The sequence below is a fragment of the Cytobacillus sp. genome (assembly GCF_032154635.1).
GTDB lineage: Bacteria > Bacillota > Bacilli > Bacillales > Cytobacillaceae > Cytobacillus.
Genome location: NZ_JALDXW010000018.1, coordinates 1 through 57,671, shown reverse-complemented (window position 1 = coordinate 57,671; position 57,671 = coordinate 1). Strand labels below are relative to the sequence as shown.

The window sequence follows — 57,671 nt, the reverse complement described above, 5'->3', positions numbered from 1 at the left end:
ATTCTTTTGAAATTCCCTTTAGCCAATAGGATTCTTTACTAAGAAAATGATAGATCACTTCAATATCCAAATAGCCTTTATTTGTACTTATAAAAAAATCCCCGTTCCTTATTAATTCTGCTTGTTTATATGCCAACACTCTATTCCCCTTTTTTAAAAATTTATCTATCTATATTTATACAACTAACTTTTTAAATTTTCAAATATTTTTAAAAGAGGGGATTTAGATACTAATCAAACGTTTGATTAACAGGGAAAATTGAGATTCTGCCGTTAGGGATAAAAAATCCGCGCATGATCCATGCATTGGCTGCAGATGCGAAGAAGATTTATGGTTTATCAGATGGTAATTTCTTTTCATATGATCCACAAACAAAGAAAACAAAAACGGTTAATATTGTGAAAAATACGAGTGGTCGTTTCAATAATGGATCCCTTGTCATAGGGAATGATAGTTTGATTTATGGCACAGTCGAAGGAACGTTATTTAGCGTTCATCCGGAAACAATGAAAAAAGAAATCTTAAAAAATAATGGAGCAGAGAGGCTTACTAAAGGGGCTGACGGAATCATCTACTTCACAAACAAAGATGAGCTTTTTTCGTTAAACGTGCATCAAAAAGTTATGTGGGGAAAATAAACAATAGGGAATGTGCTGATATACATAGAAAAAGAATTAGCCTCCGGAAGATCCGATGACTAATTCAAAGTTAGGTAAGCACGCTGGAAGAGTAAACCCATTTGTTTACACATGCTAGCGTACAGTTACTATTGTATACTAGCAAATTGAATCTGGGAATGTGGAAATTATGGGAATAGCTTGGAATATTGACGAAAAGTAGAACTTTTCTATCAAAATTATAAAATCTTAATAGTAATAATGAACTGATTTTACAATCTATTAACATTCGGATAGTCGTTATAAGATATAATGGCATTGAATTTTCTAAAAATAGGAGGTAAGTCATGCAAAGGTTTAAAAAAGGTTTTGCTGTTATTGTTTCTTCTTTCGTCGTATGGTCTGGATTTGGCGGACAATTCACTGCCCATGCAGATAGTACTTCTGCTTCTGCAGCAACAAAGAAAATCACAATTTTGCATACAAATGATACCCATGGCCGCGTGGAAGAAGGCGATGGAATGGGCTTTGCAAAGATCTCAGCACTTGTGAAGCAATTTGAGAGCGAGAATCCGAACACATTGCTTCTTGATGCAGGGGATACTTTGCACGGAACGACATTTGCTACAGTGAGTAAAGGTGATAGCATTGCTGAAGTAATGAATACAGTTGGCTATGATGGAATGGCTGCTGGTAACCATGACTTTAACTATGGATATAAGAGATTACTAGAATTAGAAAAGAAAGTTAATTTTCCAGTATTAAGTGCAAACGTACGTCAGGAAGACGGTACTAATTTATTAAAACCATATGAAATTAAAGAAGTGGACGGCATTAAACTAGGCATCTTTGGCTTATCTACACCAGAAACCCATTACAAAACTCATCCGAAAAACGTGGAGGGATTAACGTTTACTGATCCTGTAAAAGAAGCACAGGCAACGGTAAAGGAATTAAAATCCCAAAATGTTGATATGATTATTGCTGTGACTCACTTAGGAATTGATGAGTCCAGTACAGAAACGTCCATTAAAGTGGCAAAAGGTGCTCCTGGCATCGATCTAATTGTTGATGGACATAGTCATTCTACTCTTGTCGAAGGGCTAAAGGGTGAGAATGATACATTAATTGTAAGTACAGGTGAATATACGAAAAATCTTGGTGTTGTTGAGTTAACTTTTGAAGATAAGAAATTAACAAATAAATCAGCACGTTTGATTTCAAAAGAAGAAGCAGCGAACGTGAAGCCTGACCCAGCTGTTGAAAAAGTTATTAAAGATATTCAAACCGCGCAAAAAGAAATTTTATCAGAAGTAATTGGTAAAACAGATGTACAGTTAGATGGAGAGCGTGAACAAGTCCGTGTAGGCGGAACGAATCTTGGAAATCTAATTACAGATGCAATGGTAGATATGACTGGTGCGGATATGGCTGTAACTAACGGCGGCGGAATCCGTGCATCGATCAAAAAGGGAGACATTACAAAAGAGGATGTCATCACTGTTCTGCCATTTGGCAACTATATCGTAACAAAGGAATTAACGGGTGCGCAGATCAAAGCTGGCATTGAAAATGGGGTAAATGCTTACCCAGAATCAAAAGGTGCATTCCCGCATGTTTCTGGTTTAACATTCGCAATTGATCCTGCTCAAGTAGCTGGTCAGCGCGTGCATTCAATGAAGATTAAAGGCCAGCCAGTTGATATGAATAAGAAGTACTTAGTCGCAACAAATGATTTTATGGCTGCTGGCGGAGATGAGTATACTTCATTCAAGGATAGCCCGATCGCAAACGAATTCCCTGCTTTAGATGAGGCGTTAATTGCTTATATTCAAAAATTAGGCTCTGTGAACGAAAAGTATGAAGCTCGTATTGTTGAGAAAGCCATTGAAAAAGAAGAAGTAAAACCAACACCGACACCAACACCAGTACCAACTAAGAACGTTTACTGGGATGGTCTATTAATGAAAAAGGGCCAAATCGGACGTGTCACAATCGAAAAGCCAATCAACCTTTGGAAGCGCGATGCCAACAACAAGCTTACTTTTGTACGTGTCTTAAAGCCTGGTGAGCAATACAGAGTGTATAACAAAGACAATCTACACTTTGGCCAATATGGTGTAGGCGATGGCCATTATATTACGAACATTAAGGGACTAGTAAAATACGAAACACCGTCTAAAAAGAAACTAGCTGAATTGAATAAGTAATTTTAATTAATAAAACAGGGAGATGATGTCATCTCTCTGTTTTATTATTCTAATATAGCAAAAACTCCTTTACTGCATTTTTATTTTATGGGGGAATAGGAATGATGAAATGGGCAATGAAATAGAAGAAAACCTAAATAATGGGAGATCGCCAAACAAGAGATTAAATCGTCATTCTAAAATGGACGCTCCTGTCGATAATGATTCAAATAAACGCTAACTTTGTTGTAGAATAGAAAATATCAATCTAGAAATCAATGTAAGGGAGAACGTAATGAAAAAAGTTTATTTATTGTTGTTTGTTTTATTAATGAGCCTCGTTCCAACTATTTCTGCAAAGGCAGCTAGTGAAAAGGTAGCCATTGAAGGGAATTCTATATTAACAGCAAAGCAAATGGGCGACTTTGTTTTATTGAAAAAGCCAGATCCTAAATTAACGACGGTCGACATTTATAGATTAGCAGATTTATATTTGTCCATTGGAAGGATGGAAGGAATTCGCGGAGATATTGCCTTTGCCCAAGCCATCCATGAAACGGGATATTTCCAATATGGCAATGATGTTTTACCGGAGCAAAACAATTACTCTGGCATTGGTGCTGTTGGCGGCGGAGCACAGGGGGCCTATTTCAATACACCAGAGGAAGGTGTGCGTGCACAAATCCAGCATTTGAAAGCCTATGCGAACAATAAACCGCTTGTAACAGAGAAAATAGACCCTCGATTTGATTATGTAAAGCGGGGAATTGCACCTTATTGGACGGATTTAAATAATCGTTGGGCCGTTCCTGGGGATGGATACGGTGAAAAGGTTTTAAGTATTTTTGAAGAAATGAAGCAAATTAACTTAACCATCCCTAATGTGAGCAGTGAGTGGACATCGAAGCTTCCAGCAGCATCCGTGTATTTAAAAGCAGATATGCCGCTTATTCGTCCAGATGGAAAAACAGAAAAGATCTTGAAAAAAGGTTATTCTTATAAAGTATTTGGTACTTTAGGCAACAATTATAATCTTGGCGGCAATTATGTTATCGCAGCTAATAGCAGCAAGATGAGCCTCTATATTGGCCGATTGCATATTAAGAGTAAAAATATTGATTTATATAAGCCGGACGGAAGGGTTCATCGCAAAATGATTCCGGGCGAAATCGTTAAAGTATTCAGCTATGATGATCATGCTTATTATGTAGGCGGCGGGTACTATATTAAGAGAGGTACAGATGTTTCCTTTTATAAGGGGACGATTCAAATAAATGCTGACAGTCCGCTTCAGGATAAATCTGGAAATGTAGCTAAAACGCTGAAAAAGGGCCAAGTATTTAGAGTATACGCCATTAATGGCAGCCAGCTAGACTTGGGCGGCGGCTACCACCTAACATACGATAAAACAAAACACGTCTACAACAACAACTAACCCGGTGCCAGGCACCGTTCGTGGACAAATTGGCTATGTTTGTCCTTGTAGGGTGGACAGTTTAGGAGAGGTGATTCAGATCTTTTACGAGATGCTTGAATCTCCTTTTTTGTTTAAAGAAAATACAATAGCCAACGTAGCACAGAACTAGCCTTTTGGCGTGCGGAATAATCAGCGCAGTGAAGTTCATCCGTCGACATTTACAAACATATTTACGAGCAGAAATGTGAACAATTTCCTAATTTCGTCAAAATTAGGGGTTAAAATGGGAATTGCTCCAATATGTGGGTTAGAATAGAAATAGAAATCGTTTGGAGGTACAGCTTATGGTCTATTACGTGCACCTTTTTAAAGGGATGCTCTATCCAAGTACCTTTTCCTACCAAATGGAAAAGGCGGAAGAAATAAGAGGGCTTTGGAAAAAGGTTGTATTCCTTATTTTAATTAGTATTTTTTTATCCGCGATCGCCAGCTATTACGGAGTAGGGATGGATTTTTTAGCAAAAGAAATCACAGGAATTTCGCAGCAGGAGCTTGAGGCAAAGAAATTAATGACAAGTATTGGAAAGGTCATTTGGGGTGCTGGCTATGCAGCATTTGTCCTTTTCGGCTGGTCAATTATTCTTTGGGCCTTAATGGACCTTCAATATAAGAAATTAGTCGTCATTCAATTAGTTGTTCTCGCTATTTTACTGCTAGAGAAGGCTATTTTGCTTCCTTTCCATATTTCACTTGGAATCAGTCCTGAATATTCTCCTTTTGCATTAGGTGTAATAGCTAGATATATAACATCGAATATGATTGTCGTATATATTTTATCCCATATCTCCATTTTTAAAATATGGGTAATTATTTTTCAATATACATGCATTAAGAGGATGAGCGAAAAGAGCCCTAAGGTTATCTTGATCCTTATTATTTGTGTGAATCTATTCTTTTGGCTAGTGTCTACGCTACTATCCTATCTAAAAATTGAAAGTCTACTATAAGGCAGGAGGTGACAGCCATGAGAAAACATATCAAAAAGCTGTTGATAGGGGCTGGCTGCCTATTCATTGCGGGAAATCTCTTCCTCATTATGAAAAGTCAGTCAAAGATAGAGCGATTTGCATTCATTAATCAATACGCTGCGGCCAAAAAGCAAGACATAAAAGAAACGCTTGATAAAGAGGGAGTTGTTTCCCCATCTGAACAATTCCATTACTACTATGATGATAAAATGGGCTCTTTTAAACAGTTTTTTGTGAAAAAGGGAGATGAGGTAACGATTGGAACGCCTTTATATGAATATATTTCTGCAGACATTGAAGCGGATCGGGCCCGTTTGGAAGCAGAAATGACAAAAATCGAAAACCAGGTGACTGCGTTAGAGGATCATATTTCGGAGCTGATTCGTTACAGGGATTCCTTAACCTTTGAGGAGGAAGAGAAGGTGGAGGGACGATCAATTATACATAGCGTTGAACAAGACATATATGATAAAGAATTACAGGCAGAAATGTTAATGAAAGTAGCTGAAAAGTATGAACAGGAATTGGAGATGATTCATACAAGTGAGGGGAAATTGACCGTTGTCAGCGAGTATGATGGAATCGTTAGCGATGTGAATGTCGGTTTGGGAAATCCGTTAATTACGATCAACTCGCACATTCCAACGATTCAAGGCAGCTTGAATGAAAAGGAACGGCTTCGAGCAGAGGCGGGAATGCAGGCGGTCATTACCTCTGATGTCATAAAAAAGAAATGGACAGGCACATTGGAGGCTGCTGATACCCTCCCAGCTGGCCCTGCTGGACAGAAGAAGGACAAGTATCCATATACGATTCAATTGGATGAAAACGCGCCTCAAGATCTATTGCAAGGGTCACATGTGAAAGTATCGCTCATCACAAAGGAGGTGAACGGAGCAGTAATGGTTCCAAAGGAGTCCATTGTAAGGAAAAAGAAAAAATCCTTTGTTTGGGTTATTACAGACGGGGGAAAGCTTGACCGGAGAGAGATTCAAGTTGGCATGCACGCCGGTAATCAAGTACAAATCAAAAAAGGAATAGAAACTGGCGAAATAATTGTCAGCCATTCAGATTCTGTCCAAAAAGGAGAAGGTCCATCCTTCATCACGCCGCTTCATCCTACCAAACTAGAACGCTCTTCAATCAAAGCGATAGGGAAAAAACAAACAGCTAAATACATAACAAAGGGAATCCTATCACGCTAATGGAACGGTGTCTTCGTGCGGTGCCTGGCACCGTTCGTGGACAAATCGGCCTTGTTTGTACACGTGGAGTGGACGGTAGTTCTTTAACATGTGTTCTATGCCATTCAGCTATGTCAGTCTGTCGAATTTGGTAAAAAGTTTGGTTAGGGTATTGCTTGCTATTATTTGGTAATTATTAGTAAGATAAAGCTAGTATAAAAAATAGGGGGATACTATGAAAAAATGGGTTCGCAATGCTTTATCAGTTACAGTAGGGCTTGGCTTAATTTCTAGTAATCTAGCAGCGGGGACTTCTGTCTTTGCAGAAAAAAAACCAGCGGATGTAGCTGCGATCAACGTAAGCAATCCGCAGCTTCAGAAAAAGCTGGACATAGCTAATGAAAAGGCTTTAAGTGATGATACGATTGTCATTAAATATTCGAAACCGCTCACTCAAGCAGAGCATCGCATAGCGGGTGGTACATTGCTTAAGAATTTCCCTAGTCTCAACTACGCCGTTGTTAAAGTTAACAACAAAAAGAATCTTCAAAAGGTCATGGGGAAATATAAAGGGTTTACTCATGTCAATTCTGTGAATCCAAGTGCATTGTATAAGCCTTTAAATATCAAAGACCCAAAAGTGTCTGAACAGTACTATATTGACATGCTAAATCTGAATAAAGCGCACCAGCTGGCAGGCAAGAATAAGGTGACAGTCGCTGTCATTGACCAAGGTGTGGATATGCAGCACCCAGAGCTAAAAGGGAAGCTTTTGCCTAGCTACAACGCAGTAAATCCGATGAATCAAGGAACGCCTGATTTCCACGGGACCCATGTGACGGGGATTATTGCAGGAAACAAAAATAATGGCATTGGCGGTTTTGGCGTAAATCCAAATGTAAGCATTCTTCCTATCGATGTCTTTGATCGCGGGTATGGGGCATATGACTATGCGATTGCTGATGGAATTTTACACGCTGTTGAAAAAGGTGCCAAAGTAATCAATATGAGTTTAGGCGGACCGATGAAATCGCCAGTGATCGAGGAAGCGATCAAAAAAGCATTGGAAAAAAATATTACGATCGTTGCAGCAGCAGGAAATGATGGAGCGGATATTGCAAGCTATCCGGCTGCATATGAGGGAGTTATTAGTGTCGGTTCTATTAATAGTGAAAAGAAACTATCAGACTTCTCATCCTATGGACCATCGGTTGATGTTGTAGCCCCAGGAGATGAAGTGTACAGCACGCTCTATGATTACGAAAAGAAATCAAGTTTTGTTAAAATGAGCGGTACTTCCATGGCCTCTCCAATGGTTGCAGGTGTTGCTTCCTTGCTGCTATCCAAGCATCCAAATCTTACACCTATGCAGGTGGAATATATTTTAGAACATACAACCGAGGATTTAGGGGATAAAGGGTTTGACGTTAAATACGGAAATGGACTCGTTAACCCGGTTGCCGCACTTAATTTTGATATAAAGAAACTACCAAACTTAACAAATTATAAAGAATTGACTGTTAAAGAAATTCTTGAAAAGGCTGAAGAAGTAGACTTGGCTAAAACCTCTACCATTAATGGTGCAATTACAAAGCCATTTGAAGAAAAATGGTACCAAACAGAGGTGAAGGCTGGAGAATACATTCAATTCTCTCTAGAGGGTGCAAAGCAATTTGATTACAAATTACTTATCAACTCACCTGACGGCAAAGAAAAAGTCGATGTCAATAAAGTGCTAAATGGGAAAACAGAAGGCAAGCTTTATAAGGTTCCATCCTCTGGAAAGCTAACCTTTGCTGTAAAAGATGTGAATGGAAGCTATGATGACTCGAAAAGTCAGCTATCCAAGTATAATCTTTCCGTGAAAAAATATACAGAGCTGCCAAAGGATGAATCCACACTTGAAGCACCGATTGATCTGAAGCTGCCATATAAATCCGGAAAGGAAAACTTTACTTTGATCGGTGAAGAAGGCGATGACGATTACTACCGTTTCTCTGTTGAAGAGGAGCAAGTAGTTCGCATTGATCTTTCAGGTATTCCGGGTGTAGATACAAGTATAAGTGTTTATGAGAAATGGCTTTCATCTGAAATGGCTGAGGGAGAAATGCAAGAGGCAGAGCTGCCTGAGGAGCTAGCTCAATTCCCTGAAGAACCATCGTACTATGCGAACAATAAAGGCAAGAGTGAAGGTGAAATACTAACCTTTACTGCCAATCCTGAGACTGAATTATTAATTAAAGTTTCGAATAAAAACAGCAACTATTTTGGGATATTTGATTTCTTCATGAATATGGGAATGATGGAGGAAGAGCAAAGCCCTGAATCTTCAGCGATCCCTTATCAGTTAAGTGTGGAAGGCAAGGTTCTGCCTCCAGATGAGGATTCATTGCCAGTATTTTTCTCTCCTGAAGAGGAAATGAGTATGCTAGAAAAACAATTAGGGCTTATTACAACCACTCCTCAAGAAGAGGAATTTGATTATGTGCAAACGATCAAAGACGGAGCACAGCCTTATAAAATTGGCGATTCTGGAACGGGATATCTCCAAACATTAGAGGATGAGGATTGGTTCAGCTTTACGCCGGAAGAGAATGGCATCTATGAGTTTCTATTATCTGATAAGGATGCTTCTATCCCAATGCTAGGAATCTATCAAGTCAGGGAAGAGAAGGATCGAAACGGAGAAGAATATTCTTATATGGAAATGATTGGTACAAATGAATATTCATTCTGGCAATTTGGGGAACTAAGTACTTCTGTATATACAGGGTTAAAGAAAAATGAAACGTATTTTGTAAAAATAAATACGAATTACTATAACGGCAGTATTTCATTTGATCCTTATCAGTTCACTTCAAAGCTTGTTGTAAAAAATCCTCAGGATAAATATGAGGACAATGATAAGCCAGAAAATGCGAAGAATCTTACTTCAAATGTGATTGAAGGAAACTTTGCTATGCCAAATGACCAGGATGTCTTCTATTTTGAAAGCAAACAAAATGATATTTTTGGAATTACACTCGAAAGAAAGAAAGTGAGTGAGAAATTTAAATCTCAGTATCCGAAGGAACTGATGAGTCCATTCTATGGCAATTTAGTGATTGTAGAGGATACAAATAAAAACCGTAAATTAGATGATGAGGAAATGACAAAATCTCAGTATATTAGCAAGGGTGCGGATCAAGGGAAAACGTATGGATCCTTTAAAGCAGAGAAAGGCAAGAACTATTTTATCACTGCCTCTGGCTATTTCGATGGTCTTAACTCTTTCTCATTAATGCCATATGTACTTACGCTTAACCCTGTTAATAAAAACGATGAGGATAAAGATTCCATCGTGAAAAATAACATCCCATCTAAACCGCTTAAATTAAAAGCGAAGTCTGCCAAGCATCTGCAAGCAACGGGACATTTAAATGCTGGTATTCCTTACGGGGATGAAGATTGGTACGAATTGAAACTCGACAAGAATACAAAAGGAACCATTGAACTAGCTACAGGCATGGAAGTTGATGGTGTGATCTCCCTCTATAAAAATGGCAAGCTAGTAACAACAGCCGATTACTATGCAAGCGGAGATACGGAGGTTCTAAACTTTAACCTCAGCAAAGGCACTTACCACATTAAGGTACGGGATTCGTTCGGCAATACAACCTTAAATCCTTACACATTAAATGTATATAAAAATTAAAATGTTGTGATGCCTGTGGGGTATTTTATCAGAATAGCAATCCTTTCGTTGGTTTGCGATCTGATCTCGTGCCCCACAGGTTTTTTCGATTGAATGTTGTGGATACCTTTGTGAAAGGTTGTCTGCACCAGCCCCAGCCCCAGCGCCTATCGCTTATCAAACTTCAGTCCGACTATGCATGGATTGCGTCAGCATCGGTTCGCTCTCATCGAAAGATCCGGTCCTTGTACGGCGATGACCAAGGCGCTTGCGCATGCATTCTTAGTATTTTTTGGCAGAAAAGTCTCTATCTTTTTCCTGGGAACCGACATACAATAAAGATAATTAGCTGGGGGGATATGATTTGAAAAAACTAGTTTTTATTTTTGCTGTATTCATCCTATTTTTATCGATACACCCCGATGATTCCAAAGCTGCTACCGTGTATTGGGATGGTGTTGAGCTGAAAAAAGGACAGATTGGCCGTGTAACAGTCATCAAACCTATAAATCTATGGAAAAGAACAGAAGACGGTCTTCAATTTGTAAGATTGCTTCAGCCCGGAGAAAAATACCGCGTATACAGAATGGACGAGCTTTACGGTGGCCAATATGGTGTCGGAGGAGATGCCTACATTACGAAAGTGACGGGGCATGTGATCTATGAAACACCTTCAGCCACTAAGCGCAAGCTATTAGATTGTGATCAGACCTGTCTAGTTGAAAGTATATTAACTCTCCCAAAGGAAGAATATGATACATCAGCTGTTAATCTGGTGAAAGAGCGGTTAGGGAATTTGCCAGAATCTATATTACTGCAGCTTATGGATCATCAAATACATATCATTCTAGTCAATGGCCCGATCACAGATACACCAGAATTCGCTCACTTAAAAGGCGCTGCGCCACGAGGCTGGGAGGATACAAATAAAACGTGGGATGATGTCCCAGGAGTCGGCGGTGGAAAGGCAGTCGTTGTTCGAATTGGCCATAGTGAAAAGGGGAGCGGCCATGGCTCCATCAATTTAGAACTGCATGAGCTGGCACATTCCATTGATAGCATTTTGAAGAAGCATGTATCCTCATCAGATGCTTTCACTGCCATTTGGAACATAGAAAAAGGAAGATTGTTCCCAAACGAGAAGTATTTCCTAAATTATCGCGAGGAATATTTTGCAGAAGCATTTGCGCTCTATTATCGGGATGATCATTCCAGAGCGAAATTGAAAAAACTTGCACCGCTAACCTATCAATTTATGGAAATTCTAAAATAAAAAAGCCTGTGGGTGAATTCCACAGGCTTTTTGCTGCTCAATTGGCAGGTGGCCTGTAAATGGTGGAAAGTGGCCGATAAAACGAAAAAGCGGCCAATAAAAGGAGAATTTAACCGGAAAAGCGGATATTCTGACCGGAATATAGCAAAATTTGACCGGAAAATAGCACAAAATGACCGATTACTCGTTACATATGAAATGAAGTCAAGTTCGTACTTATTGTTTTTTAGTTCAAAAGTCGTTTTATCCAGTTATTTGTCCAATTATCTGGGAAAATGTCATATAATAAGAGAATAGTAGAAAGAAGGAGAGGGAAAATGACGAAAAAGTGGATAGTTAAGCTAGTAGTAATTGCAGCATTGATTTTTGGGTTAAGTTCTCAGGCTTCAGCAAGCGAGCCGAAAGTTTACTGGGATGGACTTCTTATGGTTAAAGGCCAAGTGGGGAAAATAAAAGTAATAAAGCCTATTAATCTATGGAAAAGAGACGGGAATAAGCTTGTATTTGAACGGATTTTGAAGCCTGGTGAGCAATATCGAGTGTATCGCTATGACAACCTCTTTGGAGGCCAATACGGACTCGGGGGAGGCTATTATATTACGAAGATGGCAGGATATGTCGATTACCGAACGCCATCTAAGAAAAAGCTGGCAGAACTTGAGGCCGCGTATAGCGGTGGGGGATCGACAACAAAGCCAATAGGAAATCTTTCGATCGGAAAAATTACACAGCAGCAATCAAAAAAGATCGCTCCTGGGGTAACAGAAACAGAGCTTTCTGTAGCGAGCAACAGAGGAAAGCAAAAAATTTATGCGGTTGAATACGATGGCAAAACAGAAAAGATTAGCTTGGAAACAGCTTTGGCAAAAGACCAATTATACGGATTTGAACCTGTATCAAAACAAGCAAACAATGCGAAAACGCCAGAAAAGCATGTCGTTGCAGGCATAAACGGTGACTACTTTGATAAAAATGGCCATCCGGTTGATTTAATGATTCAACAGGGCGAAATTATTGCAACGAGTCAGACGCCATTAAATCAATTAGCAGTTTTCGGTGTAACAAAAGAGGGTAAGCCATTAATCGGCAATCCACAATTGAAAATTTCTGTTCAAGTAAATGGGCAAAATGCCTATTGGATAAATTCTGTTAATAGAACGAGATCGGCTAACCATCTTGTTCTCTATACACCAGCATTTGCAAGTTCAACACGAACGAATAATCTTGGAACAGAGGTTGTTGTCAAAACAGACTCTGGTCAATTGAACGGTCATAGTGTATTAACAGGCACAGTTGTGAAAGTGGTAGAGAATGTCGGAGATGAGAAGCTAAATAGCGGTGAATTTGTTCTTTCTGGTCATAATTTGGGCAGTAATTATTTAAAAACCATTGCCGTAGGTGACAAGATCGAAGTAAAAGCAGATTTTGCTTCAAATGATTGGAATCAAGTGGTGGAAGCGATAAGCGGCCGCTACCACTTAGTGAAAAATGGATCGGTTGTTAAGCAGACTGTTGCAGGTGTTCATCCAAGATCAGCCATTGGCATTAAAGCAGATGGAGGAATTGTTACAGTCGTTGTTGATGGGCGTAACGCTCTTCACAGTGTAGGTCTTTCCTTAGCGGAAATGGCTACAGTCATGAAAGACCTTGGTGCTGTCCAAGCATTTACTTTTGATGGCGGCGGATCTTCTACAATGGTTGTAAGAGAACATGGGAATGATTCTGTTTCAGTAGTGAATAAGCCTTCAGATGGAGCGGAGCGTTCCGTTTCCAATTCATTATTATTTATTAGTAAATGGATGAAAGGGCCTCTTAATCAGCTTGTCGTAAATCCGAAGGAACTTACTCTGTTTGCAGGTGCTACATATAAGGATTTAGGCATTACTGTTAAAGGGATGGATCAATTCTACAACGCGGTTCCTGTATCTCAGATAGCATATAGCTCTCCGGCATTGAAGAAAAATGCAGATGGCAGCTATACAGCTTCAACTTCTATAAGCAATAGTGAAATTACTGTTTCATCAGGTAATATTAGCAGCAAAATTAAAGTGAATCTAATTAATACGCTTGATAGCATCCAAGTGGATGAAAAAGATATTATGGTAGAAAACAATACGATTTATAAGATTCAGCCGAAGGGAATCTATAAAGGCAAGACAGTTATCTCCGATCCTGCTTTGTTCAAATGGAGTGTATCACCAGCTAGTCTAGGTACTATTAATAATAAAGGTGAATTTAAAGCAGGTTCCGCAAAAGGAACAGGTACGATTACTATTTCTCATGGAAAGGTTTCTGCAAAAATTGCCGTTACTGTAGGCACGCCTGAACCAATCCTAATCGAAGGCTTTGAGAATGGGATAGCTAACTATAAAGCAACTGGTGCGAGATATAAGAGTGTGAATGTAATACAGGATCCATTAAGTAAAACTGGAAAATACTCAGCTAAGCTAAGCTATGACTTTACTGGTACATCCGGTACTTCAGGTGCTTATATTGATGCGGTTAAACCGATTGCTTTAAAAGGCCACCCGAAAAAAATCGGCATGTGGGTTTATGGGGATGGCAAAGGGCATTGGTTAAGAATGCAGCTGAAAGATGGAAGCGGCCAAGAGATTCAGCTTGATTTCACAAAGAACGTAAATTGGACGGGCTGGAAGTATATGGAGGCAGCTGTGCCACAGAATATTAAAACACCATTGGTCATTGAAGCACCTGTGCGCTACATGGAAACAAGTGACACAAATAAAAATAGCGGTGCCATTTTTATTGATCAAATTCAGGCAGTTTATAAATAAGTAGATAAGAGGCCAAATTTCTCGCTGATTTTATAATGATTTGGGGAATTTGGCCCTTGTCATGACTGAAACTTACAAAAAATGTTATGGGTGTTGGTTTGATTTGTCATTTATGATATGGTACGCTAGTACAAGCAATTCTATTTTGTGCTCTTTTTGTGTAGAAAGAGCAGTCCCTATAGAAGTTTTAAAAATTAATTTATAGAGACCCTTTTCGTTGGAGGGAAAAGAATGTCAATGAGTTCGAATAATATGGAACAAGTAAGAAAGCAGTTAGAAAAAGATCCTCCCAAAATCATTGGGGGTTATAAAAGGCAAGGCTGGGCCCAAAAGGTTTTAGATAAAACCGAAAATGACGATATTGAACAAGAGAAAAAAGGTTTTATTACAGCAAAAGCAATTCTTGAAGCAAAAGATGGCAGCTACTATCCGGCCTTCTTATTAATTGATACAAAGAAAAGCGGAAAAATTAAAGATGCTTTTTTCCTTTCCGAGGCACAGGATCAATTTAATCTCATTCCATTAGAAATTGCCCTGGAATTTATGGATAAAGACGCGAGTGATTTAATGCCTTTTCGATATAGAACACTCGGAAAAGTTAAAGGGGATATATTTCAAAAGAATTGGCCTGACTTTTCGTAAACCTTCTTACATCTAAGAAGGTTTATTTTTTTTCTGGAATGTATAGGCAGATATCCAACCTTTAAAATGGGGGAATATGGCTAGTATTTTAAAAAAATCATCTATAACCGCATAATTTGTAACATAGATGTAATATAACTAGGTATTATTTAATAGATTTGAAATGATAAATTACCTGAAAATAATGTAAAATCATACTTGTAGCGATAATATACGACATTCTTCTTATTTTCAGGAGGTTTAAATGAAGATTTTAGCGAAAGTAGTCATTACGGGAGCATTGCTTCTTCCGACCGTTTTTGGAGTGAGCTGCGCAAGTGCAGCTAGTACGGATGATCTAGTTGAATATAGCAAGAAATTCATTGGAACCCCTTATGTTTATGCAGGCTCAACACCGAATGGATTTGATTGTTCCGGATATATAACATACATATACGAAAACTTTAATGTAAATAATTTACCTAGAAGGTCAGCGGACCAATATAATTTTGGCGAATCTGTTGCTAAATCAGACTTGAAGCCTGGTGATGCGGTTTTCTTTAATACTTCTGGATCTGGCGTATCCCATGCAGGTATATATATTGGCGATAATAACTTTATTCATGCTTCAACTTCTGAAGGTGTAAGAATCAATGGGTTAGACGATAAATACTGGAAAAATAAATACGTAGGTGCGAAACGATTCACAAATTTTGATGCGCCGCCACCGCCGCCGCAAGAGTTCAAAGGACTTGAGGTGAAGGCTGGTCAAATTGGCGTAGTAGAAATTAAGAAGTCTATTAATCTATGGAAACGTGATAGCAACGACAATTTGGTAGTTGAGAGAGTGCTGAAAGCTGGAGAGAAATATCGTGTTTATACATATGATGATAAGCATGGCGGACAGTACGGACTTGGAGATAACTTATACATAACGAAAATGGATACACATATTAATTACTTTTCACTATAAAAAAAGAAGGGGTCTGAAGCTGAGCTTCAGGCCTCTTCTTTCATATTAACAGCTGCTGATTGAGGTACATATGTCTTCCATTTAGATAGATCTAGATTTTCCTTTGTTATAGCGGATTCTGGGAAAACAAAGGTCCATGGCTTGCATGTTTGGCTCTTGATTTCAAGATTGTTTAATTGAAAGCCGGCCTGAGCGATTGCTTCTCCAGAAGCATCTTCAAAAACGAGCGGCAGGTTTTCAATTGTAATGCTGCGGTTGCTTGCATTGCGGATTAGTAATGTGGCAGCCAATCCTCTTCCTTCAATCATTTTTGCCTCTAGACCCATGAAATTAACTTCCCCTTCACGTAAAGGCGGAAGGCTCTTAACGATGTTTTCTAAATGCTGCTTTTGCTCATCACTAAAGGCTTCTTTCCAGCTGTCCTCAAGATCGAGAGGAAGCACGTCTGGAGCCTTCTGCTTCAGTTCAAAAACAACCTTCCAATTGTTCTTAGGAATTTCATCAACAAGCTTATTCTCGTTTTCGAATAAGAATCTCCATGGTCTGCAAGAGTTTGGAGGCAATTCACCGAACAAGTCCATTTCAAAGCTTTTTCTTGCTAGACGCTCATTTTCGCCATTCACAATGACTAAGTCGATCACTTCGAAGTCTACAGGCTTAGGAAGAGAGCTTCTTAAGAAAGCCGTAATGACAAATCCACCATCATACTCGTACAAATTAATACCATTAATTGCAATTTGGTTTGGCTGAAGAGTCGGCAGCTTTTGATGGTTATATTGGAATACATATTTCTCTTGAACACTCAAGTCCCAATCAGGGTGATAAGATAGTTCTGTTTTAATCCCTTCATCATTATCCGTTTCACGAATATCTAATGATTTATTCTCCTCTTGCTCGTTTACATCTTTATTTTCCTTATTAAAAATCCCCATTAGCAGTTCAGTCCCCTTTTTAAAAGGAATAAGACGAGTCTCTGGCTGAATCGTCTTACTCCTCCTCTTAATTATTCTTTCTCCTCACCAGGTAAAAAATGCTGAATAATCATTCTCGTTTGCTTGCTTGCTTGAGCGTCTAATTCTGCAAGGAAATGCTTGAACTCTTCGAAGCCTTCTAGCTCGTAAAGGCGGTAAGGATCCTCTTGACCGTATCCGCGAATATTGAAGCCTTCTCTTAATTGCATCATCATTTCCATATGAACAACCCATGAACGATCTAAATTTTGCAGATATAATAATTTTACCTGTGATTGGAAATCTTCATTTGTTTCAAGTGCCTTCATTTCATTTAAATAGTTCTCATATAACTGGTCGATCTTTTCTTGAATTGCCGCTTTTTCTCGATCGATTAAATCTAATGCTTGAAATGGCAGCTCTCCGAAAACAAGTGTTAACTCCTCATGCAAACCCTCTGCCGCTGAATTTTCTGTAATCGACTCTGCAGGGCAATACGTGTCAAGGATGTTTTTTAGATGATTTTGTAAAGAGTTGATGATTAAATCTACAGAATTTGTACTTGCCAACAGTTCATCTCGTTTTTCATAGACGATTTTTCTTTGCTGGTTGACAACATCATCTAGCTTCAGGAGATGGTTTCTAGCAGAGAAGTGACTGCCTTCAACAATGGATTGAACTTTAAGCACGAATTTTACTGGATTGGGTGAAATGATCAGTCCAGACTCATCCGTTTTGATTCTCTTCTTCCACTTATCCATCTCATCTTTATCATAACTATTAAAGATATCATCTTCAATAGATATGATGAATTGAGTGGAGCCCGGGTCCCCTTGTCTTCCGGCTCTTCCCCTTAGCTGCATATCAATTCTTTCACTCTCATGAAGCTCTGTGCCGATAATATGCAAGCCGCCAAGCTCTCTAACAGCTGGGTCCAAGATAATATCGGTTCCGCGTCCAGCCATATTCGTAGAAAGCATGACCTGATTCCTTTGTCCAGCTTGAGAGATGATATTTGCTTCATCTTCCTCCGTTTTTGCATTTAGAATTTGATGTTTTATACCAGCTTTTTTCAGATAGACAGAAAGCTTTTCTGACTGTTCGATGGAGGTTGTCCCAATTAGGACTGGACGGCCGATTTTATTGTGTTTGGCCACCTCTTCAACGATTTTCGCAACCTTTGATTCATAGTCTTTATAAACCAATGGTTCTTCATCTATGCGAGCGTTCGGTTTATTCGTAGGAACTGAAACGACTCGAAGACTATACGTTTCAAAAAATTCCTTCTTAGATGGCGTTGCACTTCCTGTCATCCCGGATAGGATTTTATAGATTCTGAAATAGTTCTGTACGGTGATGGAAGCCTGTGTTTGATTTTCTTCCTTAACAGTCACGCCTTCTTTTGCTTCAATTGCCTGATGAAGACCATCGCTAAATGTCCGGCCTTCCATAATTCTTCCTGTAAATTGATCGACTAGGACAATTTCATCTTTTTTCACAATATAATCAACATCTTTTCTCATGACGACATGTGCGCGTAATGATTGCATGATGTTATGTAAAAGCTCACGGTGTTCGGCATCATATAAATTTTTCAAGCCAAAAGCTTGTTCGAATTCGTTAGCCCCATTGTCTGTTAAAACGATTTGCTTTGTTTCAGGATAGAATTCATACTGGTTGCCGTCTTCAAAGTTCTTTACGATTTCAGAAGTGATATAGAATAACTCAGTTGCAATATCTGATTTGCTGGCAATGATGAGCGGTGTCCTTGCTTCATCAATTAAAATGCTGTCTACTTCATCAACAATTGCGTAATGTAAAGGCCTTTGAACACGTTCTTCAAAGCTTGATGTCATATTATCGCGCAAAAGATCAAACCCGAATTCCGTACCTGTACCATAAGTAATATCCGCGTTATAGGCTTCTCTTTTTTCAGTTTCAGAGATTTGAGAAATATTTAAGCCAACGGTTAAGCCAAGAAAGTTAAATAGTTTTCCCATTTGTTCATAGTCGCGTTTTGCTAAGTATTCGTTCGCTGTAATAATGTGTACCCCTTTGCCTTCCAAAGCTCTTAAATAGCTAGGCAGCGTAGCAACAAGTGTTTTTCCTTCACCTGTTCGCATTTCTGCGATTCCGCCTTCAAGAAGGACTAAACCTCCAAGCAGCTGTACATCATAGTGACGAAGACCAAGTACTCGTTTAGAAGCTTCCCTTACTGTAGCGAAAGCCTCTTCTTTTAAATCAAGAACAGATACCCCTTCAGCAACCTTTTCCTTTAAATATTGCGTAGCCTCTTTAAGCTCCTCGTCGCTTAATGCAGAAATTTTTTCTTCTAGCTCATTAATATTTGTTACATGTTTATACAGGCGTTTAAGTTCGGCAGAATCTTCATTAAATATGCGCTTCATTAACGATAGCATGCGGTTCTCTCCTAGAAATTATTAAAAGTAATACAAATTTTATAAGATTAGTAACTATTTTTGCTACTACATTTTTCCCTATCTAATTATAACATATTATGTAGTATAATATATTTTAGAAGAGAAGCCGCAGTTAATTTTTGACAGAATCTATTATTCTTCATTATTTGAAACTTTTTTCGATAATATTCGTCAACTTTAGAGGAAACTTCCATTTAAGGTCGAAAACTAATAAAGACTTTATTGAAAAAGAGGTGATACTATTAATAAGTAATTGCTATACCTTACAAGAGAATATTTTTAAAAATGAAATTAATTGAATTCTTTTTGATATATGGTAGTATAAATCTGGCTGCATAAATTCAAAAAACTAAAGGTGATATCATTGGATATTAAATTTTTAGCTGCATTTATTGCGGCTTTAGTGACGTCCTTGCTAATAACTCCCTTGGTCATTAAGTTTGCACTGAAAATTGGTGCAACGGACAAACCGAATCATAGGAAGGTGCATTCCAAAATCATGCCTAGACTCGGTGGTTTGGCTGTCTTTGCTGGAGTGATTGCAGGCTATTTTGTGGGCGGTCTCTATAATGAAAAGATAACAGGGATTACAGTAGGTGCGATTATTATTGTTATTACTGGCATCCTTGATGATAAGTATGAACTTTCAGCGAAATATAAACTTATCGGTCAATTGCTTGCTGCAGCTGCGGTTGTAGGGAGCGGCTTAACGATCGATCATTTATCCATTCCGTTTATCGGCACGTTTGATGTTGGTCTTTGGACTTATCCGATTACGGTTTTCTGGATTGTTGCAATTACGAACGCCATTAACTTAATTGATGGCCTTGATGGACTTTCTGCAGGGATTTCAGCCATTGTTATTGCAACGATTGCTTTTATGGCTGGAATTGCAGGAAAACCGCTTATTTTGATGCTATCTCTCATTTTGCTAGGAAGCACATTAGGGTTTCTATTCCATAATTTCCATCCGGCAAAAATATTCATGGGTGATACGGGAGCGCTATTTTTAGGCTATGCCATTTCCATTCTGTCATTACTCGGTTTGTATAAGAGCGTCACCTTATTTAGTTTTGTTGTTCCAATTATCATTCTTGGTGTGCCTGTTTTTGATACAACCTATGCAATCATTCGACGGATTGTGAATAAAAAGCCGATTTCAGCTCCTGATAAATCGCATTTGCATCATCGTTTGCTTGCACTCGGGTTATCCCATCGGAAAACCGTACTGTGCATTTATGGATTTGGAATTATTTTTAGCATTAGTGCTATACTATTTTCAACAGCAACGCTATGGGTCAGTATTTTTATCATCTTCGGATTATTATTAATCCTGGAAGTACTCGCAGAAACGATTGGCTTAGTACACGAGAAGTATCAGCCTGTTATTAAAATATATCGGAAAGTTACTGGAAGACAATAACAGTAGGCCGTTTGTGGACGACTCGCAAACGGCTTTTTTTGAAAAACCGCTGCTTTGTGCATTTATGTTCGAAAATTGTCATTTTGCCGTAGTGTTAAATAGCGATTGAATGTCTATTTTATGTTAAAATAACTTAGTATTTCATCTAGGAAGTTGGAGGAAATGAATATGAAAATTCCTATGTTAGATTTAAGTGAACAATATCAATCATTGAAGACTGAAATGCTTGCTGCTTTAGATCAAGTGATGAGCTCTTCGCATTTTATTCTAGGAGACAACGTGAAGAAGCTAGAGGCAGATGTGGCAGCGTATAGTCGTGTTGGTCATGGAATTGGGGTAGCAAACGGAAGTGATGCTATACATATTGCGTTACAAGCAGCAGGAGTAAAATCAGGCGATGAAGTCATTACTACTCCGTTTACTTTCTTTGCGACTGGCGGTTCAATTGTTCGTGCTGGAGCTACTCCGGTCTATGTTGATATCGATCCAGTAACATTTAATATTGATCCAAAGAAAATTGAAGCAGCGATTACTGATAAAACAAAAGCAATTATCCCTGTTCATCTTTATGGGCAAACAGCAGATATGGAAGAAATTTGTGCTATTGCTGATAAGCATCAACTTGCTGTAATCGGCGATGCTGCTCAAGCAATCGGTGCAAAGCATAAAGGGAAAACAGTCGCAGAATATGGGACAGCTGCAACATACAGTTTCTTCCCAACAAAGAACCTTGGAGCATACGGTGATGCGGGCATGGTTGTTACAAATGATGACCAGGTTGCAGAAAATAGCCGAGTGATCCGTGTTCACGGCAGCAAGCCGAAATACTATCATCATGTGTTAGGCTATAACAGCCGTTTGGATGAAATGCAGGCAGCTGTTTTAAACGTGAAATTCCCGCATTTAGATAAATGGAGCGAGCTTAGAAGAGAAAAGGCAGCCGTATATACACAGCTACTTACTGAGCAGTTAGGGAACTTAGTAAAAACACCTGTTGAGAAAGAAGGAAATTACCACGTATTCCACCAGTATACGATCCGTGTAGAAAAACGTGATGAATTACAGGCTTTCTTAAAAGAACAAGGTGTACAAACAATGATCTACTATCCACTACCGCTTCATGTTCAGCCTGTCTTTAAAGATTTAGGCTATAAAGAAGGAGACCTTCCTGAATCAGAAAAAGCGGCTAAAGAGGCATTGTCATTGCCAATGTTCCCTGAACTGAAACAGGAGCAGCAAGAATATGTAGTTGCGAAAATTGCGGAGTTTTTCAACAAATAAAAAATAAAAGGAACGTCGCCGAGCAGGGGGCGTTTCTTTACTTGCATGTAAGCATTTTAAGCAGTTTCTATAATTTTAAAAGGAATGGTGGTCTTTTTGACAGAACAAAAAAGGTTTGCATTATACGAATACTTAGTTTTCTTTTGGAAGAAGAAAGTTTTCTTTCTTATTATCCCGCTGCTGTTTACATTATTAGGATTCGGTGCTTCTTATTTAATTCCTAAAGATGGCAAATACGTCGGGAGTGCATCCATCTTTACTGGCTCCATTAAGCTAAAGGCATTAACAAATCCATCGAATGTTGTTGCTACTTATGGCAAAGATGTTCATGGAGTAATTGATGCATATGTTTCTAGTGAAAGCTATGTGAAAATCAAAATTTTTGATGATAATAAAGAGCGAGTAGAAAAAGATCTTCAAAAGATGGCTGCTGGCATTGAGCAGGGTCTTGTTGACAGCTATGATCTAAGATATAAAACGACAGAAGATATTATTAAGAATCACGAAACAACCCTTAAACAACTAAATGATGTCATTAGAGTTAGCGGTGAGCGACTTGACCGTGAAGATTTAACCATTGAAGAAACGGAAGATATTACTTCGTTGCTTGAAAAATCTGAGGCAGATGCCGCAAAGGCCAAAACGTCTATTCAAAGCATGAAAACAGATCTAGCCTTTTTTGAAAAGCCAGGCATTGTTAATCAGGAAGTTGGCGTTACGAATACGTATAAATTAGAACTGACATTAGCAGGACTTGTTCTTGGGATTATCGCAGCAATCCTTATTCTAATGCTTTGGAAATACATTAATGATGCTAGGAGGCACTATAAGCATGATTAATTTTGCCGTTGTTGGTATGGGACATATTGCAAATAAACATATTGAAGCTATTGAAAAGGCTGAAAATGCGAATCTGTATGCAATATGCGATACGAACCCAGCACGTTTAGAAATGGATAACGCTGATGTAAAAAAATATACGGACTTAGCTCAAATGCTTGAGGAGAATCCGGATATTGATGTTGTTAATATTTGTGTCCCTTCAGGATTACATGCACGCTTAACGAAAATTGTTGCAGAACATAAAAGACATATTATTGTAGAAAAGCCAATGTCACTAAAGCTTCAGGATGCTGAAGATATGATTAAGTATGCGAATGAAAACGGCGTCAAGCTTGCTGTTGTTCATCCAAACCGATTCAGACCAGCTATCCAAAAATTGAGAGAACAGATGGATGCGGGCTCATTCGGGAAATTAAGCCATGCGAATGCAACTGTTCGCTGGAATCGAAATCAGGCTTATTATGATCAAGCAGAATGGCGGGGGACGAAGGAATTTGACGGCGGCGTTCTTATGAACCAAGCGATTCATGACCTTGACTTAATGCTTTGGCTAATGGGACCAGTTGAATCGGTTCAAGCAATGGCAGCTACGCGCTTACGCAAAATCGAAACGGAAGATGTGGCAGCAGCTGTTGTTCAATTTAAGAATGGAGCACTTGGTGTAATCGAGGCAGCAACGACGATCTATCCGAAGAATCTAGAAGAATCGCTTGCGATTTTTGGAGAAACCGCATCAGTAAAAATCAGCGGAAGAAACGCTAACTTTATTGAAACATGGGATATTGAAGGGGTAACAGAAGAGGAAGCGGATAGAATAAAAGGTGAGATTCAAGCAGATCCTTTTGGCAAACCCGGTCACCAATGCATCATCGAGGATATGGTGCTAGCTGTAAAAGAAAATCGTAACCCAATTGTAACTGGAGAAGACGGCCTCGCTCCTGTAAAATTAATATTGGCAATTTTAGAGTCAGCAGAAACTGGAAAAAAAGTCGTTCTATAAAAGGAGAAAGAAAGATGGACGTATATACATCATTAATTAATAAAATTGAAAATAAAGAAGCTGTCATTGGTGTTGTTGGTTTAGGCTATGTAGGCCTTCCATTAGCAGTTGAAAAAGCAAAAGCAGGCTATAAGGTAATCGGCTTTGATGTGCAGGCAGCACGCGTTGAGCAAGTGAATATGGGAATTAACTATATCGGCGACGTTGTTGATCAAGAGTTAGCAGACATGATTAAGGATGGCCGTTTAGTTGCAACCACTGACTATGCGCGTATCCAAGAAGTAGATGCCGTGGCAATCTGTGTACCAACTCCGCTTGATATTTATCAGCAGCCGGATACTTCTTATGTAGAAAGCTCTTCAAAAGAGATCGCTAAATATGCACATGAAGGCATGCTTGTTGTATTAGAATCCACTACTTACCCAGGAACAACAGAGGAAATTGTAAAGCCTGCGCTTGAAGAAAAGGGCCTGAAAACAGGTGAAACTGTATTCGTAGCGTATTCTCCAGAGCGTGTTGATCCAGGTAATAAGCAATTCAAAACGAAAAATACGCCTAAAGTAGTCGGCGGGATTACTGAAAATTGTACAAAAGTGGCAGCTGCTCTTTATCGAAGCGTACTTGAAGGGGATGTACACGAAGTATCTTCTCCAGCAATAGCTGAGATGGAGAAAATCTTCGAAAATACGTTCCGTCACATTAATATTGCGTTAGCAAACGAAATGGCTATTCTTTGTCAAAAGATGGGCATTGATGTGTGGGAAGTAATTGATGCAGCAAAAACAAAGCCTTACGGGTTCATGGCATTCTATCCAGGTCCTGGCTTAGGCGGTCACTGTATTCCAATCGATCCATTCTACTTAACATGGAAGGCTCGTGAATATAACTACCATACACGTTTAATTGAGCTTGCTGGAGAAATTAATAACAGCATGCCTGAATATGTTATCACACGCGCGATGCAAACATTAAACGAAGATGGCAAAGCACTTCGTGGCGCGAAGGTTGCTGTTCTTGGGGTCGCATATAAAAAGGACATTGATGATGTGAGGGAATCTCCAGTTCTTAAAATTGTTGAACTGTTAGAGCATCACGGTGCAGACTATACAGTAGTCGATCCTTATGTGAAGTCATTCCGATCATGCAATCAAACGGTTGAGACAGTTGAACTGACAAAAGAGCTGTTAAATGAAGCAGATCTTGTCCTTGTAACAACAGACCATACCGATTTTGATTATGAAATGATCGCGAAGGAAAGCAAGGTTATTTTCGATACGCGTAATGCAATGAAGGATATTGTAAAGCCAAATAAATACATTAAATTATAATATAGAGCAAGGTTCGGACATTCCGGTCACATTAGTTGGAAATCCGGCCAAATTAATGGTAAAGGGAGATATTCTAATGAATTTTATTGATCCTTCCGCTACAGTAGATGAAACGGCAAAGGTCGGTTATTTTTCCGTTATTGAAAAGGATGTAAAAATTGGCAAAAACGTTATCGTTGGTAACCGTGTAACGATTCATGAGGGAACAACGATTGGGGATCACACGACCATTGCAGACGGTGCTGTTGTTGGAAAGCCGCCAAAGCCAGCGAAAACAAGCACAGTTAAGCTAGCTGATGCCATTCCTGTTCTGGAAATTGGCGAAGAGGTAACGATTGGTGCCAATTGCGTTATTTATCGTGGAGCAAAAATTGGCTCAAGCACGCTCATTGCAGACCTTGCAAGTGTTAGAGAAAACGTAGAGATCGGAAATTTTGTGATCGTCGGCAGAGGGGTAACGGTTGAAAACTTTGTTAAAATTGGCGATCGTACAAAAATCCAATCCAATTCTTATATTACTGCTTACACAACATTGGAGGAGCAAGTGTTTATCGCTCCTTGTGTGACAACGACAAATGATAATTTCATGGGCCGCACAGAAGAACGCTTCGACAAGATTAAAGGCGCCCACGTGAAAAAAGGCGCTCGTGTTGGCGGTGCATCGATTATTCTTCCTGGCATTGTTGTGGAAGAGGAAACATTTGTTGCTGCTGGTGCATTAGTAACGAAGAATACGGAAGCAAAGACTTTAGTTAAAGGTGTTCCTGCTAAGTTCGTCAAGATGGTAGACGAGCGGGAGCTGTTATAGGGTGTTCGCCCAAATTAAGCGTTTAGGAGCGGATTCGCTCCTTTACGCATTTATGAACGTTGGAACGAAGCTAATAGCCTTTATTATGCTTCCGATATATACATCCTTCCTGGATCCGGCAGAATACGGGGTTTTTGATTATATAGATCGGGTCACGTCCATGCTGACCTTCATTGTTATATTTGGAACAGACTCAGCACTTGCCTTTTATTACTTTGATACAAAAGATAAGAAAAAGAGGCTGGATTATGTCCGCTCCGTCATGACCTTTAGAATGCTGATTGTTTTAATCATAGCAATCGTGTTTTTAGTCGGTGGAAAGTGGCTGACACAGTTTCTATTAAATGATGCGCAACTTTATTATTTGTTCTATATAGCCATTGGGGTTTTGGCCCTGGATACGGTTATTGCCTTAATCCTAACGGTTCTTCGGTATGACTTTTTTACAAAAAAGGTCGTAACATTTACGATTTTAAAAATGCTTTTAATTGCGGTTTTCTCTTATGGATTTTTAGCTTACGTCAGCCCAACCATTGATGGCATTCTATATGGAAGGCTTGTAAGTGTAGCGATTGTTGCCGTTTTATTGATTAAGCCGTTAATCAAATTTATTAAGTTTACTTTTAATAAGAAACTCATGAAGGAAATCCTTTTATACGCTGCCCCGCTAGTTCCTGCATCTCTAGCATTTTGGGTCATTGTTAATGCGAATTCCTTCCTGCTAGAAAGGTTTACTTCGTTTCATGAGGTAGGAATTTATGGAGCAGCAGTAAAGTTTGCTTCTTTAATTACACTCCTCACTAGTGGAGTGCAAATGGCTTGGCGACCTTTTTCCATGTCGCTAAAGGATAAAAATAATAGTCCAGTTTTATTTGCAAAGTTGTACTATGGTATTCTGATACTAGGAACAATCGGTGTTTTAATGGTTGCCACCTTGATGCCGTGGATCATCCAAATGTTAGATAGTGAATATCATGAGGCATACCAATATGTAGCAATCCTATCTGCTGTAACCTTCCTGAACTTTTTCTACATGATCATTTCAGTCGGTATTTTCTTTACGAAGCAGACAAAAATCATTTCTTATGCATTTGGTATTGCCGCCGTAGTTAATGTGATTCTAAATGTAGTGTTTATTCCTGCCTTTTCTATCTGGGGAAGTGTGGCAGCTTATTTGCTTTCATACTTAGTTGCGATTACGTATATTTTCTTTAAAAGCCAGAAGCTGTATCATGTTCCCGTATCTTTTGGCAAAATGACCTTTTTATTTTTATCGTCATTGTTAGCGGTCATATCGATCGTTTATATCCAGGAAAGCAATCTTTCGGATTGGAATATTGCATTTGCTTGGATTGGCTACTTAGTCATCGTGCTGCTTTCACGTATAGATAAAGATCTATTGCGGAAAAAATCTGCTGCAAGCTAGACAGGAATGGCTTGTGGGGTCCGCGTCATAAAGCATGCCTCACAAACCATTCCTTTATTCATATAACCGAATGAAAAAAATAGGTGATTTATTTGCTGAAAATAGTGATTCAAAACAGTAATCTTATAAAAGAATTAACCTTTCCATTTGGCCGAGTCTATTTTGGCGGCTATATTCTTTATAAAGGCACATGCTATGATGCCGATCGTCTTCAGGATGTACTTACAGAAGAAGAATTCTTTCTGCGTGAATTGAATGAAATACAAGGGGAGTTCGTCTTTATCCAGGCAGACAAGCAAAAAGTGACGGCGATTGTTGACCGGAAACGGAGCATGCCGCTTTTCTATTATAAAGAAGGCTCAAGCTGGATTGTCACAGACAAAATTACTCATCAAGCGGATGATTCATTAAATAAAACAGCTGTGAAGGAATTTTTATTAACTGGGTTTACCGCAAATGAAAAGACACTTTACAATGGGGTAAAGCAAGTTGAAGCTGGTTCGTACATTCAGATTCAAGAAGATGGGAAGATTAGAAGCAAAGAGTATTACCAGTTTTACCATCATCCGGTTGACAAGGATCTTGAACAATTTAGTTTAGAACTGAAACATGTTTTTCATCAAGTGTTTGAAGACCTCATCATCCGTTTAAGGAATAAAGTTCCGATTCTGCCTCTTAGCGGCGGCTATGATTCAAGAATTATTGCCTTATTGCTAAAGGAATATGGGCTCGAGGATATTGCTTCCTTTACATATGGAAAAAGGGAGAATAAAGAGGCGCTTGTCAGCAAAGATATTGCTGATCGCCTTGGCTTAAAATGGGACTTTGTTGAATACAAGAAGGATGATTGGCATCGCTGGTATCATTCAGACGAGTGGAAGCAGTATGTCGATTTTGCTGTGAATGGTTCGTCCATGGCTCACCTTCAGGATTGGCCAGCCGTAAGAGAAATCATTAACAAGCAGGATCGCGATTACGTGTTCATTCCTGGTCATTCAGGTGATTTTGTTGCTGGAAGCCATTTAGCTTATGAAATCACCGAAGATCGTGCGTTTTCCGCAGAAGATGTCGTTCAGTTTACTCTTAATAAGCATCACAAGCTTTGGGACATTGAAAAAGGGCTTCATGCCTCTGCAGGGGATGTCCTCGCTGAGATCAAACGGTCATTTGGAGATTTGCCATTCCAAACAAATGAGCAAGCGAGCGCTTTATTTGAATATTGGGATTGGAAAGAAAGACAGGCAAAGTTTATTATTAACTCAGTTAGAGTATATGAATTTTATAAAAAAGACTGGGAGATCCCATTATGGGATGATCGGTTAATGGAATTTTTCAAAACAGTTCCAGTCGATTTTCGTTTCAAGAAATATTTATATGATTATACGCTTCATCAAATGTACCCGGATTATTTTCCGAAGCCAGAAAAGCCTGCAGGCAAGGAGACTTCTTTAAAACAGAAATATGGTGTGTTTTACAATACGGCGAAAAAGCTATATAACAAGAAAAAGCTTTATCAAAAGTATTATACAGAGCCGATGGAGTGGTATGGCATTTATAAAAGCTATCCTGAATACCTAGGGGCTTTATCCTTTAAATATGATCGCTTAAAATATTCGCAGCCGTATAATATAAACTCATTTTTAGCAAAAGACTATATTCAAAGCTTGAAAGGTGAATCTAAATGAAAATATTAACGATTCTAGGCGCAAGGCCGCAATTTATTAAAGCTGCTCCAGTATCAAGGGTATTACGAAAGCATATGGAAGAGAAGATTATCCACACAGGCCAGCATTATGATGCAAATATGTCTGATATTTTCTTCGATGAACTGCATATTCCAAAGCCTGATTATCATCTTGGGGTAGGTTCAGGCAACCATGGGAAGCAAACAGGTGAAATGCTTGCGAAAATTGAAGAGATCGTTCTAAACGAACAGCCAGATTATTTAATGGTGTATGGGGATACGAATTCAACATTGGCAGGTGCACTTGTAGCTGCTAAATTGCATGTTCCTGTCATCCATATTGAAGCTGGCCTTAGAAGCTTTAATAAAAAAATGCCAGAAGAAATCAATCGGATCATGACAGATCATGTATCTGAATATTTATTCTGTCCAACAGACACAGCAATTGAAAATTTAACAAATGAAAATATTACTCACAATGTGTTTAATATTGGGGATGTTATGTATGATGCCGTTCTTTATAACAGGGAACTGGCAAAGGAAAAGTCCAATATCCTAGCTGAGGCTGGATTAACAGCGAAAGAATATCACTTAATTACGATTCACCGAGCTGAAAACACAGATGACATCGAGAATATGAAAAACATTTTAGATGCTTTTTCAAAAATTGATGAAGTGAAGGTTTGGCCGATTCACCCAAGAACAAAGCATAAATTGGCTGATTATGGCTTAAATCTAGGAGATGTACCTAATTTAAAGGTAATTGATCCTGTTGGATACTTAGACATGCTGACGCTTGAGGCGAATGCAAAGAAAATCGTGACGGATTCTGGCGGCGTACAAAAAGAAGCTTATTTCATGAAGGTTCCGTGCGTAACGATTCGTGAACAAACGGAATGGGTAGAGACGCTTAGTGGAGAAGCGAATATCTTAACGGGAACAGATACAGAGAAAATCTTAGCTGCTGTGCAAAAAGAGGTTAATCCAGAATATAAAGAAGTATTTGGTGATGGACAAGCCTCTGAAAAAATTGTTGATATGATCAGCAAAAAGTAGGTGCTGACGAATGTTGGCTATAATTATTTGGTTGGCTGTTCTAGCGATTTCAGTCATCCTATTTAAAAATGTATCTGGGAGTTTGTCTCTGTTAAAGCCAAATCTCAATTCTTTAATCTTTTACTATTCTTTGTTAGTGTCTAGTTATATTGGCAGCTTATTAATCGCCCTTGATATTGACCATTATTATATGATCAATAAGCTGGATCATGAAGTATACCGATACATTGGTTTCGGTGCGGTATCTTTCGTGATGATTATGCTGCCCCTTTCGATGTTTATCGTTAGCAAGCTTGCAGGGTTCGATGCGAAGAAGGAATTTAATCATTACTTAAAAAAGCCGATTGAACATACGTTTACCGAGAGAAATGAGTTCTACCTTATTTTCCTTGGTCTCTCGCTAATTAGTATGCTTGCGGTTGCTTATACGTTATTGAAGACGAGCCAGGTGCCAATTTTCGCCTTGCTGAAAGGAAATCTTTCAGATTTAGGGATGCTTCGTATTGATGCCGCAAGGAATTTCCATGGCAAAGTGTTAATTAGAAATATTTTTGCGATTGCATTGACGCCTTTGCTGTCTTTAATTGCTTACGTATACACTGTTAAGACAAGACAATTAAAATGGGGATTATTATTTCTTCCACTTTTCGCCTGTGCAGTTTTAATTAGTGTGTATGATTTATCCAAATCACCGATTATTTTCTATATCATTATGTTTATTTTTGTGCAGCTTTATGTTGGAAGATTAGTGCTTAATCGCAGAAGAATTAATTTCTATGTGATATGTGGTGCTACACTAATTATTTTGATGTACATGTTTATCCAGGGAGTGAACGATTTAGGATCCTATTTGTCCTACTCATCAGGACCAATTGGAAGACTTATTCTGGCGCAAATTGCACCTACCTTCCTGCATTTAAATATATTTGGCGAGTCGATCCCGTTTTTACATGGAAGTAGTCTCCCATCCATCCTTATAGGCTGGTTTGATATTGAACAGGTGCGTTCGGCTCGACTAGTAATGGCAAACGCGTTCCCTAACCGGATTGAGGACGGGACAGGCGGTGTGCTGAATACGCTTTTTATTGCGGAAGCGTATGCGAATTTTGGTTATTTAGGGATATTATTTGGCACGATTTATGTCGGGGTACTTATACAGATTCTGTATATTATTTTTATCAGGCTTCCGAAAAACCCCGTATTTCTATGCCTGTTTATATACTTTTCCATTAATATTCCCCGGACATTAGTAGGTGGATTTGCTGATTTTCTCTTCAATCCAATTTGGATATTTATCACTTGCTTATTCGCTGGAATTCTACTGTTTATAAGAATTCGTTTGGATTTGTTTTCCTTCTTTTTCAAGAAGAAAGCGAGAAACGAGGCATAAGGAGAAAAAATGATGAAATCAGTTTTGCTTTACTATCCATTTGAGGTAGCCGAGAATGCAAATAGCGGTTCAAAACTTCGCCCGAAGGAAATGTATAAGGCCTTTCAGCAATGGGGAAGCCGTGAAGGTGTAAATATTCTCTTGCTTTCAGGGAACTCAGCTGCAAGGGAATCCTTATTTGAGCAATGGAAGGCAGAAGGGAAGCTGGATGATCTTTGGTTCTGCTATATGGAGAACCAAACGATTCCTTTTTGGCTGACCGATAAAGGACATATTCCAAAGAAGCCTTTTATTGATACGAAGGTCATGAAATTTTTAAAGCAGCGGCATGTGCCTGTCGGCGTATTTTACCGAGATGTGTATTGGAAGTTTGATGAGCTGTATCCATTAAAGGGTGCGAAGAAAGCGATTATGAAGGCCATTTACCGAATGGAAGAGAATTTCTACAATAAATATTGTGACGTTATATTCTTGCCTAGTGATGCAATGGGGAAGTTTGTGGATATTAACAGAAAAAAGGTATCTCTTCCTCCAGGCGGGAAAGAGAGCCAAGTTGTTCGCAGCGAACGATTGAAGCAAACGGCTCAAGGGCTGTATGTCGGCGGGATTAACAATGAAGATTACGGATTATTTCTCTTGCTTAATGCGCTTCAGCTTGCGAATAATGAGGAGACTATTTGCGAATTAACGGTTGTTTGCCGTGAGGATGAATATAAGGGATTATCTGAAGAAAAGAAGGCACGTTTGCAGGAAATGAATGTAGCGGTCAAGCATGTGAGCGGGGAAGCATTAAATGAGCTTTATCGTGAAATGGACTTTGCCTTTATTCCAAGATATCGGAGCACGTATAATGATTTCTCTGTCCCGGTTAAGCTTGTTGAGTATCTTTCCAATGAGCTGCCAGTTATCGCCACATATTGTCAGGCACAACAAGAAATAATAGAGACAGATGGCTATGGCCTAATTTGTGAGGATAAACCGGAAGATATGGCGCAGGCGATTGTGAAAATGACAAAAGACGCCGAGCATTACCGAGAAAACATCCAAAAAACATTCCTGCAAAAGCATTCATGGCTAGCAAGAGTGGAAAAAATAAAAAGCACCCTACTCAAATAAGCGGTGCCTGGCACCGCTCGTGGACAAAATGGGGTGTTTTGTCCTTGTAGGGTGTACATTTTAATGAAGGACTTTCTGAGGAGGACATATGAAAGTTTTAATTTTGGCTCCAAGCAGATCCATACATACGCATAAGTGGGCCTTGTTTTATAAAGATAAAGGAATTGATGTGAAGGTTGTTACGTTTTTTGATCATTATTCTGCGGAAAATGCGAAAGAAGTGGATACAATTACTCTTCCTAAGCTTTTGCCAGGGAAGCTATCCTATATTTCAAGCGTTTTTGCATTAAAGAAGATCTTAAAACAATTCAAGCCTGATATTCTTCATGCTCACTATGTGTCAAGCTATGGATTTATTGGAGCATTGGCAAATTACAAGCCTTACTATGTTTCTGTTTGGGGAAGAGATATTTTCCAATTTCCTCAGCAAGGCAGTGTCAACCGGAAAATTGTTGATTACACTTTATCGAAAACGGATGTTGTTTGTTCTACAAGTCATATCATGGCTAAAGAAACAAATAAGTATACAGATAAAAAGGTTTTTGTTACTCCATTTGGAGTGGATATGAATAAATTCAAGCCGATACATGGTTTAAAATCAGATGATCATATTACGATTGGGACGGTAAAGGCTTTATCAGATAAATACGGGATCGGGGATTTAATTAAGGCGTTCGCCACGATCTATTCCAGCAAGAAACATGCTCAGCTGCTCATCGTTGGAGATGGTCCGCAAAGAAGTGAATATGAACAGTTAACAAAAGAGTTGAAAATTGATCATGTCACTACTTTTACAGGCAGAGTACCAAATGACAAGGTGCCTGAATACATAAATAAAATGGATGTGTTCGGAGTTCCTTCAACAGAAGACAGTGAAAGTTTTGGAGTTGCTGCGGTAGAATCGATGGCATGTGGCGTTCCTGTCGTTGTTTCCAATGTAGGCGGATTACCTGAGGTTGTTCTAGAAGGCAAGACAGGATATGTGGTGCCAAAAGAAAATCCAGCAGAATTAGCGAAAGCGATGCTATCCTTAGTAGAAGATAAAGAAAAAAGCCAAGCGATGGGTCTTGCCGGCATTGACCATGTAAAGGCACATTATAACTGGGATGATAATGCAAATGGCATGCTTGAGCTTTATGAACAAACCTTGAAAAAGGGGATGAAATCATGATTAAAAAGGCAGTTATTCCTGCGGCCGGATTAGGAACAAGATTTTTGCCTGCGACAAAAGCACAGCCGAAGGAAATGCTCCCGATCGTAGACAAACCGACGATTCAATATATTATTGAAGAAGCGGTTGAGTCGGGAATTGAAGATATCATTATTGTAACAGGCAGAAGTAAACGAGCGATCGAGGATCATTTTGATAAATCCGTTGAGCTGGAGTTGCTTCTTGAGAGAACCGGTAAGCATGAAATGCTCGAAGTTGTTGAGAATATCTCTAACCTTGTTGATATTCACTATGTAAGACAAAAGGAGCCGCTGGGCTTAGGGCATGCAGTTCTTTGCGCCAAGAAATTTATTGGCAATGAGCCTTTTGCTGTTCTGCTTGGGGATGATATTGTCGATAGTGAAGTTCCAGCATTAAAGCAAATGATCGATCAGTATAATGAGGTTCATTCGAGCATTCTAGGCTGTAATGAAGTTCCTCGTTCAGAAGTTAATAAGTATGGAATTGTTAATTATTCTGAAAGTACAGGAGATCTATTCAAGGTGGAGAGCTTGGTAGAAAAGCCTTCAATCGAAGAAGCGCCTTCTACTCAGGCGATTGTTGGACGGTATATTTTATCACCAGCGATCTTTGATTTGCTTGAGCAAGTTCAGCCTGATAAAAAAGGTGAAATTCAACTGACAGATGCGATCGATCGACTGCTCGGACAAGAATCGATTTACTCTTATATTATCCAAGGCAATCGCTATGATGTCGGAGACAAATTTGGATTTTTACAGGCGTCCATCGATTTTGCACTGAAGCGTCCGGAACTCAAAGATAAGCTCGAAGCGTATATTAAACAAATTCATGTTAAGTAATGGAGATGGGAAAATGAGAGTGATTTATCTATGCCAGCATTTTCCCCCTGAAACAGGTGCCCCGCAAATTCGTGTATATGAAGTAAGTAAAGAGCTAATTAGCAGAGGACATCAGGTGGAAGTATTAACAGCATTTCCTCATCATCCTCATGGAATTATTCCTGAGGAGTATAAAGGGAAATTTTATATGTATGAGGACTGGGATGGGATTCCCGTTCACCGTTCATGGATTTATCCGTCTCCTAAAGGAAGTTTCTGGAAGAGGCTTGCTTCGTATTTTTCCTTCACATTTAGCGCGTTTTACTCGCTCATGAAGGCAAAACCGACCGATGTAATTATTTGTAATTCGCCGCCGCTTTTTCTTGGCATCACCGGTTACCTCGGGGCAAAAATGAAACGGGCTAAATTTGTCTTTAACGTAGCGGATATTTGGCCGGAATCAGCAGTCGAATTAGGCATTTTAAAGAATAAATCCTTTATTCGCTTAGCAGAGTGGCTAGAACGATTCCTTTATAAAAAGTCGTGGAAAATTGCGACTGCAACGGAAGGAATTAAGGAGTATATGATCCGTAAAGGGAAGGATGCAGCAGATGTATTTCTTCTTCCGAATGGTGTAAATACGGAGACTTTTAAGCCGATTACGAAAGATGAAAGCCTATTAAGTGAAATTGGCATTCAAGGGAAAAAAGTATTTATGTATGCAGGTGCACTTGGCTATGCACAAGGATTGGATTCTGTATTGGAAGCAGCTCTTTTATTAAAGGACAAGCAGCCAGATGCCCATTTTCTTTTCGTCGGGGATGGACAAGAGCGTGAAAAGCTTGTACAAATGAAAGAAGATTTGGGACTAGATAATGTGACATTTTATGGATCTGTTCCAGTCTCTGAAATGCCGCGGATGTTTTCAATCGCGGATTTTAGTGTCGTTTCGTTAAGGAATATTGAGCTTTTCAAAGGCGCAAGACCTTCGAAGATCTTTCCTGCCATTTCTTCCGGTGTTCCTGTCCTTTATTGCGGAGATGGGGAGAGCGCGGCGATTCTTGAAGAATACAATTGCGGAAAAATTGCTCCTCCCGAAAATCCTGAAGGCATTGCGAACACGATTTCTGAATTAATGAATATAGCTGATGATGAATATCAAGCGATGAGCGAAAATGGACGCAAGCTTGCCATTGAACAATATTCATGGAAAAGTATCGTAGATGAAATTCTAGATAATATAGAAATGAAGGAAAATAAGAAAGCCAATTCCTAGATGGAATTGGCTTTTTTCCTTGTTAAAGATTTGAATTTGCGTGTTGAAGTAGAAAAACAAGAAGACGATGATGCCCGACAAAAGTGAAAAAGAGAGGAAACGGTAACCAAAGCACCGGTATAAACCCAAGAAAGGCAAAAGTACGATAACTAAAAAGTACATTCATTTTTCGATAAAGCATGGGCAAGGAAAACCGACTTCAAAGAAAAAAAAACGCTTAGAGATCAATGAAATGTACCTCCTATAGTTAAATCATGTCTAACTATGGGGAGCAATTCAGATCAATCCAAGCGCTTTTAATACTATTTTGAAATGGTTGTTCCTTGGAAGTAATGGGTAAGGATTTGCTCGGCTGTCCAGCCTTTTTCTGCATAGCCTCGTGCACCGTATTGGCTCATGCCAATTCGGTGGCCCCAGCCTTTTCCGTTTAGTGTAACAGAAGTAATGCCTGTCCCGCCTTCATTGGAAACAACACCACCAGCTGTTTGAATCGATACTTTTGAATCTGAAAGGCTGACCTCACCATTTGCAGTTTGTACTTTTTGCCCTTTCAAATCTTTAATCGTTTCAGTACCATTCGCTGTTTGAACGGATAGCTCCGTTGGTGAACCATTTACCTGAATATCAAACCAGTTTGAATATAATTGATTATAAAGGTTTGCATTTGGAAGAGGGAATAGTTTACGAATCACTGCTTCATTTCCAGTAACTGTTTTATCTCCAGCAGAAGTCTTCAATGTAACTCCGCGAACCTCGCCATTTGCACCTGTTTTAGCTAAAGTAATATCATAGATTTGAGCTGTTTCAGCAAATCCGAATGATTTTAAGACTTGTGCAGCAGTAAATGTTTCACTCCAGCTGCTATATGGAGAGTTTTCATATGGATCTTCAACAGATACTAAATAAGGAAAATCGGATTGTCTAGAATTCCATACATCCCCAACATTTGCCGTTCTGCCTCCGCTTGTTGAAAAGAAAAAGGTTTGAATCGGTTTGCCATTATATTTGACTAAAAGTCCCTCCGTGTCTTTAATCGCAGCATTCGTTCTGGCATCCTCTCCTGAATACCCGCGGTATACCTGGCTTGCAGCAGTTGTTGTCAGCATGATTGAATTGGCCGCATAGCTACGAGCAGAAATGGCTTGAGCCTTTAAAGCCTCTTTATGCCAGGAAGCAGGCATTTCACTTGGGACAACACCTTTTAAATAGTCTTCCATATCCAGGATATTAATAACCTCGATTTTACTGCCGTTTGGCTTTAAAAAGAAACTGCCCCGATAAGTGACTCCATTGCTTACTCTTGCTAGAGACTGGCCGCTGCTAACCTGCTCCTGAACATCAAAACCTTTAGTAGAACTTTCAGTAAAACCTGTGTAGCTTACAGTGACCCCAGCGCTGTCCTTTTTAACACTAATCGTCGTGTTTGGCGGAACTTGAGTCACATTTCCAGTATCTTTATTGCTCAGCTGATAAGAGCCGTTTAAAGAAATAGTCACATTTGCATTTAAAAGAATGGATACATTCACTTTGTTTGGATAGTTTACTAGTTCAGCTGCTTTGGATTCAGTTGGTAAATAGACGAGCAGTAATAGAAGACTAGCAAAAATGGAAATAAACTTCTTCAATTTATTTCACCTCGCTAAGACTGCCAATTACCCATCCTTTGATTCCAGCAGCTGTTTGAACATTATGCCAAACTTCGCCAGCAGCATTTGTGAAGGAGGAAATGTATTTTAACGTTGTCCCTTTTGGAATTACTTGGATGGATGCATAGCTTGTCGTCGCTCCTTTACGCAAATTTACATCTCCAATTGTCACAACTGTTTTCTCTGCATTTGCTGGCTTATCGACAGTAACATCTCCTGAGAATACCCATCCTTTTAACGTAGAAGAAAGCTCTACGCGGTACCATAGACCTGTGGCCGATTTATGAGAATCAATTACCTTTAAGGATGTGCCACTTGGTCTAGTAGCGACTATTTTATACTCTTTTGTTGCACCAGAATGAATGTTAACGGTTCCTTTTGCATAAACAGCTGATGGCAGTTCTCCAGTAACTGGTGGAGTAACGGGTGGTGGTGTTGTTCCCGGCTGAGAAATTTGCGCTTTCAGATTGTTTATTTCCTGCTGCTGCGAGGAAATCTTTGATTCTAGCTCGGAAATTTTCGTTTTCATTGGATTTAATTGAGAAGTCACCCAATCCACACTTGCTAATACAACGTTACTTGAAGCCTTCATCACTTGCGGAGTAGAAATAACCGCACCCGCTCCGAGTCCTAGTGTTAACACACCTGCTGCCATTAATTTTTTTGATCGATTCATCTTTTTTCCTCCTTTTATGTAAAAAAACAATAACTAGTAGTCCCCAAAAAGGATAACTCTGAAAAATGAGACATTCATCCATGAAAAAAAATTTGGGTAACTTTTAAAAATTACCCAAATTTATATTCCTATAGTAGATTAGCATAAATATTCGTTATCGAAAATAGATTACAAGTATTTAGAAATTGTTAAAGTATTCCTCTAATCCTTTTGTTATACCAACGGCTGCCTTTTTACGGAAGTCGCTAGAATTTAACAATTTTTCTTCATTCGGATTTGAAATGAAGGCAAGTTCTACTAGAATACTTGGCAGTTCATTCATACGGTTTACGTGTAAGTTTTTTTCCAAAACACCTCGATTATACGTGCTTAAAGAGGATATCATATTTTTTTGAACGGCAGTTCCTAGTGTTTTACTTCGTGGACCGTTAAAGTTCACCGAAGAAGTATAATAAGTTGTTGACCCATTTGATGTAGCTGAGAAGGAATCAGCATGAACGCTGATGAAAGCATCACCATTTGATTTATTGGATATTGCAGTTCGCTCAGATAACTCTAGAAAAACATCTGTACTACGAGTAAGGATAACCGTTGCTCCGAATTTTTCAATTTCCTCTTTAAGTGCTAATGCTGTTGCTAGAACAACATCCTTTTCTTTTAATCCAGATGGACCTACTGCACCAGGATCTTTGCCGCCATGACCGGCATCGACAATAATTGTCTTCCCTTTCAAACCGAATGGAACAATTTTAATAGATAGCTTGTCACTATAATTTCTCATTGTAAAAGTGTATCCTGGCTCAAAAGTGATAACGACTGATTTCTCAGCACCTGATGCAAAGGTTTCAACGGATTGAATTCCGGGTATTTTCCCAGTAGGCAGTTCAACATCTGTTAATCCTCCTGTCAGTTTTAGACGATTGGAAGATAGAGTTGTGTAAGAAATGGTGAAATTGCTCGCTTTTTTCCAGGTTAAGTATTGATCTCCGCCCGACGTTGTAACTGTTGGAGATAATAGCTTCTTAGATACTAATTGGAAAGAAGTCATATCAGAGCTTATAACCCAGCCTTTTTTGCCAGATGAGCTCTGAATATTGAACCATTGCTGACCAAGGGAATTCTTGAATTCACCTAGTATAGTTATCGTTGTCCCTTTTTTTAGTACTTCTGCAACTTTATATTGTGTAGATGCCCCAGAGCGCAAATTGATATTAGCGGCTCCTACTATGTATTTGGAACCAACCGCATAAGAATTAGAAGTAGACTGTGTTGAAACAATTGTTTCACTAATCCAAACTAATTGATTGGAGCTTGTAAGTACTTGATACCATAAGTGTCCATCTGAACCCTTTTCAGATTTAACGGCTTTTAATAGCGTTCCTTTTGTTGCCTGATCCATAACTGGATAGCTTGTGGATGGACCACCTCTCAAATTAGCAACATCTGCAGTTACATATAAATCAAGATTCAATGACTCAGATGTACTAACTGTATCTGCAGGAACCCAACCCTTTAATGAGGCATTCACTTCCACTCGGAGCCATGCTGTGCCATCGGCGTGAGTAAAATGATCAATAACCTTTACTTTCTGATTTAATGAAAGCTTGTAAACGGATGCGTATGAGGTGGTAGCGCCTTTTCTAACATCCAGTCCATTTTGTCCGCTATAAACATAGCTGCCAATATCGGGGAGATCAGTTATTTCAGACCCAGGAGGACTTGGCGGGTTAGCAGTTGAATCAAAGGCATCCGCATGAATCCAGCCTTTTAAGGATCCAAAATCAGCACGGTACCATGTTTCTCCAGCTGCATTCTTAAACGTATCAATGATCGTTACTTTTTGATTCTGATAGACATATGAGACGATGCTGTATGAACTTGTAGCTCCCTTTCTAACTGGAGCTTTCGCAGCATAGACCGTTTTGACTTCTGTACTTGGTGGAGCAGGCTTCTCATCATTGGATGGTGCAACATAATCTTGGATTACCCATCCTTTTAATGTGCCAACCTCAATTCGATACCAAAGTTCACCTGTGCTATTTGTAAAGCTATCAATCACTTTAACTACAGTATCTTTTGAAAGTTTTGTAACTACCTGATAGGAGGTAGTGGCCCCTTTTCTAACATTGACATTATTTTCGGTAATCAAAGCGTTCTTACCTGTTTGAATCAAGCTGCTGTTCGTTTGTTTTAATTGGTCTACTACCGTACTTGCCGGTGTATCTAGGCTTTCTGCTTGTACGATGGCAGGAAAGAGAGCAGCAGTAGCAAGAACAGAAGAAGCAATCAGTTTTTTCAATATTTTTCCCTCCGTCGACAAAATTTTATTTCCGTATCTTATTCTAGCGAACTTTGTCAAATGTTCCAACTATAAATACTAAATATAGTCATTTATTATTAGAAAAATATAAAATGCAGCAAATATCGAGGGATATTCCGTTTATTTCGGTCAAAAAATAATCATGAGGATCTGCTCACAACCAAGTATGTAAATGTCGGTCTGCTTCACTTCCCTGCGCTGGTTATGATTTCGTACATAAAGGCTTGCTCAGAATCAGCCGGGTACAAATTCCTTTTACATAGAAAAAAGCCTGTGGGCGATGATATACGCCACAGGCTCTAATTCTATGAATCTAGTATTCATCACTATCATCAGTTGTTTCCTCTGAATAGGCGTTTTGGGAGGAAGTTACTTCCGTTTTTTTCGTGTTAGTTAAACTATCGTTTAGGACAGTGCTTAATTCTTTAAGGGATTCATCATCAGGAATATAATAATAAATTCCATTAATGTATTCGTCTTCCCCTTCTAGAGTAAGGTTCTGAATTTCTGTATTTTTTATTTTTGTATAAAGTTTAATGAAATTTGCAAATTTAGATGGGGGAATGTTTGTTTTGACATTCTCTCCTAAGTCACCTAATATATCGTTAATTTTAGTAATCGTGCCGAAGGATGTCCCTTTATCAATAATAGCCTTGATTACTTCCTTCTGCCTTTCGTTTCGTCCTTTATCCCCTTGAGGGTCCTTTTTTCTCATTCTTACATAAGCAAGTGCTTCATTCCCGTTTAGTTCCATTGGCCCTTCGTGAAAAGTTTTCCACTTTAAACTGCCTGTAAGCTGTGATTTAAATGTAAATGGAACATTTACTTCCACTCCGCCAAGTGTATCAACGATATCTTCAAAACCTTCAAAGTTTGTCGTAATATAATAATCAATAGGTACATCGAGCAATTCATCAATCGTTTCAATCGTTGATTCAACGCCGCCGTAGCTAAAGGACTCAGTAATTTTTGTTTTCTTTCCTGCTGCCGGAACCATAATTCGTGTGTCACGAGGAATGCTTAACATGGAAACTTCTTCAGTAATTGGATTAACTGTTACGAGCAGCAGCACGTCAGAACGTTGTCCGCCCCCTTGTTCTTCAATTCCTAATAATAAGATATTAAAGGGCTCTTTCGTAATCTGAACCTCTTCTGTTCGATGATTTTCTACCTTTTCACGATCAATTTCTTGGTAAATACTATCAGTAGCCTTCTTTGCGTGGTAGGCAATATCAAATGCAAAATACGATCCTCCACCAACTAAAAGGAGCACGATTAAAAGGACAAAGCTGCGCCAAAAACGCTTCTTCTTGCTTTTTCTCCTTTGTGACCTAAGGTTAGACATTTTATCCCCACTTTTTGTTTTAATAGTAAAATAACTTTCGTGACTTTATACTGTGTACGTTTATTTGCTTCATTAAAAAAGACATATATGGCAGTGGCTTTATTAATTTCCAGTAAATCAATAGTTAATTTTACCGAATTTATCAGTAATCGTAAATATAATTATTTTTCCACATCTTCTTCCAAATATAATAAGGCACCTTCTGTAATTTCTCCCTGTCCATTCGTTAGCTCAGTCATCCATTCTACAAAGGCAGCTGTTTTCTCTTCCTCCACAAATGTTTCGATTTCAACAGTATCTAAATAATGGATTTCCTTAAGTGCATAGACGGAGGAGCGCAATTCGTTTTCGAGCTTTCCAAGCCAAGTATAATCGACCTTCGTATGCATGACACGCATCAGCTTTCTCTCAACAACTCCTATTGCATCGATTCCTTCAGAGGTGGATTTTCCGTATGCGCGGATAAGGCCGCCGGCTCCAAGCTTAATTCCACCGAAATAACGAGTGATGACTACGACAGTATCTTTTAATTGCTTTTTCTTTAATACTTCAAGGATCGGAACACCAGCAGTGCCACTCGGTTCGCCGTCATCATTTGCTTTTTGAATCTGGTCATTTTCTCCGATCAAATAGGCAGAGCAATTATGTGTGGCATCCCAATTTTGCTTTTTTATTTTTTGAATAAATGCTTGTGCTTCTTCTTCCGATTCCGCTCTTTCGACATAAGCGATAAATCGTGATTTTTGGATGATGATTTCATGTTCTCCGTAACCTTTTACAGTATAGTAACGGGGCAGCATATAACCGCTCCTTTCCAATCTAATTCCGTTAAAAAAATATTTTATTGGAGAATGGTCTAGCGTCTATCAAACTTCAGGCATCCCCGCAACGATTGTGTCAACATCGGTTCGCTTACGCCAACCGTGTTTCCTTTAATGAAAGAATGAGGCTCTCCAGTTTGTACGATAATGATCAAGGTGTTTTCGCCTTTCTTCATTATAATTCGACAAGTTGTCAAACTTCAATTATAAGCTGAATGTAATGAAACTTTAATATTGTAAAAAAATCTCCGTGTTATAATATCAATATTCAAATGGTGGAAACCGTCTCTAAAGATTTTCACTGTGATGGCTAATAAAAATAAATTATGGTCATATTATAGGATATAAGTCATATGTATGAAACATAATACTAAGTCTTTTTACCGAATTTTGCCCTTTTGCACCTATTTTTAAGTGTTCAGAGATAGTATAACTGGCCGTTTCAAGCTAGAATAAAAGGGATTAGTGGAAAAATTTTGTTTATAGCATTTACAGTACATAAGTTTTTTTCACAGAATGAGAAGTTTAACATTTTTCGAATATGAAAAATGTTTACGAAAGCAGCCTAGCGCCTATTGGGTTTCTCTTCCCCTCTTATGTTAAGTCAAGCATGAACGTGCTCTCGCTCTTCGTGTTGCCTTTATCCAGCGAGGGCGGTCCAGTCCATACGGTGCTTAGCAAGGCTCTTGTGATTTTCTTATAAGCTATACAGTCCATAGGTCGCTAAGCGGTATGCTTTTCGATTGGAGGCTAATTAATGAGTAAAAGAAAGAAACTTGATATTAAAACGCTTGATTTAATATTGGAAAAAATGATAGACACGGTTGACGTCAGCAAGAATGAAATCTTTCGTATCGGTGAGCAATGCCGCAAGGACCATATGACTTTAAGTGATGAGCTTAAAGAAATGAAGGAACAAGTCGCAAAGACCATAAGCGAAGGGGACAGGCTTGAGGTTCAAACGCGTTTTGCGCGAAAACGTCTTTCTGAAGTCAGCATGCATTTTAAGGATTATACGGAAGCGGAAGTTCGCGATGCATATGAAAGAGCTCATCAGCTGCAAATGAATTACTCTATGAACCAGCAATTAGAGAAGCAGCTCCGGGATCGGCGTGATGATATTGAGAGAAGACTTATTGGCTTGCAAGAAACGATTGAGCGTGCCGAGCATCTCATTTCTCAGATTACAGTTGTAATGAACTATTTAACAAGCGATCTTCAGCAAGTGGGAGAAATGCTCGAGGATGCCAAGATGAAACAAGACTTTGGGTTGAAAATTATCGCAGCGCAAGAGGAAGAGCGAAAACGTGTATCGAGGGAAATCCATGACGGTCCTGCACAAATGATGGCAAATGTCATGATGCGTTCGGATTTAATTGAACGGGTGTATCGGGAAAGAGGAAGCAATGAAGCGTTTAAGGAAATTCGCGACCTGAAGAAAATGGTCCGAAATGCACTATATGAGGTGCGAAGGATTATATATGACCTGCGCCCAATGGCTCTTGACGATTTAGGGTTAGTTCCTACCCTCAAAAAATACTTGCAGACAACCGAAGAATATCATAAGAAAACAAAAATTGTTTTTGCAAATCTTAAAGAAGAAAAGAGACTCCCAGCAAATTATGAAGTGGCACTTTTTCGTCTCGTCCAAGAGTCTGTTCAGAATGCGATTAAGCACGCCCAGCCATCTGAAATCATAGTCAAGCTTGAAATCGATCAGTCGAAGGTTTCTGCTGTAATTAAAGATGATGGAATCGGCTTTGATACTTCTCAGAAAAAGACAAATTCATTTGGCTTGATCGGCATGAGAGAAAGAGTAGAGCTATTAGAAGGCGAGCTTTCCATTGATTCAAAAATAGGAAAGGGGACGGTTGTTCTCATTCAGGTTCCTATCATTTGTGACCCAGATAATAAAAGATGAGGTAAGCGATTTGTAAAAAACGTAGGTTTCGCTAAATGAAAATAAATAAGCAATGATTATAGATAAAAGAATGTAGGAGGGGTAGAAATGACTACGAAGATTGTCATAATTGATGACCACCAATTATTTAGAGAAGGCGTAAAACGCATTTTAGATTTTGAAAAATCATTTGAGGTAGTAGCTGAGGGGGATGATGGAAGTGAAGCGGTTTCCATCGTTGAACAGCACCATCCAGATGTAATTATTATGGATATTAATATGCCGACTATAAATGGAGTAGAAGCCACACGTCAGTTAATTGAGAAATTCCCTGAGTCAAAGGTGATTATACTTTCCATTCATGATGATGAAAACTATGTATCACATGCATTGAAGACAGGTGCAAGTGGCTATTTGCTTAAGGAAATGGATGCAGATGCGCTAATTGAGGCTGTCAAAGTAGTAGCAGATGGCGGTTCATACTTACATCCAAAGGTAACCCATAATCTTGTCAATGAATACCGCAGACTTGCGTTAGAGGAATCAGGACAAGGCCAATCCCACTTGCCGCGCGTAGAAATTCGCCGTCCGCTTCATCTGCTTACCCGCCGTGAATGCGAAGTGCTTCAGCTTCTAGCAGACGGAAAAAGCAATCGCGGAATTGGGGAAGCGATCTTTATTAGTGAAAAAACGGTTAAAAACCATGTCAGCAATATTTTGCAAAAAATGAATGTAAACGACCGCACACAAGCGGTAGTTGTCGCGATAAAAAATGGCTGGGTAGAAGTAAGATAATACTTTTTTGGCAAAGAGCTGTTGCATAGAAGCAACAGCTCTTTTTATTGGATTTGGCCGATTAGTGAGTTTAAATGATGTATTTTCGCATAGTTCCTTTTGTACATAATGTTCATACCAGCATGCCGACAATGCCCTACCTCGAATCAAGAGGAAATGTCTAATTCATGAAACTTGCTTTATACCTATTTACAAACCAGGTATTATTAACCAAAATGGAAGTATATCCAATAAGGAGTGAGTAAATATGTCTAGTTTAGAGAAGCTGCCAGATTTATTGTTAGTCGAAACGTACTATAAAGCTGTTGCAAATGATCTTGAATCAGAATTTATTGAATTTCTTTTATACGAAATTAATAAAAGAGGCTTGGATATTTATTATGAAAAACAATTGAATTAACCCCTCTAGTACGTCTTCATTCTAACCCTCCTAAAATGTTCGTTTCATTCCCCCAGATGATTTAATAGCATATTCAAGGTGAAATTAAAGTTTTCTACTATTGGAAGAAATGCTTGTATTCAGCCTAATGCCCCAAATTTAATGCATTTCCTTTCAATTTCATATAAAATGGGAAATAGAAAATAAATAAGGATGGTATCCCAAATATGAAAACGGCAGTAGTAACGGATAGTACAGCCTATATCCCGAAGGAACTACGGGAAAAATTAGATATATATATGATTCCGCTTAGTGTTATTTTTGGAAATGAAACCTATCAGGAAGAGATCGATATAAGCGCTTCAGATTTTTATGAAGAAGTAAAGCATAAAGAGCTTCCGACGACCTCACAGCCGCCTGTTGGGCAGTTTGTTGAGCTTTTTGAAAAGCTATCGAAAGAATATGATGCAGTCATCAGCATTCATTTATCAAGCGGGATTAGCGGCACATTTCAGGGGGCTGTTACAGCTGGCGGTATGGTGAAAGGAATTGAGGTCTATCCATTTGATTCTGAAATCAGCTGTATGGTGCAAGGCTTTTATGTGCTGGAGTCAGCGGAAATGGCTGCAACTGGAAAATCACCGCAGGAAATAATAAACCGGCTGGATGAAATGAAGCAGTCCATTCGCGCTTATTTCATGGTCGATGACCTATCACATTTACAGCGCGGCGGTCGCCTTTCAAGTGCCCAAGCACTCATCGGCAGCTTGCTCCAAGTCAAACCGCTACTTCATTTTGAACAGAAAGTTATTGTCCCATTTGAAAAAATCCGCACACGCAAAAAAGCAATGAAACGGATCGTCGAATTGCTTGAAGAAGACGCAAAAAGCGGCGAACCTTACCGGGCAGCAATTATTCATGCGAACCGGGAAGAGGAAGCTAACGAATGGAAAGCCGAGCTTGAAGCGCAATTTTCAAATGTTGAATTTATGATCAGCTACTTCGGTCCAGTTATCGGTACTCACCTTGGCGAGGGTTCGATGGGACTAGGCTGGGTGAAGAAGAAAGCGGATTAAACGTTCCCGAACCTGATCAAAAGTAGTATCAATGAAAATATCCCCGCTATAAGTCAAACAAGTAAAATAAATAAAAGAGGTATTCGGATCGCTCCGGGTGCCTCTTAAACTACCGAGGTGATTCTTTGCGATTTGCCATAGTCCATTCGAAACTTCTTCCCATCAAACTTCTTTCCTCTCCTGAAAAAACATCCCCAATCTCTTTTATTGAACATATCCCTATTCAGCCAACGAACCCGAATTATCCCTACAATAAAGACCTTCAACAGCAATTAGCTGGAAAGCAACTTTTACTTGAGAACCTTCCCTTTCCCCTTGAAGAGCTCCAAGAACACTACGAAAGCGGCTATCTCGTTTACCGGAAAGGAATCTCTTTAGAAAAAAATAAACGTAGCTGTATCCGTTGTGGCAACAATGATAAACATTTTTTCGGTCATTTTCCTTGTGCACGCTGTGGGGAGGAATGCCAGTATTGCCGTAAATGCATCATGATGGGGAGGGTCAGCACATGCACGCCATTACTTAGCTGGACGGGTCCCTTGCCACAGGCTGATGCCAATAGTCCTCAGCTTTCCTGGAACGGCTCCTTATCTGACGGGCAGCGAACAGCCGCTGAACGAGTTGTACAGGCGATTACTGAAAATAAAGAGCTCCTCGTATGGGCTGTGTGCGGAGCTGGGAAAACGGAAGTGCTCTTTCAGGGCATTGATGCTGCACTCATTTCAGGAAAAAAAGTATGCCTTGCAACACCGAGAACGGATGTGGTGCTTGAACTAACTCCTCGTCTAAAAAATGCCTTTCCGAACATCCAAATGGCTTCCCTATACGGCGGCAGTGAAGACCGTCATTTGAATGCGCCTTTGACCATCACGACAACACATCAGCTTCTTCGCTTCTATCATGCCTTTGATACCGTTATTCTCGATGAAGTAGATGCCTTTCCCTATTCTGTAGAGGAAACCCTCCAGTATGCTGTCCGCCAAGCGCGTAAGCAGGCATCCTCCATGATCTGCCTTACTGCAACTCCGAATGAAAAATGGCAAAAAGAATGCCTGCAAGGAAAAAAAGACTTCGTTACGATTCCCGCTCGCTACCATCGCCATCCATTACCTGTGCCGCAATTTCAATGGTGCGGCAACTGGGAAAAGGGGCTCAAAAAGAATAAGTTACCTCCAATCATCCTTCAGTGGATCAAAAAGCGACTAGATGCCAACAAGCAATGCCTCCTGTTCATTCCGAAAATCGATAAAATGGAAAAAATTCTTCCGCTCCTCCAATCACTCCATCCGAAAATAAAATCCGTCCATGCAGAAGACCCAAATCGGAAGGAAAAAGTAATGGCGATGCGGAACAAAGAAATCCCCATGCTGCTCACGACAACCATTTTAGAAAGAGGGGTTACTTTTGCAAACATTGATGTTGCTGTGCTAGGTGCCGAAGATCGTATTTTTACCGAAAGTGCCCTTGTCCAAATGGCTGGACGTGTAGGAAGAAGTGCACAGGCTCCAAGCGGCGAGATTGCCTTTTTTCATTATGGAAAAACAACTGCAATGATTCGCGCTAAAAATCAAATCTTAAAAATGAATGAAGAAGCCCGAAAGAAAGGATTGATTGACTATTGAACATTGTCTTGTTTGTTTTGCAGAAATGATGCCTCAAATGGGCTGGAATACGTTATTTTCAAAAGAAAACTCGAACGGTATGTGTTCAGAATGCTATGCAAAGTTCGAAAAAATCGAAGGAGAAGCCTGTCAGAAATGCAATCGGCCATTAACAAATTTAGCACCTCAATATAGGGTGGGGGACCAATGTCTGGATTGCATTCGCTGGGAGAAGGATGATGAATGGAGGGGGACGTTAGAGAGAAACGATTCGCTTATCTATTACAACGATTTTGCAAAAGAAGTAATCGCCAAATTCAAATACCGTGGAGATTATATGCTGGCCTATGTATTTGCGCCACTTATCAAGAGAAAGCTCCAATTGCTCACTTTTAATCTAATCGTTCCCATTCCATTAAGTGAAGAACGCCTCTATGAACGAGGATTCAATCAATCAGAAGCTCTAATAGCTGCCAGCGGCCATCAGCCAAACCAACTTCTCACTAGAACCCATTCAGAAAAACAATCAAAGAAATCCCGTTCCGAACGAATTCATCTTCCACAAGTTTTTCAAATAAAGATAAACATTCCGAATGAAAAAATCCTCCTCATTGACGATATATATACTACAGGATCTACACTTAGGCATGCCGCGAAAGTACTTAAAGAAGCAGGCGCAAAATCAGTAACCTCGCTCACGATAGCAAGAGGGTAAAAATATTTCAGAAATCTGCCATTTCCCAATTTCCGGCATTCAGTCTATAATTGTGGAAAAAGAGATCTTAAAGATAATAAGGAGGAGCCAGCGTGTCTGAACTGACAAACTGTCCAAACTGTAATGAAATATTTGTAAAAACGCAATTCCGTGATATTTGCCAAAATTGCTGGAAAGAGGAAGAAAAGGCATACGAAACCGTCTACCAATTCATCCGTAAACGTGAAAACCGTGCTGCAACAATGGAACAAGTCGTAAGTGCGACAGAAGTAGAAGAAGAACTCATCTTAAAATTCATCAAAACAGGCCGCCTCAAATTAACTCAATTTCCGAACCTCGGATATCCTTGTGACAAATGTGGAGCGATTATACGTACTGGAAAGCTTTGTGATAGCTGTGCGGAAGTTCTTCGAAAAGAGCTTGATATTTTTGCAATGGAAGAAGAACGAAGATTGGAAATTGAGAGAAGAGAAAAGAATGCAACATATTTTGCGATGGATGAGAAGATTAAGGGCAGAAAATAGCAAATGGATACTGACCTGTTGGATATGCGAAGAATATTGATTCATTAAGCGAATCAATATTTGCCGCGTGTCTTTCAGGTTTTTTAATTAATTGTGCTTATATTAAGTAGGCACAAATTGAATAAAGGAACATTCCTTTCAATAGGCAATTAGAAGTAATTTCTGTTAACCTAAAAATAATATTTAAAAACTTTATATTTTTACCGATAATAACTATATAGAAATTCGCTCGGCATGAAAGTGAGGGATATGAATGAAAATCAATAACTTTGGCACCTCAGGTGTAAACCCATACAAACGCCAAATGAATAAACTAGATAATGCAGCAAAAACAACAGCAAACGCAACGGATAAAATCGAAATTTCAACGACAGCAAAAGAAATGCAGCAAGTCTCCCAATATGCCGTCAACCGCCAAGCAAAGGTGGATGAACTGAAAATCCAAGTAGAGAACGGCAACTACAAGATCAACCCAAACGAGGTAGCGAAAAGCATCCTTAATTTCTATAAAAAATAAAGATGGGAGGGGATGACATGTCCGCCGATTTACTAATTGCATCCTTGGAAAAGCTCTGTAAGCTTCACAGTAGCCTTTATGAGCTTGCGGTGAGAAAAACTGAAATTATTAAAACTGGGGACATGGATGCCCTAAACCAATTATTAAAAGATGAACAAACCCATATATCAGCCATTGATCGAATGGAGAAAGAACGCCAGAAGGCTGCAAAGGTGCTAGCGCCACATATGGATCAACCGACAGTTTCGGATTGTCTAGATAGCCTTGCACCTGCTGAACAGGACAAGATAAAAGACGTTACAAATGAACTCGTCCAACAAGTCCATCATTTAAAAGAACAAAACAATCTCAATCAGCAGCTTATCCATAATTCTCTGCAATTCGTCAATGTTTCGATGAGCTTATTGCGGCCACAGCCAGAAAATATAAATTATGGACCACCTAAAAAAACAAAAAAGACTTCCGAAAAAAACGCCCAAGGGATGTTTAATTCGAAAGCATAATAGAACGGAGGAACAATTATGCGTCCGACTTTTATGGGACTTGAAACAGCCCGCCGCGGCATGTTCACCCAGCAAAGCGCTTTATACATAACGGGACATAATATTTCAAATGCGAATACACCGGGATTTTCTAGACAACGGGTTAATTTTCAGCCGACTATTCCCTATCCGGGTAACGGAATTAATCGTCCGTATATGCCCGGACAAATGGGTACAGGGGTAGAAGCAGGCAGTATTCAGAGAATACGTGATAGTTTTATTGATGCTAGATATAGAAGCGAAAGCAATCAATTAGGCTATTATGGGGCAAGATCTGATGCGCTGACTCGTATGGAAGATGTGATGAACGAACCTACATCAGAAGGACTATCAGCTGCAATGGATAATTTCTGGAATTCACTGCAAACATTAGGTACGAACCCTAATGTAAGTGGTGCGAGAGAAAGTGTCTTAGCACAAGGAAATGCGATGGCAGATACGTTTAATTACCTCTCAACAACACTTAATTCGATTCGTAACGATTTAAAGCAGAGCATTAGTGTGAACGTTGATAAAATTAATACGTTGGCTTATCAGATCAATGAAATTAATAAGCAAATCGGTCAAGTAGAACCTCATGGTGATTTACCGAATGACTTATACGATGAAAGAGACCGCCTAGTGGATGAGCTTTCACAATTAGTGAATATTAAAGTGACCAATCAGCAAAGTGGAGGCATGCCTTCACCAATTGCTGAGGGAACGTATAAAATAGAAATTCTTGATCATTCAGGGAAAAGCATGGGGACGTTAGTTGATAAGAATACAATTGGCGGGGAACCAAATAAGATATCCTACAAAATGAATAATGACGGGTATGTTGAATCCTTATCCATTGGAAATGGCTCACCGGTAAAAGTAGAGGATTTCTCAAAAGGAGCCCTAAGATCAGACATAGAGGCCTATGGATACGTAGATAAAAGCGGGAAACAAGTAGGTACATATCCTGATATGGTCGATCAGCTTGATAAGTTAGCTTTTGCTTTAGTTAAGGAGTACAATGCTATTCATAGAACTGGATTTGATCTAAATGGAAATGATAACAAGGATTTCTTCCAAGATCTTTCCGATTATAAAGGGGCAGCTAGCAAAATTTCAGTAGCAATCTCCGATCCAAATGAAATTGCCGCATCATTAATAGATACAAATGGAAAAGGGAATGGAGATAATGCTTATAAATTAGCGGATGTGCTAAGAAAAGACCTTTCTGAATTTGTAGCGGTGATCAAGGATCCTATTACAGGTAATGATATTGATTTAAAGGATTATACTCAAACTAATTTGAAGATGACAGGCAATATAAAATCCTTTTATGGTGGGCTTATTACATCTCTTGGTGTAAAAACACGAGAAGCGAATACCTTAACGAATAATACATTAACCCTTTTAGATTCAGTGGATAGACAGCGGCAATCTGTTTCAGGCGTTTCACTCGATGAGGAGATGTCAAACTTAATTAGATTTCAGCATGCTTATAATGCATCAGCGAGAAATATTACAGTTCTAGACGAAATGTTGGACAAAATCATTAATGGCATGGGCACTGTCGGAAGGTAGGGATAAATAAATGCGTGTAACACAATCGATGCTTACAAATAATATGCTGAGGAGCTTAACAAACAGCTACCATAAACTTGGTAAGTACCAGGAACAGCTAAGTTCTCAAAAGAAAATTTCCAGACCTTCTGATGACCCAGTCGTGGTTTTTAAAGGCATTACCTACAGAACAAGTGTAAATGATGTGTCACAATACCAAAAAAATATGTCTGAGGTAAATGTGTGGCTGGAAAATACAGAAGACGCACTTGAGAAAGCGGGTTCATCGATTCATCGGTTAAGTGAACTAATCACTCAAGCAAATACTGGAACAGTCACTGATGACGATAGAAAAAAAATCGATGATGAGATTGAGGAAATTAAGAAGCAGCTTGTTTCCGTTGCAAATACAAAAATTTCTGGAAAATATATATTTAATGGAACGGATATTTATAATGCCCCTGTTAAATATGATGGGACTACCATAACAACGAATTATAATAATGAAGCTGTTAACATTGAAGTTTCTGCAGGCATTCAGCTACAAGTGAATTATTTAGGATCAAATGTATTTGGTGATGGAACAAATGGAATGTTTGTGGATCTTAAAGCTTTGCAGGATGAGCTGAAAAACGGTAATGACCCAGACTTAGGAAAGTTTATAGATGCATTTCAAGGTCATTTAAATACAGTTACATCAGCTAGATCTAGTATTGGTGCATCAATGAATCGTGTAGATATGATTCAAAACCGCTTAGATTCACAGGAAATCATTGCAACAAAGACGATGTCTGAAAATGAAGATATTGATGTAGAAAAAGTCATTTTAAACCTGCAAATCCAGCAAAGTATTCATAGAGCGGCACTAAGCGTTGGTTCGAGTATTATTCAACCAAGTTTAGTTGACTTCTTAAGATAAAAATAAAGCTATCTATATAGATAGCTTTTCTTTTTAGGGAGAGAATAATATGCAAATACCACAAATTCGTATAGAATCGCAAGCAGGTAAAATTGGTTTAAATATTAATAAACCTACTCAATCAATTGAACAGCCACAAGCTGATTTAAGCATAGAGCAGCCGCCTGCTGAAATGACGATCAATCGTCAGCCTGGCAGACTAACAATCGATCAAACGCTAGCAAGAGAAAACCTAGACTTAAAATCTGTTTTTAAAAGAAATGAGGAAAATGCGCAGTTAGGCTATCAAACCTTAATGGAGTACATTAGTAAAACGGTCCAAGAAGGCGATGAGCTAATGAAAATAGAAAATGGCGGGCAGCCGCTGATAGATCAGGCTGTACGATCGATGGATCGCGAGACCGTATTCAATACAGGCAATACCCCTTCTCAAGACAGTGTACAAATCGAATACACACCTGCAAAGGTCGAAATAGAATGGCATCGAAATAAACCAAATATTCAGGTTCATATCAATAAGCCTATTCATGAATATACACCTGGCAATGTAGAGGTTTTTATGCAGCAGCATCCATCCTTAAATATTGACTTCACAATCTAATGACAGTGGGGGAATAATCGTGCAAATAAAAACAAGGTATCACGAAGAAATTGAGGTAAGCAAGGAAGAGATCATTTACTTTGGAAGTGGCATTCCTGGGTTTCCTGAGGAAAAGGAATTTATTAACCTTTCACTAGGATCTAATTCGCCGTTTAGCATTCTCCAATCGATAAATACGGAAGAACTTGGATTTGTTATTGCTGAACCTTTCTCTTTCTTCAAGGAGTATGAATTTGAATTAGAAGAATCCGTTATTACTCAATTGAAGATTAAGGATGAAACAGATATCATTGTTTATTCAATTGTAACACTTGGGGATTCATTATCTACTTCTACCATTAATCTCCAGGCTCCCGTTATTATTAATAAAAGAGAAAATTTAGGGAAACAAGCCATTCTAAACACCGATAAATATCATACAAAGCACCTATTAACTACAAAAAAACAAAAGGTTCGGGAGGGGTAACAATGCTAGTTCTCACAAGAAGAAAAAATGAGAGTGTTATCCTGAATGAAAACATAGAAATAACCATACTAGAAATTGATGGAGATCAAGTGAAAATCGGAATAAAGGCTCCGAAAGAAGTAGAAATCCTTCGCAAAGAGATCATGGTAAAAATTGAAGAAGAAAATATGAACGCATTAAAAGGAAGTCACAACTTAAAAAAATTTTTTTAAAAGAAATACAAAATAAATGTAAAAACTTCGAGAACCCTGTCGATATAATAAATAGTTACATAGGAAATAAGTCGGCCGACGAAATACTATGTCAAACTAACCACATGGAAGTGGGAACTTTCAAACTCAAGGAGGAAATTCAAAATGAGAATTAACCACAATATTTCAGCGATGAACACTCATCGTCAATTAACTTACAACAACAACGCATCTTCTAAATCTATGGAGAAATTATCTTCAGGATACCGCATCAACCGCGCAGCTGACGATGCAGCAGGTCTTGCAATCTCTGAAAAAATGCGTAACCAAATCCGTGGTTTAGACCAAGCTTCTGCTAACTCACAAGATGCAATCTCTTTAATCCAAACTGCTGAAGGTGCATTAAACGAAACTCATGCAATGCTTCAACGTATGGCTGAATTAACTACTAAAGCAGCTAACGAAACATTAACAACTTCTGATACATCTAAAATTCAAAAAGAGATCACTCAATTAACTGAACAAATTGGTGCAATTGCTGATCAAACAAAATTCAACACTAAAAATATCTTAAATACAACTTCTTCATTAACATTCCAAGTTGGTGCAAATAGTGGAGAAACAATTTCATTAAAACTAGTAGATGCAACTGTTACAGGTCTTCAACTAAACGGAGGCACTGGTTTGAAAGATCTAGCATCTGGTGTTGCTTCAGATGTTGATGGAAAGTTAAATAGCATTGCAAAAGGAAACTTAGACATTATCCAAAAAGCAATTAACACAGTTTCAGAAAACCGTTCAAACCTTGGTGCTGTTCAAAATCGTCTAGAGCATACTATCAATAACCTTGGAACAACTTCTGAAAACTTACAAGCTGCTGAATCTCGTATTCGTGACGTAGACATGGCGAAAGAAATGATGGCTATGACTAAGAACAACATTCTTACTCAAGCTGCTCAAGCTATGCTTGCTCAAGCTAACCAACAGCCACAAGGAGTTCTTCAACTTCTTCGTTAATATAGACATAATAAAAAAAGGACCTTAGTATCTTAGGTCCTTTTTTTGTTTACGGAAATAAGTGGATGGTATATATAATCTAAAAATTATTCCAAAGTTACCGATATACTTAATAGAAACTTCAGAACACAAAAGGTGGCAAATATGAGTAAAAATACTGTTTCACTTTGTATGATTGTTAAAGACGAAGAAACCTATATAAGAAGATGTTTAGATAGTGTATCCAATTTAGTTGATGAAATAATAATTGTAGATACAGGTTCAACGGATTCTACTTTAAGTATTGCAGCAGAATATGGAGCAAAGATATTAAAATTTACTTGGCAAGAGGATTTTGCCATAGCACGAAACTTTTCTATTGAAAACGCAATATCTGATTATATTCTTGTTCTTGATGCAGATGAATATATAGATCAAGATATCAATCTTCAAGAATCAATTAAAGATATGAAAGATTACTATATAATAAATTTTAAAAATTATATGGATGGTGGATATATTTCTACCCATCAATCTATTAGGTTATTTAAAAACAACATTGGTTTAAAATATTATGGGAAAATTCATGAACATTTAAATATAGATGATTTTGACAATCTTTCAGTTGCATTTACAGACTTTTTCATACATCATGATGGCTATAAGAATGATGTATTTAATCAAAAGAATAAGTTTGAACGGAATTTGAAAATTCTTGAGAAAGAAGTTAAAAGTAATCCAACTGGGTATAACCTCTTTAATTTAGGTACTCAATACAAAGTAGGTAAAGAGTATTTAAAAGCATTAGAGCAATTCAAAAAATCGTACTCATTGAGTAAGAATCAAATGTATTTACCGTATCTTCTCTATTCAATGGGGGATTGTTTGTTACAGCTTGGAAGAAATAAAGAGGGAATTACTTTAATGAAAGATTCTATTGAATTATTTCCTAAATATACAGGGTTCTACTATTTAATTGGTTTATTTTTTGAAAACATGAATTTTTATAGAGCTGCTGAAGAGGCATTTGAGAAATGCTTAGAACTAGGTGAGGTAGAGAACTTTCAATCTATAGAAGGCGTTGGCAGCTATTTTGCTTATATAAAACTTTCTGAATTACAACAAAAACAAGGTAATCTTCTTAAAGCCCTAGAATCATCATTTTCTGCGATTAAATTAAATAAAAATTTTCCACCGGCACTCTCACAGTATATTTCTGTATTAAAATCAGCTGGTATTACTGAAAGTGATATAAAAGAAAATTTGGTAAAGTCTTACCCAATTAATGACGTTAAGAAGTTAGAGATTCTTACTGGTGTTTTGTATGCGCATAGAAATAAACTTCTTCAAGTATATATTGATGGGTTTAACATAAATGTAAATAATTCAGTTTTAGCCATTGCAGCCCTTTATAATAATGAATATGAGAAGGCTTATACATACTGGAATAAAGAAGAAATATTAGATAAGCGTAATTATAGTGATATAATTACATTGCTTACAGTTCAAAAAAATCAAGATTTGTTGGAAAAGTTATTAAAGGCTATGAATCTTAATAAAAAAGAAAAGAAAGCAATCTCTTCTATAGTAGAAAAAAATGAAGACATATTAAATTGTTTACCGGATACATTATTTGAAACTATAAAAGATGTTTGTGTAAATTTATTAACACTAGGAGAAAAAAAGGTTTTTATAGACTTGTTCAAAAGGTTAAATTTAAATGAACTAAAAAAGGTGCAATTAATAAGATCAGTAATTAATAAGGGTTATTTAAACGTGGCTATAAATTTAATAACTGAAGAATTAAAAATTAATAATAAAAATTATGAATTGATTGGATTGCTAGGAGATGCATATGCTAGACAAAATAAATATCAGGAAGCACTTGGCCTTTATACTCAGTTGATTGAAAATGTGGGAGACTATTCTTCATATAATCGATTATTTTGCTTATATGAAAAGATTAATTACAGTGATGGATTGCCAATGTTAAAAGTTCAAATGAAAAGAATTTTGGAAACTGAATTAGGGATTAATATAATCTCCTATTGAATGTCTCGATGTAAGAGAATCTTGAAACAATGTGAAAAAGTTAATATTAATTAACTCTCCTTATTATATAGGTTTTTAGAATAGCTAAAACCTGAGATAAGGAGAGTTTTTTTATTTAAGAGTAAAAGACTGATTTCAATTAAATATTATCCAATTAATTGAAATCTGTTTATATGGTTAAGAACCGATAAAAGATGTCGATAATAGTATAGAAGTATTTCGACTTTTGTTGTCGAATAATGCGGATTGA

General features: G+C 38.5%; 48 protein-coding genes (1 of these 48 running past the window's edge). 40 read left to right on the top strand and 8 right to left on the bottom strand.

The window, feature by feature from the left end:
* Window positions 1-136: the 5' end (the start) of a GNAT family N-acetyltransferase gene (locus RUH74_RS13960; RefSeq protein ID WP_313800958.1), read on the bottom strand. It extends 356 nt beyond the left edge of the window; the window shows 136 of its 492 coding nt (coding positions 1-136); the start codon lies at window positions 134-136; its stop codon lies off the left edge, out of view.
* Window positions 137-294: 158 nt separating this feature from the next.
* Between RUH74_RS13960 and RUH74_RS13955 the strand changes: the two genes are divergently transcribed.
* From RUH74_RS13955 to RUH74_RS13910, 10 genes are all read left to right on the top strand, one after another.
* Window positions 295-639, top strand: a complete 345-nt coding sequence (locus RUH74_RS13955) for a hypothetical protein (protein WP_313800956.1) — start codon at window positions 295-297, stop codon at window positions 637-639.
* A 326-nt stretch (window positions 640-965) separates the two neighbouring features.
* On the top strand, window positions 966-2,828 hold the full coding sequence (locus RUH74_RS13950) for a bifunctional metallophosphatase/5'-nucleotidase (RefSeq protein WP_313800954.1): 1,863 nt from the start codon (window positions 966-968) through the stop codon (window positions 2,826-2,828).
* 274 nt (window positions 2,829-3,102) lie between these two features.
* Entirely contained in the window at window positions 3,103-4,242 is a 1,140-nt protein-coding gene (locus RUH74_RS13945) for a glucosaminidase domain-containing protein (protein ID WP_313800952.1), read from the top strand.
* Between the two features lie 326 nt (window positions 4,243-4,568).
* Entirely contained in the window at window positions 4,569-5,231 is a 663-nt protein-coding gene (locus RUH74_RS13940) for a hypothetical protein (protein WP_313800950.1), read from the top strand.
* 17 nt (window positions 5,232-5,248) lie between these two features.
* The gene (locus tag RUH74_RS13935; RefSeq protein ID WP_313800948.1) at window positions 5,249-6,457 is read left to right on the top strand and encodes an efflux RND transporter periplasmic adaptor subunit; all 1,209 of its coding nucleotides are present in this window, start codon (window positions 5,249-5,251) and stop codon (window positions 6,455-6,457) included.
* Window positions 6,458-6,671: 214 nt separating this feature from the next.
* Window positions 6,672-10,130 (top strand): S8 family peptidase, encoded by a 3,459-nt coding sequence (locus RUH74_RS13930; protein WP_313800946.1) that lies wholly within the window; start codon window positions 6,672-6,674, stop codon window positions 10,128-10,130.
* A gap of 343 nt (window positions 10,131-10,473) precedes the next feature.
* Window positions 10,474-11,382, top strand: coding sequence for an anthrax toxin lethal factor-related metalloendopeptidase (locus tag RUH74_RS13925; protein WP_313800944.1), 909 nt, complete (start codon window positions 10,474-10,476; stop codon window positions 11,380-11,382).
* A gap of 317 nt (window positions 11,383-11,699) precedes the next feature.
* Window positions 11,700-14,177: a phosphodiester glycosidase family protein gene (locus RUH74_RS13920; RefSeq protein WP_313800942.1), complete on the top strand. Its 2,478-nt coding sequence runs from the start codon at window positions 11,700-11,702 to the stop codon at window positions 14,175-14,177.
* A 231-nt stretch (window positions 14,178-14,408) separates the two neighbouring features.
* Window positions 14,409-14,819: a hypothetical protein gene (locus tag RUH74_RS13915; protein WP_313800940.1), complete on the top strand. Its 411-nt coding sequence runs from the start codon at window positions 14,409-14,411 to the stop codon at window positions 14,817-14,819.
* 244 nt (window positions 14,820-15,063) lie between these two features.
* Window positions 15,064-15,771, top strand: coding sequence for a C40 family peptidase (locus RUH74_RS13910; RefSeq protein WP_313800938.1), 708 nt, complete (start codon window positions 15,064-15,066; stop codon window positions 15,769-15,771).
* Window positions 15,772-15,797: 26 nt separating this feature from the next.
* On the opposite strand, the gene RUH74_RS13905 is transcribed toward RUH74_RS13910, so the two are convergent.
* Window positions 15,798-16,703, bottom strand: coding sequence for an accessory Sec system S-layer assembly protein (locus RUH74_RS13905; protein WP_313800936.1), 906 nt, complete (start codon window positions 16,701-16,703; stop codon window positions 15,798-15,800).
* A 71-nt stretch (window positions 16,704-16,774) separates the two neighbouring features.
* Complete coding sequence (secA2, locus tag RUH74_RS13900; protein ID WP_313800934.1) at window positions 16,775-19,141, bottom strand: accessory Sec system translocase SecA2; 2,367 nt, start codon at window positions 19,139-19,141, stop codon at window positions 16,775-16,777.
* Window positions 19,142-19,526: 385 nt separating this feature from the next.
* Between secA2 and RUH74_RS13895 the strand changes: the two genes are divergently transcribed.
* The 14 genes from RUH74_RS13895 (at window position 19,527) to RUH74_RS13830 (ending at window position 35,803) form a co-directional block, all read left to right on the top strand.
* Complete coding sequence (locus tag RUH74_RS13895; RefSeq protein ID WP_313800932.1) at window positions 19,527-20,585, top strand: glycosyltransferase family 4 protein; 1,059 nt, start codon at window positions 19,527-19,529, stop codon at window positions 20,583-20,585.
* Between the two features lie 168 nt (window positions 20,586-20,753).
* Window positions 20,754-21,866, top strand: a complete 1,113-nt coding sequence (locus RUH74_RS13890; protein WP_313800930.1) for a DegT/DnrJ/EryC1/StrS family aminotransferase — start codon at window positions 20,754-20,756, stop codon at window positions 21,864-21,866.
* A gap of 96 nt (window positions 21,867-21,962) precedes the next feature.
* Entirely contained in the window at window positions 21,963-22,706 is a 744-nt protein-coding gene (locus tag RUH74_RS13885) for a hypothetical protein (protein WP_313800929.1), read from the top strand.
* Window positions 22,699-23,709, top strand: a complete 1,011-nt coding sequence (locus RUH74_RS13880; RefSeq protein WP_313800927.1) for a Gfo/Idh/MocA family protein — start codon at window positions 22,699-22,701, stop codon at window positions 23,707-23,709. Before RUH74_RS13885 ends, RUH74_RS13880 begins: the two co-directional genes overlap by 8 nt.
* 14 nt (window positions 23,710-23,723) lie before the next feature.
* Window positions 23,724-25,037: a nucleotide sugar dehydrogenase gene (locus RUH74_RS13875; RefSeq protein WP_313800925.1), complete on the top strand. Its 1,314-nt coding sequence runs from the start codon at window positions 23,724-23,726 to the stop codon at window positions 25,035-25,037.
* Window positions 25,038-25,113: 76 nt separating this feature from the next.
* Entirely contained in the window at window positions 25,114-25,845 is a 732-nt protein-coding gene (locus RUH74_RS13870) for an N-acetyltransferase (protein ID WP_313800923.1), read from the top strand.
* A 1-nt stretch (window position 25,846) separates the two neighbouring features.
* Window positions 25,847-27,271, top strand: coding sequence for a lipopolysaccharide biosynthesis protein (locus RUH74_RS13865; RefSeq protein WP_313800921.1), 1,425 nt, complete (start codon window positions 25,847-25,849; stop codon window positions 27,269-27,271).
* 92 nt (window positions 27,272-27,363) lie between these two features.
* The gene (locus RUH74_RS13860; RefSeq protein ID WP_313800919.1) at window positions 27,364-28,956 is read left to right on the top strand and encodes an asparagine synthase-related protein; all 1,593 of its coding nucleotides are present in this window, start codon (window positions 27,364-27,366) and stop codon (window positions 28,954-28,956) included.
* The gene (gene wecB / locus RUH74_RS13855; protein ID WP_313800917.1) at window positions 28,953-30,011 is read left to right on the top strand and encodes a non-hydrolyzing UDP-N-acetylglucosamine 2-epimerase; all 1,059 of its coding nucleotides are present in this window, start codon (window positions 28,953-28,955) and stop codon (window positions 30,009-30,011) included. The genes RUH74_RS13860 and wecB overlap by 4 nt, the downstream gene beginning before the upstream one ends.
* Before the next feature lie 10 nt (window positions 30,012-30,021).
* Window positions 30,022-31,401, top strand: coding sequence for an O-antigen polymerase (locus tag RUH74_RS13850; RefSeq protein WP_313800915.1), 1,380 nt, complete (start codon window positions 30,022-30,024; stop codon window positions 31,399-31,401).
* A gap of 9 nt (window positions 31,402-31,410) precedes the next feature.
* Window positions 31,411-32,517, top strand: coding sequence for a glycosyltransferase (locus tag RUH74_RS13845; protein WP_313800913.1), 1,107 nt, complete (start codon window positions 31,411-31,413; stop codon window positions 32,515-32,517).
* Window positions 32,518-32,605: 88 nt separating this feature from the next.
* Window positions 32,606-33,688 (top strand): glycosyltransferase, encoded by a 1,083-nt coding sequence (locus tag RUH74_RS13840; RefSeq protein WP_313800911.1) that lies wholly within the window; start codon window positions 32,606-32,608, stop codon window positions 33,686-33,688.
* A complete protein-coding gene (gene galU / locus RUH74_RS13835; RefSeq protein WP_313800909.1) occupies window positions 33,685-34,548 on the top strand; it encodes a UTP--glucose-1-phosphate uridylyltransferase GalU in 864 nt (287 codons plus the stop codon). The genes RUH74_RS13840 and galU overlap by 4 nt, the downstream gene beginning before the upstream one ends.
* Before the next feature lie 13 nt (window positions 34,549-34,561).
* The gene (locus RUH74_RS13830; RefSeq protein WP_313800907.1) at window positions 34,562-35,803 is read left to right on the top strand and encodes a glycosyltransferase family 4 protein; all 1,242 of its coding nucleotides are present in this window, start codon (window positions 34,562-34,564) and stop codon (window positions 35,801-35,803) included.
* A 302-nt stretch (window positions 35,804-36,105) separates the two neighbouring features.
* Here RUH74_RS13830 and RUH74_RS13825 read toward each other — a convergent pair whose 3' ends face one another.
* The 5 genes from RUH74_RS13825 to RUH74_RS13805 all read right to left on the bottom strand — a co-directional run bounded on the left by RUH74_RS13825 (window position 36,106) and on the right by RUH74_RS13805 (window position 42,590).
* Window positions 36,106-37,428: a SpoIID/LytB domain-containing protein gene (locus RUH74_RS13825; RefSeq protein WP_313800905.1), complete on the bottom strand. Its 1,323-nt coding sequence runs from the start codon at window positions 37,426-37,428 to the stop codon at window positions 36,106-36,108.
* Window position 37,429: 1 nt separating this feature from the next.
* Window positions 37,430-38,125, bottom strand: a complete 696-nt coding sequence (locus RUH74_RS13820; RefSeq protein ID WP_313800903.1) for an SH3 domain-containing protein — start codon at window positions 38,123-38,125, stop codon at window positions 37,430-37,432.
* 178 nt (window positions 38,126-38,303) lie between these two features.
* On the bottom strand, window positions 38,304-40,424 hold the full coding sequence (locus RUH74_RS13815) for an SH3 domain-containing protein (protein WP_313800901.1): 2,121 nt from the start codon (window positions 40,422-40,424) through the stop codon (window positions 38,304-38,306).
* A gap of 334 nt (window positions 40,425-40,758) precedes the next feature.
* Window positions 40,759-41,790 carry an LCP family protein gene (locus RUH74_RS13810; RefSeq protein ID WP_313800899.1) on the bottom strand — a complete coding sequence of 344 codons (1,032 nt, stop codon included), beginning with the start codon at window positions 41,788-41,790 and terminating at the stop codon, window positions 40,759-40,761.
* Window positions 41,791-41,951: 161 nt separating this feature from the next.
* Window positions 41,952-42,590, bottom strand: coding sequence for a YigZ family protein (locus RUH74_RS13805; RefSeq protein ID WP_313800897.1), 639 nt, complete (start codon window positions 42,588-42,590; stop codon window positions 41,952-41,954).
* Between the two features lie 778 nt (window positions 42,591-43,368).
* Between RUH74_RS13805 and RUH74_RS13800 the strand changes: the two genes are divergently transcribed.
* The 16 genes from RUH74_RS13800 to RUH74_RS13725 all read left to right on the top strand — a co-directional run bounded on the left by RUH74_RS13800 (window position 43,369) and on the right by RUH74_RS13725 (window position 57,421).
* Complete coding sequence (locus tag RUH74_RS13800; RefSeq protein WP_313800895.1) at window positions 43,369-44,532, top strand: sensor histidine kinase; 1,164 nt, start codon at window positions 43,369-43,371, stop codon at window positions 44,530-44,532.
* Between the two features lie 87 nt (window positions 44,533-44,619).
* Complete coding sequence (locus RUH74_RS13795; RefSeq protein ID WP_313800894.1) at window positions 44,620-45,306, top strand: response regulator; 687 nt, start codon at window positions 44,620-44,622, stop codon at window positions 45,304-45,306.
* 247 nt (window positions 45,307-45,553) lie between these two features.
* Window positions 45,554-45,706: a sporulation histidine kinase inhibitor Sda gene (sda, locus tag RUH74_RS13790; protein ID WP_313800893.1), complete on the top strand. Its 153-nt coding sequence runs from the start codon at window positions 45,554-45,556 to the stop codon at window positions 45,704-45,706.
* A gap of 206 nt (window positions 45,707-45,912) precedes the next feature.
* Entirely contained in the window at window positions 45,913-46,761 is an 849-nt protein-coding gene (locus RUH74_RS13785; RefSeq protein WP_313800892.1) for a DegV family protein, read from the top strand.
* A gap of 125 nt (window positions 46,762-46,886) precedes the next feature.
* Window positions 46,887-48,383 (top strand): ATP-dependent helicase ComFA, encoded by a 1,497-nt coding sequence (locus RUH74_RS13780; protein WP_313800891.1) that lies wholly within the window; start codon window positions 46,887-46,889, stop codon window positions 48,381-48,383.
* Window positions 48,373-49,077, top strand: a complete 705-nt coding sequence (locus tag RUH74_RS13775) for a ComF family protein (RefSeq protein WP_313800890.1) — start codon at window positions 48,373-48,375, stop codon at window positions 49,075-49,077. The genes RUH74_RS13780 and RUH74_RS13775 overlap by 11 nt, the downstream gene beginning before the upstream one ends.
* A gap of 92 nt (window positions 49,078-49,169) precedes the next feature.
* Window positions 49,170-49,601, top strand: a complete 432-nt coding sequence (locus RUH74_RS13770; RefSeq protein ID WP_313800889.1) for a TIGR03826 family flagellar region protein — start codon at window positions 49,170-49,172, stop codon at window positions 49,599-49,601.
* Window positions 49,602-49,854: 253 nt separating this feature from the next.
* Window positions 49,855-50,118: a flagellar biosynthesis anti-sigma factor FlgM gene (gene flgM, locus RUH74_RS13765; protein ID WP_313800888.1), complete on the top strand. Its 264-nt coding sequence runs from the start codon at window positions 49,855-49,857 to the stop codon at window positions 50,116-50,118.
* A gap of 17 nt (window positions 50,119-50,135) precedes the next feature.
* The gene (locus RUH74_RS13760; RefSeq protein WP_313800887.1) at window positions 50,136-50,621 is read left to right on the top strand and encodes a flagellar protein FlgN; all 486 of its coding nucleotides are present in this window, start codon (window positions 50,136-50,138) and stop codon (window positions 50,619-50,621) included.
* An 18-nt stretch (window positions 50,622-50,639) separates the two neighbouring features.
* On the top strand, window positions 50,640-52,217 hold the full coding sequence (flgK, locus tag RUH74_RS13755) for a flagellar hook-associated protein FlgK (RefSeq protein ID WP_313800886.1): 1,578 nt from the start codon (window positions 50,640-50,642) through the stop codon (window positions 52,215-52,217).
* A gap of 10 nt (window positions 52,218-52,227) precedes the next feature.
* Window positions 52,228-53,115 (top strand): flagellar hook-associated protein FlgL, encoded by an 888-nt coding sequence (gene flgL, locus RUH74_RS13750; protein WP_313800885.1) that lies wholly within the window; start codon window positions 52,228-52,230, stop codon window positions 53,113-53,115.
* Between the two features lie 49 nt (window positions 53,116-53,164).
* Complete coding sequence (locus tag RUH74_RS13745) at window positions 53,165-53,716, top strand: DUF6470 family protein (protein ID WP_313800884.1); 552 nt, start codon at window positions 53,165-53,167, stop codon at window positions 53,714-53,716.
* A gap of 19 nt (window positions 53,717-53,735) precedes the next feature.
* Window positions 53,736-54,182, top strand: coding sequence for a flagellar assembly protein FliW (gene fliW / locus RUH74_RS13740; protein ID WP_313800883.1), 447 nt, complete (start codon window positions 53,736-53,738; stop codon window positions 54,180-54,182).
* Between the two features lie 2 nt (window positions 54,183-54,184).
* A complete protein-coding gene (csrA, locus tag RUH74_RS13735; protein WP_313800882.1) occupies window positions 54,185-54,394 on the top strand; it encodes a carbon storage regulator CsrA in 210 nt (69 codons plus the stop codon).
* A gap of 144 nt (window positions 54,395-54,538) precedes the next feature.
* Window positions 54,539-55,390 (top strand): flagellin N-terminal helical domain-containing protein, encoded by an 852-nt coding sequence (locus RUH74_RS13730; protein WP_313800881.1) that lies wholly within the window; start codon window positions 54,539-54,541, stop codon window positions 55,388-55,390.
* Between the two features lie 144 nt (window positions 55,391-55,534).
* The gene (locus tag RUH74_RS13725; RefSeq protein WP_313800880.1) at window positions 55,535-57,421 is read left to right on the top strand and encodes a glycosyltransferase; all 1,887 of its coding nucleotides are present in this window, start codon (window positions 55,535-55,537) and stop codon (window positions 57,419-57,421) included.
* The last annotated feature ends 250 nt before the right edge of the window (window positions 57,422-57,671 follow it).

Excerpts from the sequence above, each read along its gene's own strand:
- RUH74_RS13820 (WP_313800903.1), bottom strand. The coding sequence starts at position 38,125 with ATGAATCGATCAAAAAAATTAATGGCAGCAGGTGTGTTAACACTAGGA.
- RUH74_RS13810 (WP_313800899.1), bottom strand. The coding sequence starts at position 41,790 with ATGTCTAACCTTAGGTCACAAAGGAGAAAAAGCAAGAAGAAGCGTTTT.
- RUH74_RS13760 (WP_313800887.1), top strand. The coding sequence starts at position 50,136 with ATGTCCGCCGATTTACTAATTGCATCCTTGGAAAAGCTCTGTAAGCTT.
- RUH74_RS13800 (WP_313800895.1), top strand. The coding sequence starts at position 43,369 with ATGAGTAAAAGAAAGAAACTTGATATTAAAACGCTTGATTTAATATTG.
- secA2 (WP_313800934.1), bottom strand. The coding sequence starts at position 19,141 with ATGCTATCGTTAATGAAGCGCATATTTAATGAAGATTCTGCCGAACTT.
- RUH74_RS13890 (WP_313800930.1), top strand. The coding sequence starts at position 20,754 with ATGAAAATTCCTATGTTAGATTTAAGTGAACAATATCAATCATTGAAG.
- RUH74_RS13945 (WP_313800952.1), top strand. The coding sequence starts at position 3,103 with ATGAAAAAAGTTTATTTATTGTTGTTTGTTTTATTAATGAGCCTCGTT.
- RUH74_RS13880 (WP_313800927.1), top strand. The coding sequence starts at position 22,699 with ATGATTAATTTTGCCGTTGTTGGTATGGGACATATTGCAAATAAACAT.
- flgM (WP_313800888.1), top strand. The coding sequence starts at position 49,855 with ATGAAAATCAATAACTTTGGCACCTCAGGTGTAAACCCATACAAACGC.
- RUH74_RS13875 (WP_313800925.1), top strand. The coding sequence starts at position 23,724 with ATGGACGTATATACATCATTAATTAATAAAATTGAAAATAAAGAAGCT.
- RUH74_RS13905 (WP_313800936.1), bottom strand. The coding sequence starts at position 16,703 with ATGGGGATTTTTAATAAGGAAAATAAAGATGTAAACGAGCAAGAGGAG.
- wecB (WP_313800917.1), top strand. The coding sequence starts at position 28,953 with ATGAAAATATTAACGATTCTAGGCGCAAGGCCGCAATTTATTAAAGCT.
- flgK (WP_313800886.1), top strand. The coding sequence starts at position 50,640 with ATGCGTCCGACTTTTATGGGACTTGAAACAGCCCGCCGCGGCATGTTC.
- sda (WP_313800893.1), top strand. The coding sequence starts at position 45,554 with ATGTCTAGTTTAGAGAAGCTGCCAGATTTATTGTTAGTCGAAACGTAC.
- RUH74_RS13915 (WP_313800940.1), top strand. The coding sequence starts at position 14,409 with ATGTCAATGAGTTCGAATAATATGGAACAAGTAAGAAAGCAGTTAGAA.
- csrA (WP_313800882.1), top strand. The coding sequence starts at position 54,185 with ATGCTAGTTCTCACAAGAAGAAAAAATGAGAGTGTTATCCTGAATGAA.
- flgL (WP_313800885.1), top strand. The coding sequence starts at position 52,228 with ATGCGTGTAACACAATCGATGCTTACAAATAATATGCTGAGGAGCTTA.
- RUH74_RS13830 (WP_313800907.1), top strand. The coding sequence starts at position 34,562 with ATGAGAGTGATTTATCTATGCCAGCATTTTCCCCCTGAAACAGGTGCC.
- RUH74_RS13725 (WP_313800880.1), top strand. The coding sequence starts at position 55,535 with ATGAGTAAAAATACTGTTTCACTTTGTATGATTGTTAAAGACGAAGAA.
- RUH74_RS13840 (WP_313800911.1), top strand. The coding sequence starts at position 32,606 with ATGAAAGTTTTAATTTTGGCTCCAAGCAGATCCATACATACGCATAAG.
- RUH74_RS13785 (WP_313800892.1), top strand. The coding sequence starts at position 45,913 with ATGAAAACGGCAGTAGTAACGGATAGTACAGCCTATATCCCGAAGGAA.
- RUH74_RS13955 (WP_313800956.1), top strand. The coding sequence starts at position 295 with ATGATCCATGCATTGGCTGCAGATGCGAAGAAGATTTATGGTTTATCA.
- RUH74_RS13950 (WP_313800954.1), top strand. The coding sequence starts at position 966 with ATGCAAAGGTTTAAAAAAGGTTTTGCTGTTATTGTTTCTTCTTTCGTC.
- RUH74_RS13930 (WP_313800946.1), top strand. The coding sequence starts at position 6,672 with ATGAAAAAATGGGTTCGCAATGCTTTATCAGTTACAGTAGGGCTTGGC.
- RUH74_RS13850 (WP_313800915.1), top strand. The coding sequence starts at position 30,022 with ATGTTGGCTATAATTATTTGGTTGGCTGTTCTAGCGATTTCAGTCATC.
- RUH74_RS13745 (WP_313800884.1), top strand. The coding sequence starts at position 53,165 with ATGCAAATACCACAAATTCGTATAGAATCGCAAGCAGGTAAAATTGGT.
- RUH74_RS13730 (WP_313800881.1), top strand. The coding sequence starts at position 54,539 with ATGAGAATTAACCACAATATTTCAGCGATGAACACTCATCGTCAATTA.
- RUH74_RS13910 (WP_313800938.1), top strand. The coding sequence starts at position 15,064 with ATGAAGATTTTAGCGAAAGTAGTCATTACGGGAGCATTGCTTCTTCCG.
- RUH74_RS13870 (WP_313800923.1), top strand. The coding sequence starts at position 25,114 with ATGAATTTTATTGATCCTTCCGCTACAGTAGATGAAACGGCAAAGGTC.
- RUH74_RS13795 (WP_313800894.1), top strand. The coding sequence starts at position 44,620 with ATGACTACGAAGATTGTCATAATTGATGACCACCAATTATTTAGAGAA.
- RUH74_RS13805 (WP_313800897.1), bottom strand. The coding sequence starts at position 42,590 with ATGCTGCCCCGTTACTATACTGTAAAAGGTTACGGAGAACATGAAATC.
- RUH74_RS13845 (WP_313800913.1), top strand. The coding sequence starts at position 31,411 with ATGATGAAATCAGTTTTGCTTTACTATCCATTTGAGGTAGCCGAGAAT.
- RUH74_RS13935 (WP_313800948.1), top strand. The coding sequence starts at position 5,249 with ATGAGAAAACATATCAAAAAGCTGTTGATAGGGGCTGGCTGCCTATTC.
- RUH74_RS13940 (WP_313800950.1), top strand. The coding sequence starts at position 4,569 with ATGGTCTATTACGTGCACCTTTTTAAAGGGATGCTCTATCCAAGTACC.
- RUH74_RS13920 (WP_313800942.1), top strand. The coding sequence starts at position 11,700 with ATGACGAAAAAGTGGATAGTTAAGCTAGTAGTAATTGCAGCATTGATT.
- galU (WP_313800909.1), top strand. The coding sequence starts at position 33,685 with ATGATTAAAAAGGCAGTTATTCCTGCGGCCGGATTAGGAACAAGATTT.